This is a genomic window from Pseudohaliea rubra DSM 19751 (genome assembly GCF_000764025.1).
Lineage (GTDB): Bacteria > Pseudomonadota > Gammaproteobacteria > Pseudomonadales > Halieaceae > Pseudohaliea > Pseudohaliea rubra.
On sequence record NZ_KN234745.1, the window covers coordinates 1 to 56231 of the forward strand.

General features: G+C 65.6%; 55 protein-coding genes and 2 tRNA genes (1 of these 57 running past the window's edge). 45 read left to right on the forward strand and 12 right to left on the reverse strand.

Annotated elements, in window-relative coordinates; translation table 11 throughout:
- On the forward strand, positions 1 to 415 hold a 415-nt coding region (locus tag HRUBRA_RS00005; protein WP_035513276.1), incomplete at its 5' end, for an ATP-dependent helicase C-terminal domain-containing protein.
- Between the two features lie 84 nt (positions 416 to 499).
- Here the strand turns inward: HRUBRA_RS00005 and HRUBRA_RS00010 are convergent.
- From HRUBRA_RS00010 to HRUBRA_RS00020, 3 genes are all read right to left on the reverse strand, one after another.
- On the reverse strand, positions 500 to 1321 hold the full coding sequence (locus tag HRUBRA_RS00010; protein ID WP_035513279.1) for an HAD-IIB family hydrolase: 822 nt from the start codon (positions 1319 to 1321) through the stop codon (positions 500 to 502).
- A 162-nt stretch (positions 1322 to 1483) separates the two neighbouring features.
- A complete protein-coding gene (locus HRUBRA_RS00015; RefSeq protein ID WP_035513282.1) occupies positions 1484 to 2311 on the reverse strand; it encodes an ion transporter in 828 nt (275 codons plus the stop codon).
- Complete coding sequence (locus tag HRUBRA_RS00020; RefSeq protein WP_236629730.1) at positions 2308 to 2952, reverse strand: arylesterase; 645 nt, start codon at positions 2950 to 2952, stop codon at positions 2308 to 2310. Before HRUBRA_RS00020 ends, HRUBRA_RS00015 begins: the two co-directional genes overlap by 4 nt.
- Between HRUBRA_RS00020 and HRUBRA_RS00025 the strand changes: the two genes are divergently transcribed.
- Positions 2945 to 3607, forward strand: coding sequence for an ABC transporter ATP-binding protein (locus tag HRUBRA_RS00025; protein WP_035513283.1), 663 nt, complete (start codon positions 2945 to 2947; stop codon positions 3605 to 3607). The genes HRUBRA_RS00020 and HRUBRA_RS00025 overlap by 8 nt on opposite strands.
- Positions 3604 to 6096, forward strand: coding sequence for an ABC transporter permease (locus HRUBRA_RS00030; protein ID WP_236629731.1), 2493 nt, complete (start codon positions 3604 to 3606; stop codon positions 6094 to 6096). Before HRUBRA_RS00025 ends, HRUBRA_RS00030 begins: the two co-directional genes overlap by 4 nt.
- A 183-nt stretch (positions 6097 to 6279) precedes the next feature.
- Here the strand turns inward: HRUBRA_RS00030 and HRUBRA_RS00035 are convergent, their stop codons facing one another.
- Positions 6280 to 6912, reverse strand: coding sequence for a TetR/AcrR family transcriptional regulator (locus HRUBRA_RS00035; RefSeq protein WP_035513285.1), 633 nt, complete (start codon positions 6910 to 6912; stop codon positions 6280 to 6282).
- An 11-nt stretch (positions 6913 to 6923) separates the two neighbouring features.
- Positions 6924 to 7904 carry a malate dehydrogenase gene (locus HRUBRA_RS00040; RefSeq protein WP_035513286.1) on the reverse strand — a complete coding sequence of 327 codons (981 nt, stop codon included), beginning with the start codon at positions 7902 to 7904 and terminating at the stop codon, positions 6924 to 6926.
- A gap of 154 nt (positions 7905 to 8058) precedes the next feature.
- Between HRUBRA_RS00040 and ttcA the strand changes: the two genes are divergently transcribed.
- The 22 genes from ttcA to hisC all read left to right on the forward strand — a co-directional run bounded on the left by ttcA (position 8059) and on the right by hisC (position 32269).
- The gene (gene ttcA, locus HRUBRA_RS00045) at positions 8059 to 8901 is read left to right on the forward strand and encodes a tRNA 2-thiocytidine(32) synthetase TtcA (protein WP_035513288.1); all 843 of its coding nucleotides are present in this window, start codon (positions 8059 to 8061) and stop codon (positions 8899 to 8901) included.
- Positions 8902 to 9513 carry a cytochrome c biogenesis heme-transporting ATPase CcmA gene (gene ccmA / locus HRUBRA_RS00050; RefSeq protein WP_084592364.1) on the forward strand — a complete coding sequence of 204 codons (612 nt, stop codon included), beginning with the start codon at positions 8902 to 8904 and terminating at the stop codon, positions 9511 to 9513.
- Complete coding sequence (gene ccmB / locus HRUBRA_RS00055; RefSeq protein ID WP_236629732.1) at positions 9510 to 10199, forward strand: heme exporter protein CcmB; 690 nt, start codon at positions 9510 to 9512, stop codon at positions 10197 to 10199. The genes ccmA and ccmB overlap by 4 nt, the downstream gene beginning before the upstream one ends.
- 79 nt (positions 10200 to 10278) lie before the next feature.
- A complete protein-coding gene (locus tag HRUBRA_RS00060; protein WP_035513290.1) occupies positions 10279 to 11019 on the forward strand; it encodes a heme ABC transporter permease in 741 nt (246 codons plus the stop codon).
- Positions 11019 to 11228: a heme exporter protein CcmD gene (gene ccmD / locus HRUBRA_RS00065; RefSeq protein ID WP_035513293.1), complete on the forward strand. Its 210-nt coding sequence runs from the start codon at positions 11019 to 11021 to the stop codon at positions 11226 to 11228. The genes HRUBRA_RS00060 and ccmD overlap by 1 nt, the downstream gene beginning before the upstream one ends.
- Complete coding sequence (gene ccmE / locus HRUBRA_RS00070) at positions 11212 to 11661, forward strand: cytochrome c maturation protein CcmE (protein WP_035513299.1); 450 nt, start codon at positions 11212 to 11214, stop codon at positions 11659 to 11661. The genes ccmD and ccmE overlap by 17 nt, the downstream gene beginning before the upstream one ends.
- Entirely contained in the window at positions 11658 to 13643 is a 1986-nt protein-coding gene (locus tag HRUBRA_RS00075; RefSeq protein ID WP_035513300.1) for a heme lyase CcmF/NrfE family subunit, read from the forward strand. Before ccmE ends, HRUBRA_RS00075 begins: the two co-directional genes overlap by 4 nt.
- Positions 13627 to 14169 carry a DsbE family thiol:disulfide interchange protein gene (locus HRUBRA_RS00080; RefSeq protein WP_035513301.1) on the forward strand — a complete coding sequence of 181 codons (543 nt, stop codon included), beginning with the start codon at positions 13627 to 13629 and terminating at the stop codon, positions 14167 to 14169. Before HRUBRA_RS00075 ends, HRUBRA_RS00080 begins: the two co-directional genes overlap by 17 nt.
- Positions 14169 to 14630, forward strand: a complete 462-nt coding sequence (locus HRUBRA_RS00085) for a cytochrome c-type biogenesis protein (RefSeq protein WP_035513302.1) — start codon at positions 14169 to 14171, stop codon at positions 14628 to 14630. Before HRUBRA_RS00080 ends, HRUBRA_RS00085 begins: the two co-directional genes overlap by 1 nt.
- Positions 14627 to 15814 (forward strand): c-type cytochrome biogenesis protein CcmI, encoded by a 1188-nt coding sequence (ccmI, locus tag HRUBRA_RS00090; protein ID WP_035513304.1) that lies wholly within the window; start codon positions 14627 to 14629, stop codon positions 15812 to 15814. Before HRUBRA_RS00085 ends, ccmI begins: the two co-directional genes overlap by 4 nt.
- A 187-nt stretch (positions 15815 to 16001) precedes the next feature.
- Entirely contained in the window at positions 16002 to 19499 is a 3498-nt protein-coding gene (gene smc / locus HRUBRA_RS00095; RefSeq protein ID WP_035513307.1) for a chromosome segregation protein SMC, read from the forward strand.
- A 21-nt stretch (positions 19500 to 19520) separates the two neighbouring features.
- Positions 19521 to 20480 carry a cell division protein ZipA gene (gene zipA / locus HRUBRA_RS00100; protein WP_035513308.1) on the forward strand — a complete coding sequence of 320 codons (960 nt, stop codon included), beginning with the start codon at positions 19521 to 19523 and terminating at the stop codon, positions 20478 to 20480.
- Positions 20480 to 22522 carry an NAD-dependent DNA ligase LigA gene (gene ligA / locus HRUBRA_RS00105; RefSeq protein ID WP_035513322.1) on the forward strand — a complete coding sequence of 681 codons (2043 nt, stop codon included), beginning with the start codon at positions 20480 to 20482 and terminating at the stop codon, positions 22520 to 22522. Before zipA ends, ligA begins: the two co-directional genes overlap by 1 nt.
- Positions 22519 to 23127, forward strand: a complete 609-nt coding sequence (locus tag HRUBRA_RS00110) for a transglycosylase SLT domain-containing protein (RefSeq protein WP_035513325.1) — start codon at positions 22519 to 22521, stop codon at positions 23125 to 23127. The genes ligA and HRUBRA_RS00110 overlap by 4 nt, the downstream gene beginning before the upstream one ends.
- Positions 23128 to 23301: 174 nt before the next feature.
- On the forward strand, positions 23302 to 24012 hold the full coding sequence (gene phoB, locus HRUBRA_RS00115) for a phosphate regulon transcriptional regulator PhoB (protein ID WP_035513327.1): 711 nt from the start codon (positions 23302 to 23304) through the stop codon (positions 24010 to 24012).
- Positions 24009 to 25283 carry a phosphate regulon sensor histidine kinase PhoR gene (phoR, locus tag HRUBRA_RS00120; RefSeq protein ID WP_035513329.1) on the forward strand — a complete coding sequence of 425 codons (1275 nt, stop codon included), beginning with the start codon at positions 24009 to 24011 and terminating at the stop codon, positions 25281 to 25283. The genes phoB and phoR overlap by 4 nt, the downstream gene beginning before the upstream one ends.
- Before the next feature lie 2 nt (positions 25284 to 25285).
- Positions 25286 to 26245 (forward strand): PstS family phosphate ABC transporter substrate-binding protein, encoded by a 960-nt coding sequence (locus HRUBRA_RS00125; protein WP_035513331.1) that lies wholly within the window; start codon positions 25286 to 25288, stop codon positions 26243 to 26245.
- Positions 26242 to 27927: an ABC transporter permease subunit gene (locus tag HRUBRA_RS00130; protein ID WP_052094219.1), complete on the forward strand. Its 1686-nt coding sequence runs from the start codon at positions 26242 to 26244 to the stop codon at positions 27925 to 27927. Before HRUBRA_RS00125 ends, HRUBRA_RS00130 begins: the two co-directional genes overlap by 4 nt.
- A complete protein-coding gene (gene pstA / locus HRUBRA_RS00135; protein ID WP_052094220.1) occupies positions 27914 to 29581 on the forward strand; it encodes a phosphate ABC transporter permease PstA in 1668 nt (555 codons plus the stop codon). Before HRUBRA_RS00130 ends, pstA begins: the two co-directional genes overlap by 14 nt.
- A 14-nt stretch (positions 29582 to 29595) precedes the next feature.
- Positions 29596 to 30420, forward strand: a complete 825-nt coding sequence (gene pstB, locus HRUBRA_RS00140) for a phosphate ABC transporter ATP-binding protein PstB (RefSeq protein WP_035513332.1) — start codon at positions 29596 to 29598, stop codon at positions 30418 to 30420.
- A gap of 20 nt (positions 30421 to 30440) precedes the next feature.
- Positions 30441 to 31190, forward strand: a complete 750-nt coding sequence (phoU, locus tag HRUBRA_RS00145; protein ID WP_236629733.1) for a phosphate signaling complex protein PhoU — start codon at positions 30441 to 30443, stop codon at positions 31188 to 31190.
- Complete coding sequence (gene hisC, locus HRUBRA_RS00150; RefSeq protein WP_052094221.1) at positions 31187 to 32269, forward strand: histidinol-phosphate transaminase; 1083 nt, start codon at positions 31187 to 31189, stop codon at positions 32267 to 32269. The genes phoU and hisC overlap by 4 nt, the downstream gene beginning before the upstream one ends.
- Here hisC and HRUBRA_RS00155 read toward each other — a convergent pair.
- Both HRUBRA_RS00155 and gltA read right to left on the reverse strand, forming a co-directional pair.
- A complete protein-coding gene (locus HRUBRA_RS00155) occupies positions 32266 to 33387 on the reverse strand; it encodes a beta-ketoacyl-ACP synthase III (RefSeq protein WP_035513336.1) in 1122 nt (373 codons plus the stop codon). The two genes, hisC and HRUBRA_RS00155, sit on opposite strands and share 4 nt — an antisense overlap.
- 13 nt (positions 33388 to 33400) lie before the next feature.
- Positions 33401 to 34690 (reverse strand): citrate synthase, encoded by a 1290-nt coding sequence (gene gltA / locus HRUBRA_RS00160; protein ID WP_035513337.1) that lies wholly within the window; start codon positions 34688 to 34690, stop codon positions 33401 to 33403.
- 276 nt (positions 34691 to 34966) lie between these two features.
- On the opposite strand from gltA, the gene sdhC reads away from it, so the two are divergent.
- The 12 genes from sdhC (at position 34967) to HRUBRA_RS00220 (ending at position 49195) form a co-directional block, all read left to right on the forward strand.
- On the forward strand, positions 34967 to 35341 hold the full coding sequence (gene sdhC, locus HRUBRA_RS00165; protein ID WP_035513342.1) for a succinate dehydrogenase, cytochrome b556 subunit: 375 nt from the start codon (positions 34967 to 34969) through the stop codon (positions 35339 to 35341).
- Entirely contained in the window at positions 35335 to 35697 is a 363-nt protein-coding gene (gene sdhD / locus HRUBRA_RS00170; RefSeq protein ID WP_035513344.1) for a succinate dehydrogenase, hydrophobic membrane anchor protein, read from the forward strand. The genes sdhC and sdhD overlap by 7 nt, the downstream gene beginning before the upstream one ends.
- 10 nt (positions 35698 to 35707) lie before the next feature.
- A complete protein-coding gene (gene sdhA, locus HRUBRA_RS00175; protein ID WP_035513346.1) occupies positions 35708 to 37480 on the forward strand; it encodes a succinate dehydrogenase flavoprotein subunit in 1773 nt (590 codons plus the stop codon).
- A gap of 11 nt (positions 37481 to 37491) precedes the next feature.
- Entirely contained in the window at positions 37492 to 38199 is a 708-nt protein-coding gene (locus HRUBRA_RS00180; protein WP_035513347.1) for a succinate dehydrogenase iron-sulfur subunit, read from the forward strand.
- A 110-nt stretch (positions 38200 to 38309) separates the two neighbouring features.
- Positions 38310 to 41165, forward strand: a complete 2856-nt coding sequence (locus HRUBRA_RS00185) for a 2-oxoglutarate dehydrogenase E1 component (RefSeq protein WP_052094222.1) — start codon at positions 38310 to 38312, stop codon at positions 41163 to 41165.
- 23 nt (positions 41166 to 41188) lie between these two features.
- A complete protein-coding gene (odhB, locus tag HRUBRA_RS00190; protein WP_035513351.1) occupies positions 41189 to 42436 on the forward strand; it encodes a 2-oxoglutarate dehydrogenase complex dihydrolipoyllysine-residue succinyltransferase in 1248 nt (415 codons plus the stop codon).
- 32 nt (positions 42437 to 42468) lie between these two features.
- Positions 42469 to 43905 (forward strand): dihydrolipoyl dehydrogenase, encoded by a 1437-nt coding sequence (gene lpdA / locus HRUBRA_RS00195; RefSeq protein ID WP_035513352.1) that lies wholly within the window; start codon positions 42469 to 42471, stop codon positions 43903 to 43905.
- A 78-nt stretch (positions 43906 to 43983) separates the two neighbouring features.
- A complete protein-coding gene (gene sucC / locus HRUBRA_RS00200) occupies positions 43984 to 45153 on the forward strand; it encodes an ADP-forming succinate--CoA ligase subunit beta (protein ID WP_035513353.1) in 1170 nt (389 codons plus the stop codon).
- A complete protein-coding gene (gene sucD, locus HRUBRA_RS00205; protein ID WP_035513354.1) occupies positions 45153 to 46025 on the forward strand; it encodes a succinate--CoA ligase subunit alpha in 873 nt (290 codons plus the stop codon). Before sucC ends, sucD begins: the two co-directional genes overlap by 1 nt.
- A gap of 111 nt (positions 46026 to 46136) precedes the next feature.
- On the forward strand, positions 46137 to 48047 hold the full coding sequence (htpG, locus tag HRUBRA_RS00210; protein WP_035513356.1) for a molecular chaperone HtpG: 1911 nt from the start codon (positions 46137 to 46139) through the stop codon (positions 48045 to 48047).
- 2 nt (positions 48048 to 48049) lie between these two features.
- A complete protein-coding gene (locus HRUBRA_RS14535; RefSeq protein WP_052094223.1) occupies positions 48050 to 48532 on the forward strand; it encodes a SixA phosphatase family protein in 483 nt (160 codons plus the stop codon).
- A 54-nt stretch (positions 48533 to 48586) separates the two neighbouring features.
- Positions 48587 to 49195, forward strand: coding sequence for a DUF4892 domain-containing protein (locus HRUBRA_RS00220; RefSeq protein WP_084592365.1), 609 nt, complete (start codon positions 48587 to 48589; stop codon positions 49193 to 49195).
- A 9-nt stretch (positions 49196 to 49204) separates the two neighbouring features.
- Here the strand turns inward: HRUBRA_RS00220 and folE are convergent, their stop codons facing one another.
- Positions 49205 to 49753, reverse strand: coding sequence for a GTP cyclohydrolase I FolE (gene folE / locus HRUBRA_RS00225; protein ID WP_035513358.1), 549 nt, complete (start codon positions 49751 to 49753; stop codon positions 49205 to 49207).
- Positions 49754 to 49791: 38 nt separating this feature from the next.
- On the opposite strand from folE, the gene prmB reads away from it, so the two are divergent.
- Genes prmB through HRUBRA_RS00240 form a run of 3 tightly spaced genes read left to right on the forward strand, consistent with a single transcriptional unit; the run spans position 49792 to position 52077 of the window.
- Positions 49792 to 50742 (forward strand): 50S ribosomal protein L3 N(5)-glutamine methyltransferase, encoded by a 951-nt coding sequence (gene prmB, locus HRUBRA_RS00230; protein ID WP_236629735.1) that lies wholly within the window; start codon positions 49792 to 49794, stop codon positions 50740 to 50742.
- A gap of 3 nt (positions 50743 to 50745) precedes the next feature.
- Positions 50746 to 51849, forward strand: a complete 1104-nt coding sequence (aroC, locus tag HRUBRA_RS00235; protein ID WP_035513359.1) for a chorismate synthase — start codon at positions 50746 to 50748, stop codon at positions 51847 to 51849.
- Positions 51850 to 51852: 3 nt separating this feature from the next.
- Positions 51853 to 52077: a hypothetical protein gene (locus HRUBRA_RS00240; protein WP_035513361.1), complete on the forward strand. Its 225-nt coding sequence runs from the start codon at positions 51853 to 51855 to the stop codon at positions 52075 to 52077.
- Here the strand turns inward: HRUBRA_RS00240 and HRUBRA_RS00245 are convergent.
- Complete coding sequence (locus HRUBRA_RS00245; protein WP_052094225.1) at positions 52065 to 52586, reverse strand: glycine cleavage system transcriptional repressor; 522 nt, start codon at positions 52584 to 52586, stop codon at positions 52065 to 52067. The genes HRUBRA_RS00240 and HRUBRA_RS00245 overlap by 13 nt on opposite strands.
- 70 nt (positions 52587 to 52656) lie before the next feature.
- On the opposite strand from HRUBRA_RS00245, the gene HRUBRA_RS00250 reads away from it, so the two are divergent.
- From HRUBRA_RS00250 to HRUBRA_RS00270, 5 genes are read left to right on the forward strand one after another with little or no spacing between them, the layout of a single operon-like run.
- Positions 52657 to 53451 carry a class I SAM-dependent methyltransferase gene (locus HRUBRA_RS00250; protein WP_035513363.1) on the forward strand — a complete coding sequence of 265 codons (795 nt, stop codon included), beginning with the start codon at positions 52657 to 52659 and terminating at the stop codon, positions 53449 to 53451.
- 6 nt (positions 53452 to 53457) lie between these two features.
- Positions 53458 to 53706, forward strand: coding sequence for a YheU family protein (locus HRUBRA_RS00255; RefSeq protein ID WP_035513365.1), 249 nt, complete (start codon positions 53458 to 53460; stop codon positions 53704 to 53706).
- A complete protein-coding gene (tusA, locus tag HRUBRA_RS00260) occupies positions 53703 to 53939 on the forward strand; it encodes a sulfurtransferase TusA (protein ID WP_035513367.1) in 237 nt (78 codons plus the stop codon). The genes HRUBRA_RS00255 and tusA overlap by 4 nt, the downstream gene beginning before the upstream one ends.
- The gene (locus HRUBRA_RS00265; protein ID WP_035513369.1) at positions 53936 to 54481 is read left to right on the forward strand and encodes an elongation factor P hydroxylase; all 546 of its coding nucleotides are present in this window, start codon (positions 53936 to 53938) and stop codon (positions 54479 to 54481) included. Before tusA ends, HRUBRA_RS00265 begins: the two co-directional genes overlap by 4 nt.
- A 3-nt stretch (positions 54482 to 54484) precedes the next feature.
- On the forward strand, positions 54485 to 55603 hold the full coding sequence (locus HRUBRA_RS00270; protein WP_035513370.1) for a 4-phosphoerythronate dehydrogenase: 1119 nt from the start codon (positions 54485 to 54487) through the stop codon (positions 55601 to 55603).
- A 104-nt stretch (positions 55604 to 55707) separates the two neighbouring features.
- On the opposite strand, the gene HRUBRA_RS00275 is transcribed toward HRUBRA_RS00270, so the two are convergent.
- From HRUBRA_RS00275 to HRUBRA_RS00285, 3 genes are all read right to left on the reverse strand, one after another.
- Positions 55708 to 55783 (reverse strand) — tRNA-Gly (locus tag HRUBRA_RS00275).
- A gap of 222 nt (positions 55784 to 56005) precedes the next feature.
- Positions 56006 to 56081: transfer RNA gene (locus HRUBRA_RS00280), tRNA-Glu, on the reverse strand.
- A gap of 52 nt (positions 56082 to 56133) precedes the next feature.
- A protein-coding gene (locus HRUBRA_RS00285) for a PA2817 family protein (RefSeq protein ID WP_035513373.1) crosses the window boundary here: on the reverse strand, positions 56134 to 56231 show its 3' end. It continues 220 nt past the right edge of the window; 98 of the gene's 318 nt are visible here — the last part of the coding sequence; its start codon lies off the right edge, out of view — the gene reads right to left on this strand; the stop codon is at positions 56134 to 56136.

The window sequence follows — 56231 nt, forward strand, 5'->3', positions numbered from 1 at the left end:
GCGGAGCCTGCGCGAGCTGCAGGCCGTGGACGTGGCCGCCTGCCTCGCCGGTCTACTGCCTCCCGGTGGTGCCGCGCGGCTGGACCGCGAGGCCCCGGCGACCCTGGTGGTGCCTTCCGGGCGAGCGCTGTCGCTGGATTACCGGCAGGGCCCCGCGCCGGTCCTCGCGGTAAAACTGCAGGAGATGTTCGGCTGCGCCGAGACGCCGAAGGTGGCCGCGGGGCGCGTCCCGGTACTTTTACAGCTGCTGTCGCCGGCGGGGCGGCCGCTTCAGGTGACCGCGGATCTCGCTTCTTTCTGGAGCGAGGGCTACGACGGCGTACGCCGGGAGCAGCGAGGCCGCTATCCGAAGCACCCCTGGCCGGCAGATCCTCGCAGCGCAACGGCTACTGCCGCCACCCGGCGCCGGCGCTGAGGCCGGTGGCTACGCCAGGACTGCTGCGAGGGTGCTTTCACGAGGCCTTTTGAAGGCAGGCAAACCCTTGGTAGGACCCTCCGCTCAGAGATCGAAACGCTCGCGCAGGAATCGGGCGATGCCGTCTTCGTCGTGGTGGCCGATTACGGCGTTGGCCGCCGCCAGTACCTCGGCCTTGGCATTGGCGGGTGCGTAGGCCTCGTCGGCGGCGGCAAACATGCTGAGATCGTTGTCACTGTCACCGAAGCAGATCACGCGCTCGAGACCGAGTTCGCTCTTCAGGCAGTTCACCGCGTCACCTTTGGTGCCGGCGTGGTGATGGATATCCACCCAGCACAGCTGCTGGTCTTCGATAGCTGTGCCCATGTAGGCGATCAGGCCCGGTTCGTCGGCGACCGTGTCGACGACCGCGCGGATGCCCGGCTCCGGCCCCAGGGCGCTCACGTTGGCGATATCGGCGTCGGCGGGGAGCTCACTGATGGGCAGTACCGGGAGGTCCCGGTCACCGCGGAACATGTCTGCCAGGCGCTCTTCGGCCCGGGTCTGCAAAGGCGCGTGATACACGGCATGGCGCTCGCCGGGCTCGATGGTGAACAGAAAGGGGGTGATCGACTGGCTGATGAAGGCCTCGAGCACGTGGCGGATCTCATCCTGGGTGAGCAGGTACTGGCGGCTATAACGTCCAAGGGACGGATTATAGATGACAACACCGTTCTTGAAGGCCTGCGGCAGCAGGAAGCCGTGCCCCTCGAGGAGGTCCCGGGCGCCGTGGAGTGTGCGCCCGGTGGCCACCGTGTAGGCAATGCCGGCGCGGGAAAGGCGCTTCAGCGTGTCGCGGGTATAGCCGGAGATTGCCGACTCCCGGTTGAGTAGGGTGCCGTCGAGATCGAAAACAACCAGTTCCATCGCCGCTCCGCCATAGGGTCCAACCTGCGTCAGGTCGGCAGTTTACAGTCCACGGGTCGTGGGTAACAGCGGCATCGGGCGAAGGGCCTGGTTGAGCTTTCCGGCACCTTTGCTTGGTGCTCGCTTCACGCGGCACGAGGAGCAATAAGCTGGTGGCGGGGGTCAGTCCTCTTCGCTGAAGAGTGCGGCACCGCAGTACTTGCAGTGCCGGGCGTCCGGCTCGTGGCCGGCGCGGGCGCATTGCGGGCAGTTGACCGTCAGCTTGCGGTTGGCCTTGTCGAGCAGGTTGGACGTAAAGATCCCGGTCGGCACTGCGATGATCGCGTAGCCAAGCAGCATGCCCGTTGCGGCGATGCTGCGCCCGGCTGCGGTGACGGGTACGAAGTCGCCGTAACCCACGGTGGTGATGGTGACAATCGCCCAGTAGATGCTGACCGGAATATTGTCGAAGCCGTTTTCCGGCCCCTCGATCACATACATCAGACAGCCGAAAATCACCATCGTGGTGATGATCATGAGGAAGAATACGAAAATCTGGCGGGCAGACTTGCGCAGGGCTATGGCAACGAGATTGGCCTCATCCAGGAATTCGACGAGGCGGAGTATCCGAAACACCCGCAGCACCCGCAGTAGTCTCACAACGAGTAGTGGTGCGGCCTCTGGGGCGATCAGGGCGATGTAAGTGGGGAGGATGGCCAGCAAGTCGATCACGCCGTAGGTGCTCAGGATGTAGGCGCGTCGGTTTTGCGCTATCCATATGCGCACCAGGTACTCGATCGTGAAGAGCAGGGTGAAGCCGACTTCAAGCTGGAAGAACAGAGCCCCGTAGCGGTCATGGTAGCTCGCGATGGAATCGAGCATGACGACTGTGACACTAATGAGAATAAGCCCGATGATGGCGATGTCGAACCCTCTTCCTGTCGACGTATCGATGCCGAAGATAATCGCGTACAGCCGCTTCTGCAGCGGGCTCTGCTCGCGCAGGCTCATGGGCGAAGCACCTTCTCAAGCGCCGGGAGCAGGGTGTCGACGATCCGCGGTTGGGCGGCCGCCGTGGGGTGAATGCCGTCTGCCTGCATCAGGGCCGGGTCCGTAGCGACAGCTTCGAGGGGAAAGGGGCCGAGCGTCGCGCCGGCCTCGTTGGCTACAAGCTCGAATGTCTTCCGGAAGGTGCCCGTGTAGCGCGGGCCGTAGTTCGGTGGGATTTCCATGGGCAGAAGAAGCACCTCCGCCCCATGGTCCTGCGCCACTGAGACCATGGCGGCAAGGTTCTGCCGGAGCTGCGCCACCGGGTAGCCGCGCAGGCCGTCGTTGCCGCCGAGTTCGATCACAACCGCGTCGGGGTTATGAGCCTCGACAAGCGCCGGTAGGCGCCGGCGCCCCCCGGCGCTGGTCTCACCGCTGATGCTCGCGTTGATGACTTCGACGGACAGGCCGCGCTCGGCCAGGGCTAGCTCGGCAAGGGCCACCCAGCCCTCCTCGAGGGACAGGCCATAGGCCGCGCTGATACTATCGCCCAGCACCAGCAAGCGCCGGTCGTCGCCGGCTAGCGCCGCGCCCGCCAGCAGCAGGAACAATCCAGCGGCGGCCAGCCGACGTAAACGGCGGAACAAGGAGAGAGAAATGATCACGGCGCGTGCGCTTCGCAAACGGGTCCCTGTAGCGGGCGGGGGGCTGGAGATACTGAAAGGCATTGACCTCGAAATCAAGTCCGGGGAGACCGTGGCCATTATCGGTGCATCGGGATCGGGGAAGTCGACGCTCCTCGGGCTTCTGGCCGGCCTCGATCTCGCCAGCGAGGGTAGCATTGAGCTCGGCGGGGTGGCCCTTGAGGAGCTCGATGAGGATGGCCGCGCGCTCCTGCGGGCGCGCGAAATCGGTTTCGTGTTTCAGGCCTTTCAGCTGCTGCCGGCGCTGACGGCGCTTGAGAACGTTATGCTGCCGCTGGAACTGCGCGGCGACCGCGATGCGGCCGGGCGCGCCGGCCGCTACCTTGACCGCGTAGGCCTTGCTGAGCGCTCCCGGCACTATCCGCGCCAGCTCTCGGGCGGCGAGCAGCAGCGGGTGGCCATTGCCCGGGCCTTCGCCGCGGAGCCGCGTATTCTCTTTGCCGATGAACCCACGGGTAATCTGGATACGGCGACCGGCGAACGTATCGTCGACCTGCTCTTTGCGCTCAACCGGGAGGAGGGCACCACGCTGGTTCTGGTCACGCACGACGAGCGTCTGGCGGCGCGCTGCGACCGGCGCCTTCGCATGACCGCCGGGGAGCTCGAAGAAGCGTGAACGCGGCGACGCTCCCCGGCCGCAGTGCGCTGCGGCTGCTCTCCCGCGACTGGCGCGGGGGCGACCTCGGCGTATTGATCGCCGCTCTCGTGCTCGCGGTTGCCGTGGTCACCGGCATCAGCGCCTTCACCGCGCGCTTGCAGGGTGCCCTGGCGCAGGAGAGCAACCGCTTTCTGGCTGCGGATCTCGTTGTTGAGGCGAGCCGGCCGCTTCCGGACCCCTGGCTAGAGGAGGCTGCCGGCCGCGGCCTGCGCACGGCCCGGGTGGTGACCTTCACCAGCATGGTGAGTGCCGGCGATGAGGCGATGGCCCTTGGCGCCGTCAAGGCGGTTTCCTCGGCCTACCCCCTGCGCGGTGAACTCACGGCCAGTGTCGAGCCCTTCGGTAGCGCGACCTCGCGCAGCAGCGGGCCGGAGCCCGGCACCGTATGGCTGGACTCGCGGCTCTTCGCGCTCTTGGCGACGGCACATGGCGCCAGCGTTGAAGTGGGCCGCGCGCGCTTCACGGTGACGGCCGCCGTGCGCACGGAGCCGGACCGCGGTGCCAGTTTCTTCGGGGCAGGCCCGCGGGTGCTGATGCATGCCGATGACCTGCCGGCCACAGGCGTTGTCCAGCCCGGCAGTCGGGTCCGCTACCGCCAGCTCTTCGCCGGCGAGCCCGGGGCAGTGGCGGACTACCGCAGCTGGCTTGAAGATCAGCTTGCCCCGGGGCAGCGGGTCCTGTCCGTCGCGGAAGGTCAGCCAGGCGTCGCCTCCGCCCTCGACCGGGCCGAGCGTTTCCTGCTTCTCGCGGGCAGCCTCGGCGTACTTCTCGCCGCCGTGGCCATCGCCCTCGCGGCGCGGCGCTTCTGCGCGCGGCACGCGGATTACGTGGCTATCATGAAGAGCCTCGGCGCAACCACTGGCTATGTCGGGCGTCTCTACGGCGGCAGTCTGGCCCTGCTCGGTCTCGCGGCGACGCTGGCGGGGTGCCTCGCCGGCCTGCTATTGCAGGCAGTTGCCTTCGACCTGCTGGCATCACGGCTGCCCTTTGACCCGGGTCCCGCGGGCTGGCGTCCCTGGTTCGTCGGGGGGGTGACCGCGCTGGTCTGCCTCGGCTGCTTCGCCTGGCCGCCGCTCTGGCGCCTGGCCGGGGCCAGCCCGTTGCGGGTGCTGCGGCGGGACCTGCCCCTGGATTCGGGCCGCGGGCTCATCGACTACGGTCTCGGCCTCGCCGCCGTGAGCGGCCTCATGGCCTGGTACTCCCGGGATCTGGCGCTTGCCGGCGCCGTGCTCGCGGGGCTCGCGCTGACCGTCGTCCTCGGCGGCGGCGCGGCGGCGCTGCTTCTCCGCGGCGGCAGGCTGGTGGGTATGCGGGCGGGCAGTATCTGGCGCCTGGCTCTTGCGAGCCTTCAGCGGCGAGGGGCGGGCAATGCGCTGCAGGTGGTGATGTTCTCGATCGCCATCATGCTGCTGCTCCTGCTGACCCTGGTGCGCAGCTCCCTTATCGACAGCTGGCAGGCTCAGCTGCCGCCGGAGGCACCGGATCATTTCATGCTCAATATTGCCCCGGAGGAAGTTGCTGCCATTGAGCAGCGCCTGCGCGCCGACGGCATCGCCGCGGAAGGACTCTACCCGATGATCCGCGGGCGGATCATGGCCGTGAACGGGGAGCCGCTGCCGGCGGAGGGCGATGACGATGGTACGCGGCAGCGCGAGGCCAATTTCACCTGGTCGGCGACGCCGCCGCCCGGTAACGAGCTTCTTGCCGGACGCTGGTGGGAGCCCGACAGTGACCAGGCCCTGGTGTCTCTGGAGGCGGATTTTGCGGAACGCCTCGGCGCAGGGACCGGTGATCGCCTCGAGCTGCGCGTCGGTGCTCAAACGCTGTCGGTGACTGTGGCCAGCCTCCGTGCCGTCGACTGGGAGAGCATGCGCCCGAACTTCTTCATGATTTTTCCGCCGCGGCTGCTCGCCGACTACCCGGCCACCTTCATGACCAGCTTCCATCTCGGCGGCGACAAGGCCTTCCTCAACGGGCTCTTACGGGAGTTTCCCACGGTGAGCGTCATCGAGATGGACATGGTTCTGTCCCAGCTGCGTAGCATCGTCGGGCAGGTGAGCGCAGCGATTGAGCTGGTGCTGGCCCTGATCCTCCTTGCCGGTGCATTGGTGCTGGTGGCCGGTGTGCAGGCCAGCGTCGACAGCCGCCTGCAGGAAAGTGCACTGCTTCGCTCCCTCGGTGCCCGGCGGGGCCTCGTGCTTGGTGCTCTGGCGATCGAGTTCGCGGCCCTCGGCCTGTTCGCCGGTGTGCTGGCCACGGTCGGTGCCGAGCTGTCGGCCTGGCTGCTGCAGACGCAGGTACTGGAGATGGCCTACCGGCCTACGCCCTGGCTCTGGCCCCTGGGCCTTGTGGGGTCCGCTCTGCTGATCGCTGTACTCGGGGTCTTGGGCTGCCGGCGGGTGGTGAATACACCACCGCTCGCGGTGCTGCGGGAAGAGGCTGGCTGAAGCTCCTGGCAGGAATGCACAGTGTCCTCTGGACCTTCAAGCGCTTTCCCGCTGTTCCGGCGCGAGGGCGGGAGTCTTCTCTCAGTCGCTCCCCGATACACGCTTTGTGGGGGCACTCCCCGGCACCCGCCCGGGAATACTGACACACCCCTGCCTTGAGGGGCCCAACAGCAACACGAGGGCTCAAAGCTGTCTTGCTAGGATCCCGTTCAGGAAGCTGTCGACGGCCAGGTCGACCTGCCGATGCAGGTCCACGTGGCGCTCGAAGAGCGCGGGGGCGTCCACCCGGAGGGTGGCCATGCCGTGGATACTGGCCCAGGCAACGTTGGCAAGGTAGCGGACCTCGTCGCTGCCGCGGAACTGGCCCAGCTCGATCCCGCGCTGGAGAATCTGCCGTACCACGGCAAAGGTCTCGCGGCTGACGTCGCGGAGCGCCGGGAACTTCTCCGGCGGCTGCAGCAGCGGGCCGAACATGAGCTTGAACAGAGCCGGATTTTCCGCAGCATAGTTGACGTAGGCGTGGGCAAAGGCGGTGAGCTGCTCCTGCGGCTCCGTGCCGGCAGCCCTGCCGGCATCGCGGAGCGTGTCGAGAAGGTCGGTGTAGCCGCGAACCGCCATGGCCGCCAGGAGCGCCTCCTTGTCGGCGAAATGGCGGTAGGGCGCGGTCTGGGAGACGCCGATACGCCGGGCGAGGGCGCGCAGGCTCAGGGCTTCCGCACTGCCGTCGGCCAGTTCGGCGATGGCCGTCGCCAGCAGTTCGGCGCGGAGATTGCCGTGATGGTAGCTGCGCGTGCTGCGCGCCGGGTCTCTGGTCATCGCTGCCCGCCTCAGGGAAGCAGGTGCTTGACCGCGTCCCGCTCCTCGGTGAGCTCCTGCTCCGTGGCGGCCATGCGGCCCTCACTGAATTCACTGATCGCCAGGCCCTGGACGATCTCCCACTGGCCATCGCGGCAGCGGCAGGGGAAGGAGTAGATCAATCCCTCGGTAATGCCATAGGAGCCGTCGCTGTAGACGCCCATGGAAACCCAGTCATCGGTCGGTGTGCCGAGGGCCCAGGCGCGCATATGGTCGATGGCCGCGTTTGCTGCAGAAGCTGCTGAGGAAGCGCCCCGGGCCTTGATGATCGCGGCGCCTCGCTGCTGCACCGTCGGGATAAAGGTTTCTTCGTACCAGCCCTGGTCTACCAGCTCCATCGCTGGAGTGCCGTCGACCTCGGTATTGAAGAGGTCCGGGTACTGGGTCGCGGAATGATTGCCCCAGACGGTCATCCGGCGGACGTCAGTGACGGCCTTGCCGGTCTGCTGGGCCAGCTGGGTCTTGGCGCGGTTATGGTCCAGACGCATCATCGCCGTGAAGTTGCGCGGATCCAGCTCCGGCGCGTTGCGCTGGGCGATGAGCGCGTTGGTGTTCGCCGGGTTGCCCACCACCAGTACTTTCACCGTGCGGCTGGCATGGGCGTTAAGGGCCTTGCCCTGCTCGGAGAAGATAGCGGCGTTGGCCTCAAGCAGGTCCTTGCGCTCCATGCCGGGTCCGCGGGGCCGGGCGCCGACAAGAAGGGCGTAATCGCAGTCCTTGAAGCCGACGTTCGGATCATCGGTGCAGACCACGCCGGCCAGCAGCGGGAAGGCGCAGTCGTCAAGCTCCATGCGAACGCCCTCGAGGGCGTCCAGGGCGGGAGTGATATCCAGCAACTGCAGGATCACGGGCTGGTCGTCGCCGAGCATGGCGCCGGAGGCGATGCGAAAAAGCAGGGCGTAACCGATCTGGCCGGCCGCGCCGGTCACTGTGACTCGAACAGGTGCTTTCATGGAGGGTTCCTTTTTACTGGCTGCGTGGCGCTGGGTGTCCTGCGGGGCCGATATTGTCCGCGCAGCACCGCGAAAAAACAAGTTGCTGCCGTGGACGCTGCGCGGGCCCTTGCGCTAGCATTGCCTCCCGGCCGCCACTCGACGAACGTCCCCCGTGCGCGAACTGTCCCGCAAGGAAAAGACCGAGTTCAACAAACTGCAGAAACGCCTGCGGCGCCAGGTTGCCAATGCCATCGTGGACTTCAATATGATCGGCGAGGGCGATCGCGTGATGGTGTGTCTGTCCGGTGGCAAGGACTCCTACGGCATGCTGGACATGCTTCTGGCTCTCCGGGGCAGTGCGCCGGTGGATTTCGAGCTGATCGCCGTCAACCTTGATCAGAAGCAGCCGGGATTCCCGGAAGCGGTGCTGCCGGCCTACCTCGACGGGCTTGGCGTGCCCTACCACATTGTCGAAAAAGACACCTACAGTATCGTCAAAGACGTTATTCCGGAGGGCAAGACCACCTGCGGACTCTGCTCGCGGCTGCGCCGGGGCACGCTCTATGGTTTTGCCGAGGAGATCGGGGCGACCCGCATCGCCCTCGGGCATCACCGCGACGACATCGTCGAGACCCTGTTCCTCAATATGTTTTTCGGCGGCACCTTGAAGGCTATGCCGCCAAAGCTGCTAAGTGATGATGGTCGCCACGTGGTCATCCGCCCGCTGGCCTATTGCAAGGAGAAGGACCTTGCAGCCTACGCTGACATCAAGGGGTTCCCGATCATTCCCTGCAACCTCTGCGGTTCCCAGGAGAACCTTCAGCGAGTGCAGGTGAAGGCCATGCTCGCCGACTGGGAAAAGCGCTACCCGGGACGTACGGAGACGATTTTCCGCAGCATCGCCAACGTGGCCCCCTCGCAGCTCGCCGACCGTGCCCTGTTCGATTTTGCCGGCCTTGAGCAGCGGGAGCCCGACGCCGGGAGCGAGCTGCACATCCGCGCGGTCAATCTGTAAGTGTCGACCGCTGCGAAGCCGCTCCTCAGCGCAAGCGAACTGGCCCTTGAGCGGGGCGGCCGACAGCTCTTCAGTGGCCTGACGCTGGCCGTTGCCCCCGGGCAGCTGGTACAGGTCGAGGGTGCCAACGGCGCCGGCAAGACCAGCCTGCTGCGTATCCTCGCGGGGCTGTCCCGCTACGGCTTCGAAGGGCGGGTTACTCGCTCTGCGCCCTTGCTGTTCCTCGGCCATCACCCGGCGGTCAAGGGTCTGCTCACGGCGCGGGAGAACCTGCGCTGGCATCCCGCTGGCGAGGGCAGCCACGACGATGTCGCCATCGACGCGGCGCTTGCCTCCGTCGGCCTCTACGGCTACGAAGATGTGCCTGCGCACAGCCTCTCCGCCGGCCAGCACCGGCGCGTAAACCTGGCGCGACTTTATCTCTCCCCGAGCCCCCTCTGGCTCCTTGATGAGCCCTTTACCGCTATCGACCGGGACGGTGTCGCTGCGCTACAGGCGCTCTTCGTCGCCCACGCGGAGCGGGGCGGAGCCGTGCTCTTTACCTCTCATCAGCCGCTCGCGGTCAGCTACCGCGTCGACTCGGTGCTCCTGCGCCCGGAGCACATCGCTTGAGTGCCGCGCCCGGGGCCCTGGCCTTCGTCGGCCGCCTGCTGCGGCGGCAGCTGACGCTCGCGCTTCGCCGGCCGGTGGCCGTGTTGAACCCGCTACTGTTCTTTGCCATGGTCGTCGCGCTTTTTCCCCTCGGGCTGGGCCCGGCGCCGGACCGGCTCGCCGCTTTCGCGCCCGGAATTCTCTGGATCATCGCGCTGCTCGCCAACCTGCTGAGCGCCGAGATGCTGTTCCGCTCAGATTTCGAGGACGGCAGTCTCGAACAGCTGCTGTTATCGCCTCAGCCCCTGTACCTGTCGGTGCTGGCCTATGTGCTGGCCCACTGGCTGCTGACCGGTGTGCTGCTGGCGGCCATAGCACCGCTTTTTGCCGTGATGCTCAACCTGCCGGTGGCGGCACTGCCTGCGCTCGTGGGCAGCCTGCTTCTCGGTACCGGGGTGCTGAGTTTTGTCGGCAGCATCGGCGCGTCGCTGACCGTGGGCCTGCGTCGCGGCGGTATGCTCATTGCGCTGCTGGTGCTGCCGTTCTACATGCCCGTACTTATCTTCGGCGCCGGTGCGGTGGAGGGCGCGCTTGCGGGCCTCCCCGTGGCGCCATACCTGGCTATCCTCGGCGCCCTGTTCAGCTTCGCTGCGGCCCTCGGGCCCTTTGCGATTGGCGCCGGGCTGCGCATCAGCATCGATGCCTGAGGCGTCCCTGGTCGCTAGCGCGGACCACCGTGAATAGCTTTGTTGTTGGTGACGCCACCCCTGTATAATGCCTGCCGCAATGTGGTCCTTCTTCCATAAGCTCGGTTCTCCGCCCTGGCTCTATCGCATTGCCGGCGTACTCCTGCGCTGGCTGCTCCCTGTGTCCCTGCTTGCTCTCGGCACCGGCCTTATCTGGGGCCTGTTGTTTACGGCGCCGGATTTCCGCCAGGGCAACAGTTACCGCATCATTTATATCCACGTGCCGGCGGCCGTGGTCGCCCTTGCTGGCTATTACGTCATGGCGCTGGCCGGTGCGGTCAGCCTCATCTGGAAGATGAAAGTGGCTGATATCGCCATGAAGGCCACGGCCCCGGTTGGTGCGGCCCTCACTTTCATCGCCCTGGTAACCGGATCGATCTGGGGCAAGCCGACCTGGGGGACCTGGTGGGTCTGGGACGCGCGCATTACCTCCATGCTGATCCTGTTGTTTCTGTACCTCGGGGTCATTGCCCTTTACGAGGCCTATGACAACAAGGCTGCCGCCGGTCGTGCCTGTGCCGTCCTCAGCCTGGTCGGTACCGTCAATATTCCTATCATCTACAAGTCTGTCGACTGGTGGTACAGCCTGCACCAGCCCGCGTCGATCAAGTTCACCGGTGAGTCCACTATCGATCCGACCATGCTGTACCCGCTGCTGTTGTCCATCATCGCCTTCTACGGTGTGTTCACCTGTGCACTGCTGGGGAATATGCGGGCGGAGATTCTCGCTCGGGAAACGCGCACGGGCTGGGTGCGCCGCCTTGCCGGCGGGGAGGTCTGATGTATTTCGACAGTTTCAAGGCAATGCTGGTAATGGATGGCCACGGTGCCTACGTCTGGGCAGCCTATGGCCTTACACTGCTGGTGCTGTCGCTGGTCCTCGCGGCTCCGGGCCGGCGTCGCCGACGCCTGCTGCGGGAACTCCGTGGCGAACTTCGTCGCCAGGCCAGGCACGGTACCAAGGAGGCGGCTTATGCATCCGGTTCGTAAACAGCGTCTGATCATCGTGCTCTGCGTGGTCGTGTTCTCGTCGCTCGCCGTGGGCCTTGCGGTTTACGCGCTGCGCGGCAATATCAACCTGTTCTATCCGCCGGCGGAGGTCGCCGCAGGCCTGGCTCCCCAGGGCACGCCCATCCGCGTCGGCGGCATGGTGGTGGCGGGCTCCGTGGAACGCAGTGACGACAGCCTGGCTGTGCGCTTTGCCGTGACCGACTACCAGGCGACGGTGCCGGTAGTCTACGAGGGAATCCTTCCAGACCTTTTCGACGAGGGCCAGGGCGCCGTGGCAGCGGGTGTACTCGGCCCCGACGGCGTACTCATTGCCAGCGAGGTCCTGGCCAAGCACGATGAAAACTACATGCCTCCGGAGGTCGCCGACGCGCTTGAGAAAGCCGGCCGCAGCCCGCAAGGACAGCTCCTATGATCCCTGAAATCGGTCACTTTGCCCTGATCCTGGCACTTTGCCTCGCCGTCACTCTGGCCGTAGTGCCGCTCTGGGGTGCCTGGCGGCGCAACCTCGGTGCCATGGCACTGGCGCCGTCCCTCGCGGTCGGTGTGCTGGTGTTCTCTGTAATTGCGTTCGCCTGCCTGGCCACGGCCTTTCTGCAGGATGATTTTTCCGTGCGCGTGGTGGCTGCCAACAGCAACAGCCTCCTGCCGCCGATTTACAAGTTCTCTGCCCTCTGGGGCAATCACGAGGGATCGCTGCTCCTCTGGGTGACGATCCTCGCCGGCTGGATGGCGGCCGTGGCGACCTTCAGCCAACAGCTGCCGACCGTGGTCCTGGCGCGGGTGCTGGCGGTAATGGGTATCATCGCTGTGGGCTTCCTGTCCTTTTCCCTGCTGACCTCCAATCCCTTCGAGCGTCTCCTGCCGAGCACCCCGGCGGACGGTAATGACCTCAATCCACTGCTGCAGGACCCGGGCCTGATCATTCATCCGCCGCTTCTCTATATGGGTTACGTCGGCTTCAGCGTGGCCTTCGCCTTCGCCATTGCGGCGCTGCTGGGCGGTCGCCTCGACGCCGCCTGGGCGCGCTGGTCCCGCCCCTGGACCAACGTCGCCTGGGCCTTTCTTTCCGCAGGTATCATGCTCGGCAGCTGGTGGGCCTACTACGAGCTTGGCTGGGGCGGCTGGTGGTTCTGGGACCCGGTGGAGAACGCCTCCTTCATGCCCTGGCTTGCCGGTACGGCGCTGCTTCACTCCCTCGCCGTGACTGAAAAACGCGGGCTGTTCAAGAGCTGGACCGTGCTCCTGGCCATCTTCGCCTTTTCTCTCAGCCTCCTCGGTACCTTCCTGGTGCGCTCCGGGGTCCTCACCTCCGTGCACGCCTTTGCCACCGATCCGGCGCGGGGACTGTTCATTCTCGTTTTTCTGGCGCTGGTTGTCGGCGGCTCCCTCGGCCTTTACGCCATGCGAGCGCCGACGGTGACCAGTCGCATCGGCTTTGCCTGGCTGTCCCGGGAAACGCTGCTGCTGTTCAACAATCTGGTATTCACCGTGGCCACGCTCACGGTCCTCTTCGGGACGCTGTTTCCGCTGGTCATGGACGCCTTCGAACTGGGCAAGTACTCCGTGGGGCCGCCTTATTTCAACGCGATTTTCGTGCCGCTCATGGCCCTGCTCATGCCGGTCATGGGCATCGGGCCGCTGTCGCGCTGGAAGCAGGACAGCGCCGCCCGCTGGCGCGCGGAACTGTTGCTGCCGGGCCTTGCCGCGGTGGCCTGCGGGCTGCTGCTGCCGCTCTTCGGGCAGGGCTATAATCTCTGGGTCGCCCTGGCTGTGACCCTGGCGGCGTGGCTGGTCCTTGGTCTGGCGCGGGATCTCCACAACCGCATCCGCAGCGCCCCGTCGATCGCCCGCGGTCTGCGCCGGCTGCCGGCGAGCTACTGGGGTATGCAGCTGGCGCACTTCGGCTTTGCGGCCTGTGTCGTCGGCGCTGTGGCCGTGACCCAGTACAGCATTGAGCACGATCTCAAGATGGCTCCGGGCGACAGCGAGACCCTCGCCGGGTACCGTTTCGAGTTCCTGGGACTGGCCCGTGTCGAGGGCCCCAATTACCTCGCTCAGGAGGCCCGCTTCGCCGTGACCCGCAACGGACGCCCGGTGGCGCGCCTCGCCGCGCAGAAACGTCGCTATCTCGCCAGCGGCTCCGTCATGACCGAGGCAGCGATCGACGATGGCCTTTTCCGGGATCTCTACGTGGCCATGGGCGAGCCTGTCGGTAGCGGCGGCGCCTGGGCGATCCGGCTACATTACAAGCCCATGGTGCGCTGGCTCTGGCTCGGGGCGCTGTTCATGGCGATCGGTGGCTTGACCACCGTTGCCGACCGCCGCTACCGCCGGCATCGCGCCCCGGCGCGCGCGCCGGGCGGCAGGGAGGCTGCCCATGGCACCCCGGCTTAAGCTGTTCATCCCCCTGGCGCTGTTCGGTGTGCTGGCCCTGCTGCTGGCCCGGGGCCTGCAGCTCGACCCCAAGGAACTGCCCTCGGCCCTCATCGATCGTCCCCTGCCGAACTTCTCCCTGCCGGCTCTGGAGAGCGGGGACATGCTGACCAACGCGACCGTCACCGGCGAGGTTGCCCTGTTTAATGTCTGGGCGACCTGGTGTATTACCTGCCGTGTTGAGCACCCCTACCTGGAGAAGCTGGCCGCTGCGGGGGTTCCTATCTATGGCATCAACTACAAAGATGACAGCAGCGCCGCGCGGCGCTGGCTGGCAGAGCTTGGTAACCCTTACCGGGCCAATATTGTCGACGCTGAGGGTACGCTGGGTCTGGATCTTGGTGTCTATGGTGCGCCCGAAACCTACCTCGTCGACGGCGCGGGTATCGTGCGCTACCGGCATGTGGGTGAGGTGAACGACCGTATCTGGGAGAGCACCCTGGGCCCGCTCTACCGGCAGCTGGCCGGAGGGGAGAGCGGCTCCTGATGCGCCTCTGCCTGACTGTGTTGCTCATGCTTCTCGCGCTGCCTTCCGCCGCCGTCATCGAGACCTATGAATTCAGCGCTCCGGAGCTGGAGGTCCGCTACCGCAGTCTGAGCCAGGAGTTGCGCTGTCCCAAGTGCCAGAATCAGAATATTGCAGACTCCAATGCCCCGATCTCCAAGGACCTGCGACGGCTGCTCTACCAGCAGCTTGAGGCGGGCGCCACGGACCAGGAAATCCTCGAGGACATGGTGCGTCGCTACGGCGAGTTCGTGCGCTACCGCCCCGATTTCGATCGCAATACGGTGCTGCTCTGGCTTGCGCCGTTACTGTTCCTTGCCCTCGGCGGTGCCCTGGCCGCCGTTGTCCTGCGCAGGGCCCGGGGCGGCCCGACTCAGGCGCTGGACAGTGATGAGCGGGCGCGTCTCGATGCACTGCTGGCCGACAAGGACCGCGCTCAATGACTGTTTTTCTACTCGGCTGCGCCGCGCTGCTGGTGCTGGCGGCCCTTTTCATTCTGCGCCCCGGCGCCCGGGCACGGGCCCGGGCCGAGGACGCGGCCAACCTCGACTGGTTCCGGCTGCGCCGTGCGGAACTCGCTGAGAGCGGCGAGGCAGAGCTGCTCGACGATGCGCGGTTGCGTGTCCTCGAAGACGGCGTCGAGGACCCGACACCGGGCGCTGCTGTGGTCGAGGAGCGCTTCCGCGCGGCCTGGCTTCTGCCGCCGCTGTTGCTGGTGGCCGCCGGCTGGCTCTACTGGGAGCTGGGTGCCATGGCGGACGTCACGCTGGCGCAGCGCCTGGACACCCTTGGTGAAGACACACCGGCAGTCGAAATCGACGCGCTCATGAGCGATATCGGCGCCCGGGTCGGGCAGCGGCCGGAGAATCTGGGCTACCGTGCGCTCCTGGGCCGCTATCACATGGCGCGCGGCAACTACGCGCTTGCTGCCGAGGCCTACACGGATCTTGCCCTGCGTGCCCCCGGTGATGCACAGGCGCTGGCGCTTGCCGCCCAGGCCCGCTTCCTTGCCGCGGATCGCCAGCTTTCCGCTGAGGCGCAGCGCCTTGCGGAGCAGGCCCTGGCCGCCGATCCGCGTCAGCGCACAGCCCTGGGCCTGCTCGGTATGGTGTCCTTCGAGGCGGGTCGCTACCGGGCTGCCATTGAATACTGGGAGCGCCTCGTTGCGCAGGAAGCCCCGGACTCGCCGAGCGCGCAGATGCTCACGGACGTCATCGCCAGCGCCCGCGCTCGCCTGGGTGAAGCGGGGGAGGAGGGGGCCGGCGGGGCTGCCGCTACCGGCCCTGGCATCACGGTGACTGTCAAGGCACCCGCCGAGGGCACGCTTACTGGTCGCGAGACCGTGTTCGTGCTCGCTCGCCCCGAGGCCGCCGCGAGCCGCATGCCGATCGCGGTGCAGCGCTTCACCGCGGCGGAGCTTCCGCGCACCTTGCGCCTGGACGATCGCAACAGCATGGCCGGGCAGAAGCTGTCGACGGCGGGTGCCGTGCGCGTGTTTGTTCAGGTCTCGCCGGGTGGAGAGCCGGGGCTGGCTAATGCGGTGCTGGCCGGTAGCGCCGGGCCGGTCACCGCGTCTGCCGACGATGCTGCCGAAGTCGAGGTGCTGCTGGCGCCCACTGCCGGCTAAGCCCGCCGCAGCCGGCGGGCATAGTGTTGTCCGGCGAAAGCAGATACACTACATCTTGTGGGCGCGTTGGTGCCCGACACATTCTTTTTTTGCGAGTCTTTCAGGGAAAACGCAAGAAAAACATAATCATGCTGAAAGAAGCTCCCGTAAAAACTCAAAGCACTGCCAGCGCGACTGACGGCGTGACATGCGGCTGAAGTCCATCAAGCTCTCGGGCTTCAAGTCCTTTGTCGACGCGACCACGGTCACCTTCCCCAGCAACATGGCCGCGGTGGTTGGCCCGAACGGCTGTGGCAAGTCCAATATCATCGATGCGGTACGTTGGGTCATGGGCGAGAGCTCGGCCAAGAACCTGCGCGGCGAGTCCATGGCCGATGTGATCTTCAACGGGTCCGTGAACCGCCAGCCAGTCGGGCAGGCGTCTATCGAGCTGATCTTCGACAACAGCGACGGCGGCGTCGGCGGAGAGTACGCCAGCTACGCGGAGATCGCCACGCGTCGGCAGGTTTCCCGGGAGGGGCAGTCGGAGTATTTCCTCAATGGTACCCGCTGCCGCCGCCGCGACATCACCGACATTTTCCTCGGCACCGGTCTCGGCCCGCGCAGCTACGCCATCATTGAACAGGGCATGATTTCCCGCCTTATCGAGTCCCGGCCGGAGGAACTGCGCATCTTCATCGAGGAGGCCGCCGGCATCTCGAAGTACAAGGAGCGGCGCAAGGAAACGGAATCCCGGATGCGCCGCACCCTCGAGAACCTCGAGCGTCTCACGGATATCCGTGACGAGCTCGAGCGCCAGCTGCAGCACCTGCAGCGGCAGGCGCAGGCGGCGGAGCGGTATAGCGCGCTCAAGGAAGAGGAGCGGACCCTGAAGGCGCAGCTGCTCGCCCTGGAATGGAAGGAGCTCGACAGCGAAGCCGCTGCCAGTGCGCACAAGGTTGGTGAGCTCGAGGTTTCCCTGGAGGCGGTGCTGGCCGAGCACCAGCAGGTCGATACGCGGATCGAGCAGCAGCGCGTGGAGCAGACCGAGCGCAGCGATGTCTTCAACGAGGTTCAGGGACGCTACTACACCCTCGGTGCCGAGGTCGCGCGGATCGAGCAGAGCATTCAGCACCAGAAGGAGCGCTCCCGGCAGCTGCGGGAGGACCTCGCTCAGACCCGGAGTAACCTTGAGGAGGCTCAGCGGCACCTGCGGGAAGACCGCGAGCGGCTGGAGACGTGGGATGAGGAGCTCGCCGGGCTTGCGCCCGAGAGCGAAGTACTCGACGCCGCGGCGGAGGAAGCCGCTACGGCGCTTGCTGCCGCTGAAGAGGCCATGCAGGGTTGGCAGCAGCGCTGGGACGAATTCAATCATCGCGCTGCAGAACCCCGGCAGCAGGCCGAAGTGCAGCAGTCCCGGATACAGCACCTTGAACATGCCCTGAAGCGTCTGCAGGCGCGGATCGAACTGCTGGCCCGCGAGCAGCAGGAACTGGCGCCGGCTGCCGGCGAGGAAGACCCGGCGCCGCTGCGTGAGGAGCTCGCCGACGCCGAGCTCGCCATCGCCGGTTATGAGGAGCAGGGAGAGGCTGTCGCCGCCGACCTTGCCGTGAGTCGGGAGGAGGGTACCCGCCTGGCCAGGGAACTCGACGCGGCGCGCTCCCAGCTCGCACAGTTGCGCGGACGCCAGTCCTCCCTGGAGGCCTTGCAGCAGGCGGCGGCGGAGGATGCCGCAGGTGGGGCCGACGACTGGCTGAGCGGTAACGGCCTGGCGACAGCTCCTCGGCTCCTTTCCCAGCTCGAGGTAGCCGCGCCCTGGCAGCGGGCCGTCGAGACTGTGCTCGGGGATTACCTGCACGCGGTCTGCGTCGACGACCTGGACGGCCTGGGCCAGCGCCTTGACGGCCTCGCGGCCGGCCACCTCACGCTGGTTGCCCGGGGCGCAGCAACGCCGGCTTCCGGCGGCACGCTCGCTGCCCAGGTACGCTGCGGCGGACGCGTCGCCGGACTCCTCGCGGCGGTGCGCACCGCCGCGGACGAGAGCGAGGCGCTGGCGCTGCGCGGCGAGCTCGCGGGTCACGAGTCCGTGATCACGCCTGAGGGCCTCTGGCTGGGTCCAAACTGGCTGTCCCTGCGGCGGGGCGAGGCGGAAGCCGGTGGCGTTATCCGGCGCCAGCAGGAGCTGGAGGAGCTGTCACTCGCCGTAGAGGAAACGGGGGCCCGGGTACGCCAGCTTGAGGAGCTGCAGGCCGGCGAGGCGCAGCGGCTGCGGGATCTGGAGAGTGCCCGGCAGGCGCTTCAGCGTGACCAGCAGGCCGCCAGCCGCCGCCAGGCCGACGCCGCGGCCCGGCTCAAGGCGCAGGAGGCTCGCGTCGAGCAGCTGGATGCTCGCCGGGCAGCGCTGGCCCGTGATGCCGCTGATGCACGCGGCCAGTTCGAGAGCGAACAGGCATCGATCGCCGAGGCCCGCCAGGTACTCGCAGAGGCGATCGAGCGGATGGAAGCCGACGCGGGTGAGCGCGAGTCGCTGCTCTCCGAGCGCGACCGTCTGCGCGGCGGGCTCGACGGTTGCCGTCAGGCGGCGCGGCAGGCCCGCGACGGCGCCCACCAGGCGGCCATGCGTCTGCGTTCGCTGCAGACGCAGGTCGAGACCATCCGCAGCTCCATCGACCGCAGCCAGGCACAGGTGGCGCAGCTCAGCGAGCGTCAGGAGACCCTGGCGAGCGGCCTCGAGGATAGCAGTACACCCGTGGCAGAGCTGGAGGCTGAGCTTGAGACGCAGCTTCAGCTGCGCGCAGCGGCCGAGGTGGAGCTGACCGGGGCCCGCCAGCGCGTCGCCGAAATCGAACATGCCCTGCGCAGCGATGAACAAGCCCGGTCCGGCGTTGAGCAGCGCATTGCTGCGGCCCGTGCCGAGCTGGAGCAGTGCCGCCTCGGACGGCAGACCCTGGAGGTGCAGCGGGAGAACGTGGGTCGCCAGCTCAAGGAGCTTGCGCAGGACCCTGAGGCGGTGCTCGAGGGCCTGCCGGAAGACGCGACGCGGGACGGCTGGCAGCAGCAGCTTGAACGCGTTGCCGCGCGTATTGCCCGTCTCGGTCCGATCAACCTGGCGGCGATCGACGAATACAGCCAGCAGTCGGAGCGCAAACAGTACCTGGACGCGCAGAACGAGGACCTCGAGAGCGCGCTGGCCACTCTCGAGTCTGCGATACGCAAGATCGACCGGGAAACCCGCAGCCGCTTCCAGGTTACTTTCGACAAGGTAAACAGTGGCCTCCAGGAGCTGTTCCCGCGCGTTTTCGGTGGCGGCAACGCGTATCTGGAGATGACCGGTGACGACCTCCTGGATACCGGTATCTCGATCATGGCTCGACCACCGGGCAAGAAGAACAGCACCATTCACCTCCTCTCCGGCGGGGAGAAGGCGCTTACGGCGATTGCGCTGGTCTTCTCGATTTTTCAGCTCAATCCGGCACCGTTCTGTATGCTCGATGAGGTCGATGCGCCGCTGGATGATGCCAACGTAGGGCGTTATGCTCGCATGGTGAAGGAGATGTCCGGGAAGGTGCAGTTCATCTTTATCACCCACAACAAGATCACCATGGAAATGGCTGACCAGTTGCTCGGTGTCACCATGCACGAGCCCGGGGTGTCTCGCCTCGTGGCCGTGGACGTGGAGGAAGCAGCGGAACTGGCGGCAAGCTGACGGCGAACTGGGCGCTGACGCATGGAGCTGACGATACGCGACTGGATGGTCATCATCGGCGTGCTGCTGATTGCAGCGGTGCTGGTGGACGCGTGGCGACGGGTGCGCGCGGAGCGCGAGGCCGAGGTGCGTGTAAAGCTGCGGCGGGTCTGCGAAGACGATGACGAGCCGGCGCAGGAGCACCCCAGCGTGCTCCAGGAATTGCCCAATGGGGGCGCCCGGGTCATCCGCCGGGAGGATCTGGTCCGCGTCACCCGTGCCCATGACGAAGCCGTACAGGCCGCCGCGGATGCTGCCGCGGCCGGGGCGCCAGAGACCACCGACAGTGCTGCCGGGGCTGTAGAGCCCGGTGGGAAACCGGCGGCCCGGCAGAGCCGCGCGCGCAGGAGTACCGGGGGCGCCCGGGCGGATGATGGTCTGGTCAGCGGTGTTACCACCAGCGAGCGTGACGAAGAGCCCGGCAACCTCGACTGGCTTGAGGATCTGTCGGCCGCGGACGAACCGGAAGCACAGGCCGGGGACGATGCCGGCCGGCTGCCCCGGGGCGAAACCCCGGAAGTCTTTCTCCTGCACGTCTTTGCGAAGGATCCGGCGGGGTTCCGTGGCGACGACATCCTGCAGATTCTCCTGGCCTGCGACCTTCGCTTCGGCGATATGGATTTTTTTCATCGCCATGAGCAGGCCGCCGGCCGCGGTCAGATCCAGTTCAGCGTCGCCAATATGATGCAGCCGGGGGTGTTCGACATTGATCGCATGAGCGATCTGACCACGCCGGGGCTCCTGTTCTTCGTGACGCTCCCGGGTCCCGAGGACATGATGAAGGCCTTCGACTACATGCTCGAAACGGCCCAGGCTGTAGCCCGCAATCTCGGTGGTGAGGTGTATGACGAGTCCCGCAGCGCGCTCACCCGCCAGTCCCTCGAACACAGCCGCCAGAAGATCCGCGATCTCGAGAGGCGTCTCCTCGCCGGAAGCCGCTAGTGCCAACACCAGCGGTGGCGGAGAAAGCAGAGGCACGGGCAGCAGAACTGCGCGAGACCCTGGAGCGCTGGAACTACCAGTATCATGTGCTCGACCAGCCCTCGGTCCCGGACGCCGAATACGATCGCGCTTTGCGCGAGCTGCAGATGCTCGAGGCTCAGCATCCATCGCTCCTGCGCCCGGATTCCCCGACCCGCCGGGTCGGGGCGGAGCCGCTCGCGGCGTTCGCCAGCGTTCGCCACGAGCAGCCCATGCTTTCCCTGGACAACGCTTTCAGTGACGAAGAGTTCGAGCAGTTCTACCGGCGGGTTCTTGATCGCCTCGGCACCCCTGAGGCAGCCCTGGACTTTGCGTGCGAGCCCAAGCTCGATGGCGTCGCCGTGAGCCTTCTCTACCGCGCCGGTGCCCTGGTGCGTGCAGCTACCCGTGGTGACGGCACGACGGGCGAGGACATTACAGACAATGTAGCCACCATCCGCTCGGTCCCGCTGCGCCTGCGGGGCAGTGGCTACCCGGCGGAGCTCGAGGTCCGCGGCGAGGTATATATGCTCCACGAGGGCTTCGCGCAGCTGAACCGCGAAGCGGCCGCACGCGGTGAAAAAGGCTTCGTCAATCCACGTAACGCAGCGGCGGGCAGTCTCCGCCAGCTCGACTCCCGGGTCACCGCCCAGCGACCGCTGCAGCTCTGCTGCTACGGCGTCGGGCAGGTGAGCGGCGGCACGTTGCCGGACAACCATTGGAAGCTTATGCAGCGCCTGCATGACTGGGGCCTGCGCATCAACAGCGAGTCGGCCCTGGTGACCGGTATCGACGGCTGCTTTGACTACTACCGCCGCCTCGAGGCGCGGCGGGCGGACCTGCCTTACGCTATCGATGGCATTGTCTACAAGGTCAATGACCTTGCTTTGCGCGGGCGCCTCGGTTACGTCGCCCGGGCTCCGCGCTGGGCCATCGCCCGCAAGTTCCCGGCTGAGGAAGAGCTGACGCGCCTGTTGGCCGTGGAGTTCCAGGTCGGACGCACCGGTGCTATCACGCCCGTGGCGCGGCTCGAACCGGTGTTCGTCGGCGGCGTGACTGTGAGCAACGCCACGCTGCACAATCTCGATGAGGTCGAGCGTCTCGGCGTCCTGGTCGGCGACACGGTGATCGTTCGCCGGGCCGGTGATGTCATTCCCCAGCTGGTCTCCGTGGTGGCGGAGCGGCGCCCGGAGGACGCGACGCCGATCGTGCCGCCCACGGCCTGTCCCGTGTGCGGCTCGGCCGTGGAGCGGGAGGAGGGCGGCGCCGTACTGCGCTGCCTCGGGGGTCTTGTCTGCCCCGCCCAGCGCATGGCCGCCCTGCGCCATTTCGCCTCGCGCCGGGCCATGGATATCGACGGACTCGGCGACAAACTGGTGGAGCAGCTGGTGAAACGCGGTCTGGTGGAAACTGTGGATGATCTCTACGGGCTGCGTCGGGACGACCTGCGCACTCTGGATCGCATGGGCGAGAAGAGCGCCGACAACCTGCTGGCAGCCCTCGAAAAGAGCAAGCTTACGACGCTGCCGCGTTTTCTCTATGCCCTCGGGATCCGCGAAGTGGGCGAGGCCACCGCACGTTCCCTCGCGAATGCTTTCGGCAGCTACGAGGCGCTGGCGGAGGCCTCGGAAGAGCGCTTGCTTGCGGTAGACGATGTCGGTCCCGTGGTTGCAGACCACCTGCGGCAATTTTTCGATGATTGTGCGACCCAGGCGGTGGTTCGCGCACTGCGGAAGGCGGGCGTGCATTGGTCGGAAATCGAGGCGACGGCGGATCGCGCACCGCTGGCCGGGCAGACCTGGGTGGTCACCGGGAAGCTCGAGCGCATGACCCGGGAGGAGGCCGGTGCTGCGCTCCAGGCGCTGGGGGCCCGCGTGGCCGGCAGCGTCTCGGCGAAGACGCACACCCTGGTCGCCGGGCCCGGGGCCGGTTCGAAGCTGGCGAAGGCCGAGGCGCTCGAGGTCCCCATAATCGACGAAGCGGCCTTTCTTGCTATGCTCGATGAGCACGGGGAACACGCGTGAGGCTGCTGCTCTCCCTGGCGCTGCTCGCGGTCCTTGCCGGCTGTGCGACGGCGCCGCCACGCGACCTGGACAACGTCTGCGAGATTTTCCGGGAAAAGCGCGGCTGGTACGACGATGCGCAGGACGCCAGCAAGCGCTGGGGCAGCCCGATCCCGGTGTTGATGGCGATCATGCACCAGGAGTCGCGGTTCGTCGCCAAGGCCAAACCGCCGCGGAAGAAAATTTTCGGCTTCATACCCGGTCCACGGCCTTCCGACTCCTACGGCTACAGCCAGGCGCTGAAAGCCACCTGGCGCGGTTATGAGCGCAGCGCCGGTAACTACGGCGCCGACCGCGATGATTTCGGCGATGCCATCGACTTCATCGGCTGGTACAACCATCAGTCGAGGCAGCGCAATGGGATCGCCCCGGACGACGCCTACCGGCTCTACCTGGCGTACCACGAGGGCCACGGAGGCTTCGCCCGGGGCAGCTTCTCGCGCAAGCAATGGCTGCTTTCCGTGGCGCGCAAGGTCGAGCGTCGGGCCACCCTCTATAGCGGCCAGCTCGCCGCCTGTCAGAAAGACCTTGAGGACGATGGCTGGTGGCTCTTTGGCTGGTTTTGACAGGGTCGCTCCAGACGGGGCCGCTCCAGACAGGGCCGCTCCAGACAGGGTCGCTCCAGACGCCGACGCCGCAGCCTGTGACGCTCCGGTTGCAAAAAGGGCCCGATCTGTCATGTTATTGTCACAGTGCATCGGCAGACTTCGCGAACGAATTCCCTTGCAGGTTACCGTGCCATGAGTGATCGCACCGTCCTGGTGGTCGACGACGAATTCGCTATCCGCGACATGCTGCGCATGGCCCTCGAGATCGTCGACTACCGCTGCCTCGAGGCCGATAACATCCAGGACGCCCACGCCATTGTTGTCGACCAGCGCCCGGACATCGTGCTGCTGGACTGGATGCTGCCCGGCGGCAGCGGTATCGAGCTGCTCCGGCGCCTGAAGCGCGACGAGGCCACCCGGGAGATGCCGGTGATCATGCTGACGGCGAAGACCGCCGAGGACAACGTCATCCAGGGTCTCGATGTCGGCGCCGATGACTACATCACCAAGCCCTTTGCGCCGCGGGAACTCATCGCCAGGATCAAGGCGCTGCTGCGTCGCGCCGGCGGCGCCGAGGCCAACGAGCGTATGCAGGTTTCCGAGCTGGTACTCGACAGCAAGAGCCGGCGTGTGTTCCTTGCCGACGAGCCGCTTGACATGGGGCCGACGGAGTTCAATCTGCTGCAGTTTTTCATGGCCCATCCGGAGCGCGCCTACACGCGCAACCAGCTCCTTGACCAGGTCTGGGGTGCCAATGTCTACGTCGAAGAGCGTACCGTCGACGTGCATATCCGACGCCTGCGCAAGGCCCTCTCCGCGGGCGCGAAGGACTACAGCGGCCTCATTCAGACCGTCCGCGGCACCGGCTACCGTTTCTCTGCGCGGGGGGCTCCCACCGGGTGAATCTGGCCGGTAGCTGGCGTGGAGAGTTGCGCAAGCTCCTGCTGGTGCTCGCCGCGTCGGCGGTCGCCGGCTGGCTGTTCGGGTATCCGCTGGCCATGCTTACCGTGGGCCTCGCTGCAGTCAGCCTGGTGTGGCTCTACCAGATCTGGCGTATGCGCCGCTGGCTCGAGGACCCGGAGCAGACGCCGCCGGAGAGTTTCGGCATCTGGGGTGTGGTTTACGACACGATCTACCGCTTGCAGCGGGAGAACCGCGAGGCGCGCAGCCGGCTTCAGTCCACCGTTGATTATCTGCAGAGCTCCTTCGCTTCCATGCGCGACGGGGTGGTCATCCTCACCCAGGCGGGCGCCATCGAATGGTGCAACGAGGCCGCGCGGACACTGCTGGGCCTCGAGTACCCCCGGGACCGGGGGCAGCTGATCCTGAACCTGGTCCGGCTGCCCGAGTTTCATGAGTACTTCGTCGGCGGTGATTTCTCCCGCTCCCTGCAGGTCGGGCTGAAAGGCGGGAGGCAGCGCTATTTGCAGATGGAAATCACCACCTTTGCAGATGGAGACTTCCTGCTCTTTGTGCGCGACGTGACGCGCATGCTGCAGCTCGAGCAGCAGCGCCGGGACTTCGTTGGCAATGTCTCCCACGAGCTGCGCACGCCGCTCACGGTTTTCAAGGGTTACCTCGAGACGCTCATGGCGGCCGGTGATCGCTTCGATCCGCGCTTCCACAAGCCCCTGGAGCAGATGGAGCTGCAGGCCCGGCGCATGGAAAACCTCCTCGACGACCTGCTGTGGTTGTCGCGCATCGAGAGTGTGCGCAGCGAGAAGAAAACCGAGCGCGTGGATATCGCCGGGCTCGTCGAGGAACTGCGGGACGAGTTGGCTCACTCGCACCCGGAGCGCGTGGTGGCCCTGCGCCTGGATACGCGGGACGGCGTCGCCGGCGATTACCGCGAGCTGCATAGCGCCATCTCCAATCTGGTGCTCAACGCCCTCAAATACAGCCCCGACGATAAGCCGGTGCTGGTGCACTGGCGCCGGGAGGGAGAGGAATTACTGCTGTCAGTGGTCGATCAGGGGCCGGGCATCGAGGAGCAGCATCTGCCTCGGCTCACGGAGCGCTTCTACCGGGTCGATGAGAGTCGCTCGAGTGCGACCGGCGGCACCGGTCTGGGCCTCGCCATCGTCAAGCATGTGGCCGCGTCGCATCGGGCTGAGCTCCGCATCGACAGTGAACCGGGGGAGGGCAGCGCCTTTACCCTGGCCTTTCCGGACTGATCATGGGCCGCGGCAGGCCCTTGCGCCTGGCGAGCCTGCTGCTGGCCCTGCTTGCGGTCCCGGCGCTGGCCGACCGGACCCTGCCGTCCTACGAACCGGCCCCGGGCCTGGTTGGCAGCCTGAGCAGCGCTGGCTCCGATACCCTTGCCAACCTCATGTCGCTTTGGGCGCGGGCGTTCAGCGCCTACCACCCGGCGGTCAAGGTGGAGGTGCAGGCAGCCGGGTCGGCGACGGCGCCGCCGGCGCTCGTGGAGGGCACGGCGGAACTTGGTCCCATGAGCCGCGCCATGTCGGCACGGGAGGTGGCAGCTTTCGAAGCGCGCTTCGGTTATCCGCCTACGGCGCTGCCGGTCGCCGTGGATGCGGTTGCGGTGTTCGTGCACCAGGACAACCCGCTGCGCGCCATCTCCCTTGAAGAGCTCGACGCGATCTATTCCAGCACCCGGCGCTGCGGCGCGAGCCGCAGCCTCAGCCACTGGGGAGACCTGGGGCTCGGTGGCAGCTGGCGCCGGCGCCCGCTCGTTGCCTACGGCCGCAATACCGCCTCCGGTACCCACAGCTATTTTCGCAGCGAGGTGCTCTGCGATGGCGATTTTCACCCGCTGGTCAACGAACTTCCCGGTTCCGCCTCCGTGGTGCAGGCGGTCGGCGCCTCCCTCGGCGCCATCGGTTACTCCAGCCTGGGCTATGAGAGCGCCGGCGTGCGTCCCCTGGCGGTCAGCGACGGTGAGGGACCGGCACTGGTGCCCACGGCGGTGTCCGCCGCGAGTGGTCGCTACCCGCTGGCGCGCTACCTTTACAGCTACGTGAACCGGCCACCGGGGCGCCCGCTTGCACCGCTGGAGCGTGAATTCTTCCGCTTTGTCTATTCCCGGGAGGGTCAGCGGCTGGTGCTTCAGGACGGCTATGTGCCCCTCCCGGCGGGGCTCATCGATGAGCAGCGCCAGGCTCTGGGCCTGTGAGCCGCCTCGCCGACAGCCGCGTCGCCCGTCAGCGTCGCTGGTTTGATCACGGTACCAGCTTTATCGTCACCGCCGCCGGTGCGGGCGTGCTCGGCACTATCCTCCTCATGCTGCTCTACCTGTTCTGGGAAGTCCTGCCGCTGGCTCAGCCTGCGTCCATAAGCTACAGCCACAGCGAACCGGCCGGCGAGGGACCGCTGCTTGCCCGGGGTCAGGGGCCGGACCCGGCACCACAGGCACTGCTGGCAACGCTGGCAGAGGAGGGCCTGCTGGCGGGGACGGTGGAGTCGAGTGTCCGCCTGGCGGACGGGCGCGCGGTACTGCTGGCCATGGATGATGGCGGCCTGGTGGAGTTCGGACGCAGCAGCGCCGGCCCCGGTGAGCGCTGGGTGCGCTTTCGTCGCCTCGACAGCGGCGGCCTCCCCGTTCGCTGGCTGCTCGCGGAACCGAGGCGTGCGGTGGTCTACGCGCTCGCCGCCGACGGGCGCTTGCAACTCTGGCACACGCGCGCGGAGCGGCGTCTTTTGGCGACCCGGCTGCCCCGGGCCGCCGGTGCAGAGGCTGTGGCAGTCTCCGCGGACGGCACGGTCCTCGCCGTGCGTGTGGGTTCCGAGGTTCACCACTACCGGCTCCACAATCCGCACCCGGAGGTATCCGTGAGTTCCCTCTGGTCAGCAACCTGGCATCCGGACTACCCGGCGCCGGCGCGGGTCTGGCAGTCATCGCCGGCCGGGGCCAGCGATGAGCCAAAGCTGAACCTCGCTCCGCTCGCCCTGGGTACCTTCAAGGCAGCGCTCTACACGATGCTTCTGGCCGCACCGCTGGGGGTGCTTGCCGCGATCTACACAGCCTATTTCATGGCGCGGCCGCTGCGTCGGCTGGTCAAGCCCGGCATCGAGCTCATGGAAGCGGTGCCCACGGTGGTGCTCGGCTTCATTGCCGGGCTCTGGCTGGCGCCGCGGGTAGAAGACGCGCTGGCTGGCGTGCTCGCGGCGCCGCTGGTGCTCGTGCTGGGCGTCGTACTGGTTGGCGGGCTCTGGTCATCGCTGCCGCGGCGCTGGCGCCGACGGGTGCCTCTCGGTGCCCGGCCCCTGCTCCTGTTGCCCGTGGTCGCCTTGCTGCCCTGGGCGAGTGTGGCCGCGAGTCCGGCCATAGAGGCGGTTCTGTTCGGCGGTGACCTCGCCCGCTGGCTGGAACAGGAGTTCGACATCGTCTACCAGCAGCGGAACGCACTGGTGGTGGGCATGGCAATGGGCTTTGCTGTGCTGCCCACCGTTTTCTCCATCACCGAGGACGCGATTTTCTCCGTGCCCCGGAGTCTCTCCTACGGCAGTCTTGCTCTCGGCGCCACGCGCTGGCAGACCCTTACGGGAGTGGTTCTGCCCACGGCGAGCCCGGGAATCTTCTCGGCGCTGATGATCGGCCTGGGCCGCGCCATCGGCGAAACCATGATCGTGCTCATGGCGACCGGCAATACCCCGATCCTCGACGGCGATCCGTTCACCGGGTTGCGCAGCCTGAGCGCAAATATCGCCATGGAGGCGCCGGAGGCGATAGTCGGCAGTACGCACTTCCGCGTTCTGTTCCTCTCGGCGCTGCTGCTCTTTGCCTTTACCTTTGTCATCAACACCATCGCGGAGCTGGTGCGCCAGCGCCTGCGCTACCGCTATGCGGCAGGTTGACGTGGTGGAGCACGCCCATCGTCCCCTGCTCCGCGAGCGCCTGCGCGCCTCACTGCGCCGCAAGGGCAGCGATGCCCTCGAATGGCTGGCCGCCGGCGCAGCGGCCCTCGCCCTTGTAGCGGTCCTCGGCCTGGTTGCCCTGCTGACGGTCAAGGGGCTCGGACACTTCTGGCCGGGGCCTCTCTGGGCTCTGGAACTCCGTGCCGGCGCGGGGGCTGGCGATACCCTACTGGGCCATGTCGTAGCCCGGCGCGAGGTACCCGTGGCCCAGCTTCGCGAGGCGGGGAGGGACCCGGGCCCCGGGTCCGCTGTGCGCGAGCGCCTCCTCCTGCGTCTGGGCAACCGCGATCTCGGCGCCCCGGAATTTCGCTGGGTGCTCGCGTCGGACATTCTCGAGCAGCATATGCCGCCGTCGGCAACGGTGCTCGAGCGCAGTGAATGGGGGCCGCTTTTCGGCTATCCGCTGGCGCTCCGGGACGGTGACGTTACCCAGGTTGACGGTGACGGTCCGGCGCTGCGTGCGGCGCTGGCAAAGGCTCTGGAGGCGACTGCCATCGCGCGGGAGCGGTTGCGCGCGCTTGAGCAGGGCCCCCTGGCAGCGGCGAGCACAGCGCTTGCCCGTCTTCCTGCCAACGACGCCTCGGGCGTGGACGAGGTTCTGAAAACCCTTGCGCAGCTGGAGACGGAGCGTCGAGTGCTGCGTGCCGTGGTCGATCGCTATGTGCTACGGCTGGCACTGGCGAACGGGCAGCGGGTGGAGCAGCCGCTGGCGACCGTTCTGCGGGCTTACCAGCCCAATGCCCTGGCCTTCCCCGCCCGCGTCGGCCTTTATCTGCAGCGCCTCTGGGATTTCGTGAGCGGCGCCCCCCGGGAGGGTAATACGGACGGTGGCGTGTTCCCGGCGATTTTCGGCACAGTGGCCCTGGTGCTCCTCACGGCGGTTCTGGTCACGCCGCTCGGTGTGCTTGCGGCCGTTTACCTGCACGAATACGCCCGCCAGGGGCCGCTGACGCGGTTGGTGCGCATCGCCGTCAACAACCTCGCCGGGGTACCGTCGCTGGTCTTCGGGGTTTTCGGCCTCGGCTTCTTTGTCTACGTGCTCGGCGGTGAGCTTGACAGCCTGTTTTTCGCCGACCGCCTGCCCAGCCCGACCTTCGGCAGCCCGGGGTTGCTCTGGGCCTCGCTCACCCTCGCGCTGCTGACGCTGCCGGTGGTGGTGGTAGCAACGGAAGAGGGGCTCGCCCGGATTCCGCGGTCCGTGCGCGAGGGGAGTCTGGCCCTCGGGGCGACACGAGCCGAGACGCTCTGGCGAGTGGTGCTGCCGATGGCGACCCCGGCGATGATGACCGGTCTGGTCCTTGCCGTGGCCCGGGCCGCTGGCGAGGTCGCGCCGCTCATGCTGGTGGGCGTGGTCAAGCTGGCGCCGACCCTGCCCGTCAGCGAGCACTTTCCCTATCTGCATCTTGAACAGAAGTTCATGAATCTCGGCTTCCACATTTATGATATCGGCTTTCACAGTCCGGACCCCGACGCCACCCGCTCCCTGGTGTTCGCCACGGCGTTCCTGCTGGTCGCTATCATCCTCGTGCTGAATCTCGCGGCCGTGATCCTGCGCCACCGGCTGCGGGAGCGGTACAAGTCTCTGGACACCTGATAGGCTCAAGCCTCATGCCCGAACATTCCATCAACGTCCAGGCGCTGCGCCGCGCACCGGCCCAACGCGTCTCCGCGGAGGGGGCGGCGCTGGTCGCCGAGCGCCTGTCTCTCCACTATGAAGGTAGCGCTGCCCCGGCGCTCGATCGTATCGATCTTGCCATCCCCCGACAGCGGGTGACCGCTTTCATCGGACCCAGCGGCTGCGGCAAGTCCAGCCTCCTGCGCTGCTTCAATCGCATGAATGACCTTATCGAGAGCTGTCGCATCAGCGGCAGTATCCGCCTGGACGGGGAGGACATCCACGGCCCGGCGGTCGATGTGGCCAGCTTGCGGCGGCGGGTGGGCATGGTGTTCCAGGCCCCGAACCCGTTCCCCAAGACGGTCTACGAGAATGTCGCCTACGGTCTGCGGATTCAGGGCATCAGCCGCAAGCGGGCTCTCGACGAGACCGTGGAGAAAGCCCTGCGTGCGGCGGCCCTCTGGGACGAGGTGAAGGACCGGCTCGATGACAGTGCCCTGGCCTTGTCTGGCGGTCAGCAGCAGCGCCTGGTCATCGCACGCACCATCGCAGTAGAACCGGAGGTGCTTCTCCTGGACGAGCCGGCCTCGTCCCTCGATCCGATCTCCACCTTGCGCATTGAGGAACTCATCTATGAGCTGAAGACGCGCTACACCATCGTCATCGTCACTCACAATATGCAGCAGGCGGCCCGGGTGTCAGACATGACGGCCTTTATGTACATGGGACGATTGGTGGAGTTCGGGGAAACGGATACACTCTTTACCAACCCCGAGCAGCGTCAGACGGAAGACTACATCACCGGCCGCTACGGATGAGCGGTCAACGGGAGACCCCCTTGCAGAGCGACAATCACAGGCAACATATCTCCGGCCAGTTCAATGCCGAGCTGGAGGCCGTGCGCAATCACCTGCTGGAAATGGGTGGCCGCGTCGAGGCGGCCGTGGCCCGGGCCGTGGAGACGCTGCTGACCCGGGACAGTGGTGAGGCCGAAGCGGTCATCGCCGCCGATGAGGAAGTGAACGCCATGGAAGTGCGCATTGACGAGGAGTGTTCCCGTATCCTCGCCCGGCGCCAGCCTGCGGCCAGTGACCTGCGCCTGGTTATCGCTGTCGCCAAGGTCACGACGGACCTGGAGCGCGTCGGCGATGAGGCCACCAAGATCGCCCGCCAGGCCATCACGCTGTCGGAGCAGGCGCCGGCGCGCAGCGGCTCGCCGGAGGTGCGCCGTATCGGTAAACACGTGGGAGCGATGCTGCGCAGTGCGCTGGATGCCTTTGCACGGCAGGATGTCGCCATGGCGGTCAACGTCGTCGTTGACGACGAGGGAGTGGATTCGGAATATCACTCCGCCATGCGCAGCCTGGTGACCTTCATGATGGAGGATCCGCGCAATATCGGTCCTATCCTCAACGAGCTCTGGGCGCTGCGGGCCCTGGAGCGCATCGGCGACCATGCGGCCAACATTGCCGAGCAGGTTATTTATCTCGCCCGTGGGCTCGACGTGCGGCACATGGAGCCTGCAGAGCTGCTAGCCTACATGCAGGCGGAGGCGGAGGAACCGTCGCCGGGGAACGTGACGCCGTGAGCCGCTTCTGGAGCGAGGTCGCGCGCGGCCTCAGCCCTTATGTCCCCGGGGAACAGCCCCGGCATCCCCGCCTGGTCAAACTGAACACTAATGAGAGTCCCTACGGGCCCTCGCCCCGGGTGCTGGCGGCGGTTGCCGACACCGATGGCGACAGCCTGCGCCGCTACCCCGATCCGGATGCCAGCGCTCTGCGCGCGATAATTGCGGCTGAGTTCGGTCTTGCGGCGAAGCAGGTGTTTGTTGGCAACGGCTCCGACGAGGTCCTGGCCCATACCTTCCTCGGGCTTCTGAAGCACCCCCGTCCGCTGGCCTTCCCGGATATCAGCTACAGCTTCTACCCGGTCTGGTGCGGCCTTTATGGTATCGAGGCGCAGCGCGTGCCGCTGGACGCGCAACTCGCTATTGATGTTGATGCCTTTCCCGCGGACTGCGGCGGTATCATTCTGCCCAACCCTAACGCGCCGACCGGCCGACTGCTGGGGCTCGATCAGATCGAGCGCCTGATCGCCGGTCACAGCGATTGTGTGGTGGTAGTGGATGAGGCCTATATAGACTTTGGCGGTGAGTCCGCCGCGGCCCTTGTCGATCGCTATCCGAACCTGCTTGTGGTGCAGACACTGTCCAAGTCCCGCGCTCTGGCGGGGCTGCGGGTGGGCTTTGCCCTCGGCGACGCGCAGCTGATCGAAGGCCTCGACCGGGTCAAGGATTCCTTCAATTCCTACCCCCTGGATGCCATCGCTCAACGAGCGGCTGTAGCGGCCTTTGAGGACCGCGCCTGGTTCGAGGACTGCCGTCGTCGCGTGGTCGCCACCCGTGAGCGCGTGGCGGTGAGCCTCGGGGCGCTCGGTTTTGCGCTGCTGCCATCGGCGGCGAACTTTCTCTTCGCCCGTGTACCGGGGGGGGCAGCGCGGGCCCTGTTCACGGCGCTGCGTGAGGAGGGCATTATCGTACGCTACTTCGACCGGCCGCGTATCGACGAGTACCTGCGCATCAGCATCGGTACCGACGAGGAGATGGACCGCCTGCTGGCAGCGGTGGAGGCGTGGTGCGGGGTCGGGGGGGCCGGCGACCTGCCCTAGCGGCGGCGCAGCACCACGCTGCCGATGCTGTAGCCGGCGCCGAAGGAACAGAGCACTCCGGTATCGCCGGAGGAAAAATCCGCCCGGTGCTTGTGGAAAGCGATAACAGAGCCCGCCGAGCTGGTGTTCGCATACTCGTCGAGAATCGTCGGCGCATCCTCCTCCGTGGGCTCCCGACCCAGGACGCGACGGGCAATGAGCTGGTTCATGCTCAGGTTTGCCTGGTGCAGCCACAGGCGTTTCAGGTCGGCGGCCGGCAGTGCAAGGCGCTCAAGCTGCTCCGTGATCTGCACGGCCACGGCCGGGCAGACCTCCTTGAACACCTTGCGTCCTTCCTGCACAAAGAGTTTGTCCGCCTTGCCGATGCCGCGCGGATCCGCCCGGTTGAGGAAACCGAAGTTGTTACGGATGTTGTTCGAATAGAGGGTCTGCAGGCAGCTGTCGACGACCGCGTATTGCTCGGCGCTGGTCGCCAGGTCGGCGCGCTGGAGAACCACCGCCGTGCACACATCCCCGAAGATAAAGTGCGAGTCTCGGTCGCGGAAATTGAGATGCCCGGTACAGATCTCCGGGTTGACCATGAGCACGGCGCGTGCGCTGCCCATGGCGATGGCGTCCCGGGCCTGCTGGATGCCGAAGGTCGCCGAGGAGCAGGCGACGTTCATGTCAAAGCCCCAGCCGCGGACCCCGAGCGCGTCCTGTACTTCGACAGCGATGGCGGGATAGGGGCGCTGCATGTTGGAGGCCGCCACGAGCACCGCGTCGAGGTCCTGGGGCCCGATACCGGCGGCGGTCATGGCGTCGCGCGCTGCGGCGACCGCCATCTCGCACATGACTGAAGGTTCACTATCCGGGCGTTCCGGAATCGCCGGGACCATACGCTCCGGATCCAGAACACCGGCTTTATCCACCACGTAGCGCGAGCGGATGCCGGAGGCCTTGACAATGAACTCGACGGAGCTGTGAGCCTGGGGGGGCAGCTCGCCCTGCGCGATGGCTTCGGCATGCTCGCGATTGTAGCGGTCGGCCCAGGCGTTGAAGGAGGCCACCAGCTCCTCGTTGCTGATGGCTTCCGGCGGGGTATAAAGCCCCGTGCCGCTGATGACTACCTCATGCATGAACGGGCGCCCGTCAGCGCTTGTCCAGGGGCAGGTAGTCGCGCTGCGCATAGCCCGTGTAGAGCTGCCGCGGACGGCCGATGCGATAGCTGCCGGAGATCATCTCGTTCCAGTGGGCAATCCAGCCGACGGTGCGGCCTACGGCGAAGATCACCGTGAACATGCTCGTGGGGATGCCCAGGGCCTTGAGAATGATGCCTGAATAGAAATCGACGTTGGGGTAGAGCTTCTTCTCGATGAAGTACTCGTCGGAGAGAGCGATTTCCTCGAGGCGCTTGGCGATGGCCAGGAGCGGGTCATTTTCCATTCCCAGCTCCGCCAGCACCTCGTCGGCCGCTTCCTTCATGACTTTGGCCCGCGGGTCGAAGTTCTTGTATACCCGATGGCCGAAGCCCATGAGGCGGAACGGGTCGTTCTTGTCCTTGGCACGGGCCACGAATTCGTCGATGCGGGACACATCACCGATCTCTTCCAGCATGTTGAGTACGGCTTCATTGGCACCGCCGTGGGACGGGCCCCAGAGCGCTGCGATGCCCGAGGCGATGCAGGCAAAGGGGTTGGCACCGGAAGAGCCGGCGAGGCGTACCGTCGACGTGGAGGCGTTCTGCTCGTGATCGGCGTGAAGCAGGAAGATGCGGTCCATGGCCTTTGCGAGCACGGGCGAGATCCGGCTCGGCTCGCAGGGGGTGCCGAACATCATGTGCAGGAAGTTCTCGGCGTAGCCCATGCTGTTGTCCGGATACATGAAGGGCTGACCGATGGAAAACTTATAGCTCATGGCGGCCAGCGTCGGCATCTTCGCGATCAGGCGGAAGGCGGCTACCTGCCGGTGGTGCTCGTCCGAGATGTCGAGGGAATCGTGATAGAAGGCGGACAGGGCGCCGACCACGCCGCACATGATGGCCATGGGGTGAGCATCACGGCGGAAGCCGTTATAGAAGGTGCGGATCTGCTCATGGACCATGGTGTGGTTGTGCACCGTGCGCACGAACTTTTCTTTCTGATCCTTGTCCGGAAGCTCCCCGTAGAGCAGCAGGTAGCAGGTCTCAAGATAGTCGGAGTGCTCGGCGAGCTGATCAATGGGATAGCCGCGATGGAGAAGCACGCCCTTGGCGCCATCAATATAGGTGATCTGTGATTCGCAGGCGGCTGTGGATACAAAACCCGGGTCGTAGGTGAACAGATCGTTAGCGGTCAAGGCGCCCACGTCAACGACCCGCGGCCCGATGGTCCCCTCATGTACCGGGAGGTCGATCGCCTCATCAATGCCGTCTACCTTCAGGGTTGCTTTCATGTCGCTCATAGAGGGTCCCGATGCGCTGGTCAGTGGGGGCCCAACTATAGAGAGTAAGGCGGTTTTGTCAACGCGCACGGGGCCGCACGGAGCCCCGCCGGCAAAGCGTTTGAGCTTTGCAGGCAGGGCCCGGTCGTCAACGTTTGCCTCTGGTCGAAGCACGGACATCCAGGCGCCTTGATTGTTTTTCCCGGGGGCACCCAATATAATTCGCCCGCAATTTTCGAGCACCGGCTGCAGTTGTCGCCGGGCGCCCACCCAGCCGGACAACAACGGAAAAGTACTGTGAAGGATAACCGTCCCGTCAATCTAGACATCGGCAGCATGCGCCTGCCCATCACCGCCTGGGCCTCCATCAGCCACCGGATCTCCGGCGTGGTCCTGTTCGCGGCCAGCTTCGGTATGCTCTGGGCCCTCGATATCAGCCTGGCGAGCGCCGAGGGCTTCGCGCGCCTGGGCGAGCTCCTTGGCAGTGTGCCGGCGAAGGTCGCGCTCTGGGCGGTGGGAACGGCGCTCATCTATCACAGTCTCGCCGGCATCAAGCACCTGGTCATGGACTTCGGTATTGGCGAGAGCATGGAGGGCGGTATTCTCGGCTCGCGCCTGGTAATTGCCGCGTCCGTGATCATTTCCGTACTCCTGGGGGTTTCGCTATGGTAACGGCAGTCACGAGTCTCGGCCGGTCGGGTCTGTCCGACTGGCTCCTGCAGCGGGTCAGTGCGGTCGTGCTGCTCGCCTATTTCATCCTGATCGGCTGGGTAGTCGCCAGCGGTATCGATTACGTCGGCTGGCAGGCGCTCTTCGCCACCGCCTGGATGCGGGTGTTCACGCTCCTGGCGGTGCTGTCCCTCGCGGCTCACGCCTGGATCGGCATGTGGTCCGTGCTCACGGACTACCTGACGGAGCGGCTCATGGGCACTAAAGGCAACGTGCTGCGCATCGGCCTGCAGCTGTGCATCAGCCTGCTGCTGTTTATTTACGTGATCTGGGGCGTCCAGATCCTCTGGGGCAACTAGGACTTCAACCATGGCAGGAATGCGTACCATTACCTTCGACGGGGTGATCGTCGGTGGCGGCGGCGCCGGCATGCGCGCTGCGCTGCAGCTGGCCCAGTCGGGCTACAAAACGGCGGTGATCTCCAAGGTTTTCCCGACGCGGTCACACACGGTATCGGCTCAGGGAGGTATCACCTGCGCGATCGCCAGCTCCGACCCCGATGACGATTGGCGCTGGCACATGTATGACACGGTCAAGGGGTCGGACTATATCGGAGACCAGGACGCCATCGAGTACATGACCAGTGTCGGGCCCGAAGCGATCTTTGAACTTGAGCATATGGGCCTGCCTTTCTCCCGCACGGAAGAGGGCCGGATCTATCAGCGCCCCTTCGGCGGTCAGTCGAAGAACTTCGGCGAGGGTGGTCAGGCAGCGCGCACCTGTGCTGCGGCGGATCGCACCGGCCACGCACTGCTGCATACGCTCTACCAGAACAACATGAAGAACGAGACCACCTTCCTCAACGAGTGGTTCGCTGTTGATCTGGTCAAGAACCAGGACGGCGCTGTAGTCGGCGTCATCGCCATCTGCGTCGAGACCGGCGAAACGGTTTTTGTGAAGTCCCGGGCCACGGTTTTCGCCACTGGCGGGGCAGGGCGCATCTACGCTTCCACCACGAATGCGCACATCAATACCGGTGACGGCGTGGGCATGGCCCTGCGTGCCGGCTTCCCCATGCAGGACATGGAGATGTGGCAGTTCCATCCCACGGGTATCTATGGCGCCGGCACCCTGGTGACCGAGGGCTGCCGCGGTGAAGGAGGCTACCTCATCAATAAGGATGGCGAACGGTTCATGGAGCGCTACGCGCCGAATGCCAAGGACCTCGCCGGCCGCGACGTGGTCGCCCGCTCCATGGTGCTGGAAATTCTCGAGGGCCGCGGCTGCGGTCCCGAGGCAGACCACGTCTTCCTGAAGCTCGACCACCTCGGCGAGGAGGTGCTCGAGAGTCGTCTGCCGGGTATCTGCGAGCTGTCGCGTACCTTCGCGCACGCAGACCCGGTGAAGGAGCCCATCCCGGTGGTGCCGACCTGCCACTACATGATGGGCGGAATTCCCACGAATGTGCATGGCCAGGCGCTTACCATCGACGCCGACGGCAACGACCGGATCATCCCGGGGCTCTACGCCTGCGGCGAGGTGGCCTGCGTGTCCGTGCACGGTGCAAACCGCCTGGGCGGCAACTCGCTGCTCGACCTTGTCGTGTTCGGGCGCGCCTCGGGGCTCTTTATCGAGAGCGCCCTGCGCGAGGGCATCGAGCTGCGCGAACCCGCGGCTGACGATATCGATGAGGCCACCCGAGGCCTGCGTCGCATCAATGAATCCAGCAGCGGCGAGAAGGCGGCGGACCTGCGCAAGGAACTGCAGAGCGTCATGCAGAACCACTTCGGCGTGTTCCGCAAGGGCGATTTCATGCGCGACGGTATCGGAAAGCTCGACGAGCTGCGCGAGCGGATTGCCAACGTGCACCTCGAGGACAAGACCCAGGCCTTCAACACGGCCCGGCTCGAGGCGCTCGAGCTGCAGAATCTTTTCGACGTGGCGGAGGCCACGGCCGTGGCCGCCGAGCAGCGCACCGAGAGCCGCGGTGCTCACGCCCGCGAGGACTTCCAGGAGCGCGATGATGAGAACTGGCTGTGCCATTCCCTGTATTTTCCCGGGGAGCGGCGGGTCGGCAAGCGGGCGGTGAATTTCACGCCGCGCACTGTCGATACCTTCCAGCCGAAAGTGCGGACCTACTGAGGGGCAGACCGATGTTGCAAGTCAGTATCTATCGCTTTAACCCGGAGACCGATGCCGAGCCCGGCATGCAGGAGTTCCAGGTGGACACCGGCGGCAAGGACGTTATGGTCCTGGACGTGCTGGAGCAGATCAAGGCCGAGCAGGACAGCACGGTAACCTACCGTCGCTCCTGCCGTGAGGGCGTGTGTGGTTCCGACGGCCTGAATATCAACGGCAAGAACGGTCTCGCCTGCATCACGCCGCTCTCCGAGGCGGTGAGGGGCAATAAGCTGGTGATCCGGCCGCTGCCGGGGCTCCCGGTAATCCGGGATCTGGTGGTCGACATGGGCCTGTTCTATCAGCAGTACGAGAAGGTGCAACCCTTCCTTCAGAACAACACGCCGGCGCCGGCCATCGAGCGGCTGCAGTCACCGGAGGAGCGGGAGAAGCTCGACGGTCTCTATGAGTGCATCCTCTGTGCCTGCTGCTCCACATCCTGCCCGTCCTTCTGGTGGAATCCGGACCGGTTCATCGGCCCCGCCGGCCTGCTCCAGGCCTACCGCTTCCTGGCTGATAGCCGGGACACGGCGACGGAGGAGCGGCTCGCCAAGCTGGATGATCCCTTCAGTGTTTTCCGTTGTCATGGCATTCAGAACTGCGTCAACGTCTGCCCGAAGGGCCTGAACCCCACCCGGGCCATCGGCCACATCCGCAACATGCTGCTGTCGCGCGCCGCCTGAGGCGCGCTTTCCCTTCTAACCTCCGGACGAAGCTGGCATAATATGCGCCCACGCGGGCGCGCCGGCACCCGCCTCCCCAACTGTCGGCGGTGACCGTTCGGAAGGACATCATGCAGCAGCCCACAATGGAGCTTCTCTGGCGTAGCTCCCATATCGCTGGCGGCAACGCTACCTACGTCGAAGATCTTTATGAAGCCTATCTCCGCGACCCCAACTCGGTCCCGGAGCAATGGCGCGACTACTTTGACAAGCTGCCCCTGGTCGAGAGCCAGGTGGCAAATTTAAAGGATATTCCCCACTCCACGGTCCGCGACCGCTTCGCACGCATCAGCAAGATGCGCGTCCGTACCGAGGCGACGGTGGCGCACGATGCGCAGGCCACGGAGTACGAGCGCAAGCAGGTGCGCGTGGTGCAGCTCATCTCGGCCTACCGCCAGCGCGGGCACCAGAAGGCAAGCCTCGACCCTCTGGGTCTCGCCGAACGGGAGCACGTGGCGGATCTAGAGCTGTCTTTCCACGAGCTGTCCGAGGCCGATCTCGACACCGCCTTCCAGGTCGGCAGCCTGCATATCGGCCGTGACAATGCCACGCTGGGCGAAATCGTCGATGCGCTGGAGCGTACCTATTGTCACCACATCGGTGCCGAGTTCATGCACATCGTCGACACGGCACAGCGGCACTGGATCATGACCCGCATGGAGTCCGTGCGTTCGGCGCCGGATTACGGCCCGGATGTGCGTCGCCAGCTTCTGCGTCGGCTGATCAAGGCGGACGGGCTCGAGCGCTCCCTGGCCTCCAAGTACCCGGGCACGAAGCGCTTCGGCCTGGAGGGTGGCGAGAGCCTGATTCCCATGCTGGCGGAGATGGTCCAGCGCATCGGCTCTTACGGAGCCAAGGAAATCGTCATCGGCATGGCGCATCGCGGCAGGCTGAACGTTCTCGTGAATATCCTGGGCAAGAAGACCTCCGAGCTGTTTGCGGAGTTCGAGGGCCGGGCGCAGTACGAGAGCTCCGGCGACGTGAAGTACCATCAGGGTTTTTCCTCGAACGTGATGACACCGGGTGGCGAGCTGCACCTGGCTCTCGCCTTCAATCCATCCCATCTGGAGATCAACGCGCCAGTGGTCGAGGGATCGGTACGTGCCCGCCAGGACCGCCGCAATGACACGGTGGGTGACACCGTGGCGCCGATCGTCATCCACGGCGATGCGGCCTTTGCCGGCCAGGGTGTGGTCATGGAGACGTTCCAGATGTCCCAGACCCGCGGGTACCGCACCGGGGGCACGGTCCATATCGTTCTCAATAATCAGGTGGGTTTCACCACCAGCAAGCGCGAGGACGCGCGCTCCACGGAATACTGCACCGATGTCGCCAAAATGGTTCAGGCGCCCATTTTTCATGTCAACGCCGATGACCCGGAGGCGGTGCTCTTTGTCACGCAGCTGGCCGTGGACTTCCGTAACGAATTCAAGCGCGATGTGGTCATTGACCTGATCTGCTACCGGCGCCGTGGCCACAATGAAGCCGACGAACCGTCGGTGACCCAGCCACTCATGTACCAGGCTATTCGCATGCACAAGTCCACGCGGGATCTGTATGCCGAGCGACTCATCATGGATGGCGTGATTTCCGAAGAGGAAGACAGCACCCTGGTGGAGGGCTATCGAGAATCTCTGGACCGCGGCGAGCCACTGGTCAGCTCCCTGGTGTCTGAGCCGAACACTGCGCTTTTTGTCGACTGGACCCCCTACCTGGGGCACGAGTGGACGCTGACCTGCGAAACGGGCATGGAGCTGCACAGGCTGCAGAAGCTCGCTCACGAGGTGAATGTGCCGCCGGAGGGTTTTCCCCTTCAGCGCCAGGTCAGCAAGATCCTCGAGGACCGGCGCAAGATGGCGGCAGGTGCCATGCCCCTGAACTGGGGCTTCGCCGAGACGCTGGCCTATGCCACTCTCCTGGAGGCCGGCTACCCGGTGCGCCTTACCGGGCAGGACGTGGGGCGCGGTACCTTTTCCCACCGCCACGCCGTACTGCACAACCAGAAAGATGAAAGCACCTGGATCCCGCTGCAGCACGTGGCGGAAGACCAGGCAAATTTTGATATTTATGACTCGCTGCTCTCGGAAGAGGGCGTACTTGCCTTTGAATACGGCTACGCGACGACCTCGCCGAGCGGCCTGGTCATCTGGGAGGCGCAGTTCGGTGATTTTGCCAACGGCGCCCAGGTGGTCATCGACCAGTTCATCACCAGTGGCGAGCACAAGTGGAGCCGGCTCTGCGGGCTGACCATGCTCCTGCCGCACGGCTACGAGGGCCAGGGGCCGGAACACTCCTCGGCGCGCCTCGAACGTTTTCTGCAGCTTTGCGCCGAGCACAATATCCAGGTTTGTGTGCCGAGCACACCGGCGCAGGTCTACCATATGCTGCGCCGGCAGACGATCCGCCCGCTGCGCAAGCCGCTGGTGGTCATGTCACCGAAGAGTCTGCTGCGCCACAAGGAGGCCGTGTCCAGCCTCGAGGAGCTGGCTGGCGGGCGCTTTCACTGTGTGCTGGACGATCCGGACATCGCCGACCGGTGCGGCGTCAAGCGGGTGATCCTCTGTGCGGGTAAAGTATTCTACGACCTGCGCGCGGAACGCCGGGAGCGCGGGATCGAGGATATTGCGATCATCCGCCTTGAGCAGCTCTATCCTTTCCCGGAAGCCGAGCTGCTCCAGGTTCTCAGCCAGTATCCGAACCTTGTCGATGCGGTCTGGTGTCAGGAAGAGCCCATGAACCAGGGCGCCTGGTACTCGAGCCAGCATCACATGCGCCGGGTCATGTATTCGCACCTTGAACATGTTTACCTCGGCTACGTCGGCAGGGAAGCCTCTGCCGCTCCCGCTGCCGGCTACATGGCGCTGCACCTGGAGCAGCAGCAGCGCTTTATCAACGACGCCCTCACGCTGCCTGCCTCGGCAGCGTGACAGGGCAGCAGTAAGGAAGCTTCATGGCTATCGAGATAAAAGCACCCGCATTCCCCGAGTCCGTCGCAGACGGTGAAATTGCAGCCTGGCACAAGCAGGAAGGCGACAGCGTCGCCCGTGACGAGCTCATCGTCGAGATCGAGACAGACAAAGTCGTCATGGAAGTTGTCGCCCCGGCAGACGGCATCATCAGCAAGATTCACGCAGCCGAGGGCGACACTATTGAGAGCCAGGCGCTGCTGGCCACGCTTGAGACCGGTGCCGGTGCCGGCGCCGGCAAAGCTGCGGAAGCTGCGTCTTCTGAGCCGCCAGAGAAAGCCGGGGCGCCTGCTGCTGAAGCGCCTGCGGCCGGTGAAGTGCCTGCCCTGGGCCCCGCGGCGCGGCAGCTCGTGGAAGAACACAAGCTTGATCCGTCGGCCATTGCGGGCACAGGCAAGGGCGGTCGCATCACCAAGGAAGATGTGCTCAAGCACCTCGCGGACAAGCCGTCTGCCCGCGCGCCCGCTCCTGCGCCGGCCGCAGCGGACCCGGACGCTGTGGTGGAGGTTCCCTCGGGGCCGAGTAGCGAGCGCGTCGAGAAGCGGGTACCCATGACGCGCATGCGGGCCCGGATCGCCGAGCGTCTTCTGGAAGCTACGCAGCAGACGGCCATGCTGACCACCTTCAACGAGGTGAACATGGCGCCGGTGATGGCGCTGCGCAGGAAATACAAGGACCAGTTCGAAAAGACCCACAACGGTACGCGCCTGGGCTTCATGGGCTTTTTCGTCAAGGCCGCCTGTGAGGCGCTCAAGCGCTTTCCGGAGGTCAACGCCTCCATTGACGGCAACGACGTCGTCTACCACGGCTACCAGGACATCGGCGTGGCCGTTTCCACGGCGAACGGCCTGGTCGTACCGGTGCTCCGCGACGCAGACTTCATGAGCCTGGCGGACGTTGAGGCCGCGGTCTCCGATTTCGGCGTGCGTGCCCGGGACAACAAATTGACTATCGACGACATGACCGGCGGCACGTTCACGGTGACTAACGGCGGCGTGTTCGGCTCGCTCCTGTCGACGCCGATCCTGAATCCGCCGCAAACCGGCATCCTCGGCATGCACAAGATCCAGGAGCGCCCGATGGTCGCGGACGGTGAGGTCGTGGTGCTGCCCGTGATGTATCTGGCGCTGTCTTACGACCACCGTCTTATCGATGGCAAGACCGCCGTGCAGTTCCTGGTTGCCGTCAAGGACCTCATCGAGGACCCGGCGCGGATCCTGCTCCAGCTGTAACCGCTGCAACGCTTTGAATCACGGGAGAGAGCATGGCTGACAAATTCGATATCGTAGTAATCGGCTCCGGCCCTGCCGGTTATGTGGGCGCGATCAAGGCCGCACAGCTCGGCATGACCGTGGCCTGCGTGGAACTTTGGGCAGATGAGAAGGGGGGCACCGTCCTCGGTGGCACCTGCCTCAACGTTGGCTGCATTCCGTCCAAGGCCCTCCTTGACAGCAGTCAGAAGTTCGCCGAGGCGCGGGACAGCTTCGCGCTCCACGGCATCGGTGTCGGCAAGCCCAAGATCGATGTGCCGGCGATGCTCGATCGCAAGCAGAAGATCGTCAGCCAGCTCACGGGCGGTATTGCCGGCCTGTTCAAGCACAACGGCGTGACTGTCATCCAGGGGCGCGGCAAAGTTCTGGCCGGCGCCAAGGTCGAGGTTACGGACAAGGACGGTAACAGGCGCATCGTCGAGGCCGGTGACGTGATTATCGCCGCCGGCTCCGAGCCGATGCGTATACCGCCGGCTCCCGTTGACGGCGACACGATTGTCGATTCTACCGGTGCCCTGGAGTTCACGGCCGTGCCGAAGCGGCTCGGGGTCATCGGTGCCGGGGTAATCGGCCTTGAACTGGGCAGCGTTTGGGGTCGCCTCGGCGCCGAGGTCGTACTTCTCGAGGCGCTGGACGACTTCCTGCCCATGATGGACACACAGATCGCCAAGGAAACGCACAAGATCTTCAAGAAGCAGGGGCTGGATATACGTCTCGGCGCCCGGGTCACCGGCACCGAAGTCAAGAAAGGTAAGGTGGAGGTGACCTACGACACAGCCGAGGGTACCCACAGGGAGACCTTCGACAAGCTCATCGTTTCCGTCGGCCGTCGCCCCCGGTCCGAGGAGCTGCTGGCCTCGGACAGCGGCGTAACGCTGGATGAACGCGGTTTTATCTACGTCAACGAGTTCTGTGCCACGGAGGCCCCTCACGTCTATGCTGTCGGGGACGTGGTCCGCGGGCCCATGCTTGCGCACAAGGGCTCGGAAGAGGGCGTTATGGTGGCCGAGCGGATCGCCGGCAAGCCCGCGCAGCTCAACTATGACTGCATCCCCTCGGTGATTTATACGCACCCGGAGGTCGCTGCAGTCGGCAAGACAGAACAGCAGCTGAAAGCTGATGGCGTCGACTACAAGGCCGGCGTCTTCCCATTCGCGGCCAGCGGCCGCGCTCTGGCCGCGAACGATACGGATGGCATGGTGAAGATTCTCGCCGATGCCCAGACGGACCGCATCCTCGGCGCCCATATCGTAGGGCCCTCGGCGGCGGACCTGACCCAGCAGGTGGTCATCGCGATGGAGTTCGGCTCCAGCGCAGAAGATCTTGCGCTCATGGTTTTCGGTCACCCGACCCTGTCGGAGGCCGTGCATGAGGCGGCTCTGGCCGTCGATGGTCACGCGATCCACATCGCGAACCGAAAGCGCAAATAGCGTCGTCCGGGAAGTCATAACAACAACGCAGCCATCCGATCCCGGGCGGCTTTCTCGCAACACGGAACGGGACACAACATGAATTTGCACGAGTACCAGGGCAAGCAACTGTTTGCCGACTACGGCCTGCCGGTCTCCAAGGGCTATGCGGTGGATTCGCCCCGCGAAGCTGCGGAGGCGGCAGATCTCATTGGTGGTGATAGCTGGGTCGTCAAGGCACAGGTGCATGCCGGCGGCCGCGGTAAGGCCGGCGGCGTGAAGCTGGTCAAGAGCAAGGACGAGATCCGCGAGTTCGCATCCCGGTGGCTGGGCAACAACCTCGTCACCTACCAGACTGACGAGAATGGTCAACCGGTCTCGAGGATCCTTGTCGAGGCCTGCACTGACATCGCCGACGAACTTTATCTTGGTGCCGTCGTCGACCGCTCCACGCGGCGAATCGTGTTCATGGCCTCTACGGAAGGCGGGGTCGAGATCGAGAAAGTCGCCGAGGAAACCCCGGAGAAAATCCTCAAGGTGGCAATCGATCCTCTGGTTGGTGCCCAGCCCTACCAGGGCCGGGAACTGGCCTTCAAGCTCGGCCTCTCCGGCGATCAGGTCAAGCAGTTCGTAAAAATCTTCCTGGGCCTGGCGCGGCTATTCCAGGACAAGGATCTCGCACTCATCGAGGTGAATCCTCTGGTGATCACGGAGCAGGGCAACCTGCACTGCCTGGACGCCAAGCTCGGCGTTGACGGCAACGCCCTCTACCGTCAGGACGCGCTCCGGGAAATGCATGACCCCTCCCAGGAAGATGCCCGGGAGGCTCATGCTGCCCAGTGGGAGCTCAACTACGTCGCCCTGGACGGCAACATCGGCTGCATGGTCAACGGTGCCGGTCTCGCCATGGGCACCATGGACATCGTCAAGCTTCACGGCGGTGCCCCGGCAAACTTCCTTGACGTGGGCGGTGGCGCCACCAAGGAGCGCGTCTCCGAGGCGTTCAAGATCATCCTCAGCGATGACAAGGTGAAGGCGGTCCTTATCAATATCTTCGGCGGCATCGTCCGTTGCGACCTCATTGCCGAGGGCGTGATCGGCGCCGTAGAGGAGATCGGCGTGGAAGTCCCCGTCGTTGTCCGTCTCGAGGGCAACAACGCTGAACTCGGCCGCAAGGTGCTGGCAGAAAGCGGACTGAACATCATTGCCGCGACCAGCCTCACGGACGCGGCGCAGCAGGCGGTGAAAGCAGCGGGAGGTGAAGCCTGATGAGTATCCTGATCGACAAGAACACGAAGGTCATCTGCCAGGGTTTTACCGGTTCCCAGGGAACCTTCCATTCAGAGCAGGCCATTGAGTACGGCACGCAGATGGTCGGCGGCGTCACCCCGGGCAAGGGCGGTCAGGAACACCTGGGTCTGCCGGTGTTCAATACGGTTGCCGAGGCGGTGGAGGCCACCGGCGCCGACGCCTCTGTAATCTACGTACCCGCACCGTTCTGCAAGGACTCCATTCTGGAAGCCGCGAATGCCGGGATCCGCCTTGTGGTCTGCATCACCGAGGGCATTCCGACCCTCGATATGCTTGAGGCCAAGGTGAAGTGTGACGAACTCGGTGTGCGTCTTATCGGGCCTAACTGCCCGGGTGTGATTACCCCCGGCGAGTGCAAGATCGGCATCATGCCCGGTCATATCCACCAGCCGGGCAAGGTTGGCATCGTGTCGCGCTCCGGCACACTGACCTATGAGGCGGTGAAGCAGACGACCGATGCAGGCTTCGGCCAGTCAACCTGCGTTGGTATCGGCGGCGACCCGATCCCGGGCTCTAATTTCATCGATATCCTTGCGCTGTTTGAGCAGGATCCCGCGACGGAAGCCATTGTCATGATCGGCGAGATCGGCGGCACGGCCGAGGAAGAGGCGGCGGCCTACATCAAGGCCAACGTGAGCAAGCCGGTGGTGTCCTACATTGCCGGTGTGACGGCGCCGAAGGGCAAGCGCATGGGTCATGCAGGCGCCATTATCTCCGGGGGCAAGGGTACGGCGGACGAGAAGTTTGCCGCCCTGGAAGATGCGGGGGTCAAGACGGTCCGCTCTCTTGCCGATATCGGCAAGGCCCTGGGCGAGATCACCGGCTGGTAAGGCAGCTCGACCAACAGCAAGGGGCCCGCCGGGCCCCTTTTTTTTGGCTCTTGAAAATCCGTTGTTTCGCCCCCAGACAGTTGGTTCCCAGGAAAGGACAGTGAGGACCCCATGACCGCGGACGTCAAGAAAGAAACGCTGGGCTTCCAGACCGAGGCGCGGCAGTTGCTGCACCTGATGATTCATTCCCTCTACAGCAACAAGGAGATCTTCCTGCGTGAGCTGATCTCCAACGCCTCCGATGCCATCGACAAGCTCCGCTTTGCGGCCCTGGATGACGACAGCATTCTGGAGGGGGACGGCGACTACGCGATTCGCGTGGCCGTGGACAAGGATGCGCGGACCATCACCATCAGCGATAACGGTGTTGGCATGAACCGACAGGAGGTGATCGATAATCTCGGGACCATCGCCCGCTCGGGTACCGCGGCCTTCCTCGAGAACCTCACCGGCGACCAGAAGAAGGACTCCCAGCTCATCGGGCAGTTCGGCGTCGGCTTCTATTCCGCGTTCATTGTCGCCGAGCGGGTGGAGGTGCACACACGCAAGGCCGGTGAGCCATCAGAGGCGGGCGTGCTCTGGGAGTCACACGGTGAGGCGGAGTTTACCCTTGAGGATCGCCCCCGGGAGCAGCGCGGTACGGCGATCACCCTCTACCTCAAGGAAGATTGTGACGAATTTGCCGACGAGTGGCGCGTGCGCAGCGTCATCAAGAAATACTCAGACCATATTTCCGTGCCGGTGATGATGGCTGCGGCTTCGGAAAGCAGCGACGACGCCGAGGACAGCCAGGACGATGCGGCCGCGCCGACCTGGGAGACCGTGAACGAAGCCACCGCGCTGTGGACCCGTTCCCGCAGCGAGGTCAGCGACGACGAGTACAAGGCCTTTTATAAGCACGTGTCCCACGATTTCGAAGAGCCGCTCACCTGGAGCCACAACCGGGTGGAGGGCAAGCTGGAATACACGAGCCTGCTTTACGTGCCCCGGCGTGCCCCCTTTGACCTGTGGAACCGGGAGGGCTCGCGCGGGTTGAAACTCTACGTTCAGCGCACCTTCATCATGGACGATGCGGAGCAGTTCCTGCCCCTCTATCTCCGCTTCGTAAAGGGGGTCGTCGACAGCAACGACCTGCCTCTGAACGTATCCCGGGAGCTTCTCCAGCAGGATCCGGCGGTCGACAGCATGCGCGGCGCTCTCACCAAGCGCGTGCTCGATATGCTCGGCAAGCTGGCCAAAGGGTCTCCAGAGGAGTACGCCGTGTTCTGGAAAGCCTTCGGCCAGGTGCTCAAGGAAGGACCCGCTGAGGATTTCAGCAACAAGGAGAAGGTGGCCGGGCTCCTGCGCTTTGCCACCACGCATACGGACCGGGAGGAGCAGGACCAGGGCCTCGACGACTATGTCGCGCGTATGCAGGAGGACCAGGACAAGATCTACTATGTTGCGGCAGACAGTTTCAACACGGCCCGACGGAGTCCGCACCTCGAGGTATTCCGCAAGCGCGGCATTGAGGTGTTGCTGCTCTCCGAGCGCATTGACGAGTGGCTCATGAGCCACCTGCAGGAGTACGCTGGCAAACCGCTCCAGGACGTGGCCCGGGGCGAGCTCGAGCTCGGCGACGACGAGAAGGCCGAAAAGGAAAAGCTGGCCGAAGAGAGCAAGGACCTCCTCGAACGGATAAAGGGCGTGCTTGCCGACGAGGTCGCGGAAGTGCGCGCCAGTACCCGCCTCACAGACTCTGCCGCCTGTCTGGTGGTCGGGGAGCATGAGCTGGGCGCGCAGATGCGCAGGATTATGGAAGCCGCTGGTCAGCCGGTGCCGGACACTAAGCCGACGCTTGAGCTGAACACCACGCATCCGCTCATCGCGCTGCTGGACCGGGAAAGTGATGAGGACCGCTTCGCCGACTTTTCCCACCTTGTTTTCGATCAGGCAACGCTTGCGGAAGGCGGACAGCTCGAAGATCCGGCCGGCTACGTCGACCGGCTCAACAAGGTCCTGCTGCAGCTGGCCGGCAGCTGAGCGTGCTGGTCACGGTCTGGCGTCATGGCGAGGCGGCCCCGGGACGACCGGACCGGGAGCGCCGGCTGACAGAGCGAGGTCACGCCGAGCTGCGACGCGGTGTTGCGGGTTATGTTACGGCTCTGGCGAGTCGGGGTCTGCCGCCGCCCGAGGCACTGCATGCGAGCCGCTGGCAGCGGACTTTGCAGACTGCCGGCTACCTCGCCGAAGCGCTTGCGCTGACGACGGAGGAGGCCGATGCCCTGATCCCCGGGGCTGATGCACAAGCCGTTGAGGCGCTACTGGTCGGGCTGCCGGCAGCTGCGCACCGCGTGCTCGTATCACACCAGCCACTGGTATCCGAGCTGGTCGACCGCTGGCTCGGCGAGGCCGGGCGCGTACCGGCGCTGTCGCCCGGTGCCTATGCGGTGCTCGAGGCGGAGGTCTTCGCCCCCGGCTGCGCCAGCATTTGTTTCTGGGCCGCGCCGCCGGCTTACGGGCTTTGACGCCCCGGTAAAATCGGTCACCATACGGATTCGCCTTTTTTCTTCGCCAGGAGCATGACTTTGCCCCATCGTCCAGCCGCCTGCCGGTACACAAGCGCCGCCCGCCATGCCGCCCGGGGCGTTGCTCTGCTGGGTTTGTGCTTCGCGCTCCCTGCCGCGGCTAAGGAGGGCGGTGCTGAGGCGCTTCTTGAACGTTTTGACCGTTTCCCTCATTCCGAGACCGTCGACCAGAGCACGCAGATCGTGCGTGACCATGTGATCGGTCTCGGCGCCATGCAAAAGGTCCGCGGCGATTGGAGGCTGGAGGAGAGTGAGCGCCTGAGCGGCGAGCTCTCGCGTTATACCTGGCGCATCGTAGACGGCTTCACCGCCCGGTCCCTGCTCGAAGATGCCGCGGCCGAGGCAGAGGCCCTGCCCGACAGCGAGTTGCTCTACACCTGTGAAGGGCGCTCCTGCGGACGCAGCGTGCAGTGGGCTAACCGGGTCTTTCAGCAGCGAGTGCTCTATGGCACGGAGAGTTCCCAGCGTTACCGGGTGTACGCCCTGCGAGCGGAGGGCAGGGAGCAGCGGCTGGTACTTTATGCCAGCGAGCGATCCTCAGATCGTCAGTACCTGCATATGGAGCTGCTGTCGGCGCAGGACCGGGCGACCGTGGCGCCTTAGGCTGGAGTCCTAGTGGCGCAGTCGCAGCAGTCCGAGGAACTCGTCCCGGGTCTTCAGGTCTTCGCGGAACGAGCCGAGCATGGACGAGGTTTTCATCACCGAGTTCTGTTTCTCGACCCCGCGCATCATCATGCACATGTGCTGCGCCTCAATGATGACGCCGACCCCGGCAGCATCCGTGACCGCCATGATGGTCTCGGCGATCTCTGTAGTCAGCGACTCCTGAATCTGCAGCCGGCGCGCAAAGATATCGACAATTCGTGCGATCTTGGACAGTCCCAGTACCTGGCCGGTAGGTATGTAGCCGACGTGGCACTTGCCGATGAACGGAAGGATGTGGTGTTCGCAGAGCGAATAGAGCTCGATGTCCTGTACCACCACCATTTCACTGGACTCGGAGGGGAAGAGAGCATCGTTGACTACTTCTGCCACGGACTGATGGTAGCCACGGGTCAGAAACTGGTAGGCCTTGGCCGCACGCTCCGGCGTGTCCTTGAGGCCGGGACGCTCCAGATCCTCACCCATGTCCTCGATGATCGCTGCCCAGTGTGCCTTCATATGCCTGCTTCCCGCTGTTGACGCGGCGCGATGGTACCATGCAGCTCATGAACGATCACGCTCCCTGGCAGCCTGTCCCGGACACCATCGCCGCTGCAGTGGCGCGTTGTGCTGCGCGTCTCGACGAGGCCGGGGTCGCCTTCGGCCACGGTACCGACAATCCCTGGGATGAGGCCGTGCAGCTGGTGCTCGGTGTGCTGGGCCTCGACGATGGGCCCGATGTCGCCGGGCGCGTGCTCGCCGCCAGGGATTGGGCCGCGATAAGGGGCGTGCTTGACCGACGCATCGGGGAGCGCAGCCCCTTGCCCTATCTTCTCGGTGAGGCGCACTTTGCCGGCCTGCGGTTCCGCTGTGACCCGCGGGCTCTTGTACCGCGTTCCCCCCTTGGTGAACTCATCGAACATGCCTGTCAGCCCTGGTACGGGGGCCCGCCACCGCGGCGGCTGCTCGATCTCTGCTGTGGCGGTGGCTGCCTGGGGATTGCGGCCGCCGTCCATATGCCGGGGCTGGCAGTGGTCCTGGCGGATCTTGACGATGCGGCGCTGACTCTCGCCGCCGAGAACGTCGCTCGTCACGACGTGGGCGGCCGCGTAAGCCTGCGCCGCTCCGATGGCTTCGACAAGCTCGCCGACGAGCGCTTCGATATCATCCTCTGCAACCCGCCCTATGTCGATGTCGAGGACCTTGCCGCCATGCCCGCGGAGTTTCATCACGAGCCCGCGGCGGGCCTGGGCGCCGGAGATGACGGCCTGGACCTGGTGCGGCGCCTGCTGCCCGCGGCGGCGGCGCACCTCGAAGAGCACGGGCTGCTGCTGCTCGAAGTGGGCAACAGCTGGCCTGCGCTTGAGGCCGCCTATCCGCGTTTTCCCTTTACCTGGGTCGAGCTTGAGCGCGGGGGACACGGCGTTGCAGCCCTTACCGCCCGGGAGCTCCGCGACCATAGCGCAGCGCTCGCGTATAATCCCCGCGCGGCGACAGGGCAGGACTGACAGATGGCAGGGAATACTTTCGGGACATTGTTTACAGTGACGACCTTCGGCGAGAGCCACGGTCCGGCCCTTGGCTGTATTGTGGACGGCTGCCCGCCCGGGCTGGCCCTCAGCAGCGCCGACATGCAGTCAGACCTCGATCGCCGTAAACCCGGTACCTCGCGCTTCACCACCCAACGTCGCGAGGACGATGAAGTGCGTATTCTTTCCGGGGTCTTCGAGGGTGTGACTACGGGCACCCCCATCGGCCTGCTTATCGAAAATACCGACCAGCGCTCCAAGGATTACAGCAAGATCAAGGATGTCTTCCGTCCAGCACACGCGGACTACACCTACCAGCAGAAGTACGGCCGCCGGGACTACCGCGGTGGCGGCCGCTCCTCGGCGCGGGAAACAGCCATGCGTGTTGCCGCGGGCGCTATTGCCAAAAAGTATCTGGCTGAGTATGCGGGCATCACCGTGCGCGGCTACCTTAAGCAGCTGGGGCCCCTTGCCGCCGAGCGTCTTGACTGGTCTGTGGTGGAGAGCAATCCTTTCTTTTGCCCGGACCCCGACAAGGTGCCCGCGATGGAGGCCTACATGGCCGACCTCAACAAGCGGGGTGACTCGGTCGGTGCGCGCATCAACGTCGTCGCCACCGGCGTTCCGCCGGGGCTTGGAGAGCCGGTATTCGATCGCCTTGACGCGGACATCGCCAGTGCCATGATGGGCATCAACGCGGTCAAGGGTGTCGAGCTCGGCGCCGGCTTCGCCTGCGTGGCGCAGCAGGGCAGCGAGCATCGGGATGCCCTGACTCCCAATGGTTTCGTGGGTAACAACGCTGGCGGTGTGCTCGGCGGCATTTCCAGCGGCCAGGACATCACCGTGAGCCTCGCGCTCAAGCCGACCTCGTCCATTCGCCAGCCGGGTGCGAGTGTCAACATCGCCGGTGAGGCCGTCGAGGTAGTCACCACGGGACGGCACGACCCCTGCGTGGGTATTCGCGCCACACCCATTGCGGAGGCGATGCTGGCCCTGGTACTGATGGATCACCTGCTTCGACATCGAGCGCAGAACGCCGGTGTCGAAAGCCCGACACCGGTGCTGCCGGCGACCGCAGGACCTTGAGCTGTGCGCCGCTGGCGTCGCAATGCCCGCACGATTTTTCTTGCCGTCTGCGCCATGGCAGCGCTTCCCTGGGCGGCGGTCACACAGTTCGACATGCCGAAGGAGCAGTTCCTCGAGCTGGTGCTGGGGGCGCTGCTTGCTCTGCTTCTGGTGGTGCTGGCGGCCGGGTTGACCGTCGGTCTGTTTATCGGGCTCCGGTGGTTCTGGCGCCGTCGTCAGTCCCTCTGAAGCAGGTCGATTTCCAGGCCCATTGCCTCAGCGATGCGGTCGAGCTCCTGCTCCAGCGTCGTTCGATCAGTGGCTGCCGGCGCCCGGGCTTCCAGGGTGGCGTGGAACAGCGGCTCCGCACTCATGGGGGCACTCTTTACAGTGCTTTCGAGCCGGCTAAGGTTGAGGCCGGCGCCGCGCAGGGCGCGGGTCACCTCGTGGATAATGCCGGGCCGGTCGGGACCGACCAGCGCCAGGGTCAGCAGTTCGCCTTGCTGCGCCGGCATCTCGCCGGCATCCGTCACTGTGCAGTCGATGGCCTCCTCTGCAAGGCCGGCTATCGCGTCGCGCAGCGCGGCCTCCGCCGCTATGGGCAAGTTGACCAGGGCCAGGCCCGCGAACTTTCCGCCGAGCTGGGAAAGGCGTGCATCCTCCCAGTTGCCGCCATGTTCGGCGACAACGGCGGCGAGCCGCTCGACGATACCGGGGCGGTCTTCGGCAATAAAACTGACCACGATGGCTTTCTGCACGACGTGTCTCCACATTGGCGGGGGAACTTCGTATAGTACCTTGTCATCCTCCCTACGCTAAGGACGAGCCATGAAATTCCTGCTTCCCCTGCTGGTAGCCCTGTTTATCCTGCCCGCCCAGGCCGGCCCTGACTATAGTGCCGCGCTCGCCGGCGAGCACCGGAGCGAAAACAACCGCGCCCGCGATGCCTGGCGCCATCCCGGCGAGACCCTCGCCTTTTTCGGCCTCGAACCCGGGATGACCGTCGTCGAGCTGTCGCCTGGCGGCGGCTGGTACACGGAAGTGCTGGCGTCGCTCCTCAAAGAGCAAGGAACGCTCTACGCCGCCCATGCGGACGTCAATGGCGGCGCCTATGGCCGCCGTTCCCTCGGTGGCTTCCTTGGCAAGCTCGGCGCCGATGACGCAATTTACGGCGACGTGATCGTATCGACGCTGGCGCCGCCGGCGACCATCGATATTGCGCCGGCCGCGTCTGCAGATATGGTCCTTGCCTTTCGCAACGTGCACAGCTGGCTGCGCGCAGGCGCCCTGGACGATGTTTTTGCTGCGGCCTTCGAGGCCCTGAAGCCGGGTGGGGTGTTCGGCATCGTCCAGCATCGCGCACCCGAGGGTCGCTCCGTCGAGGCCATGAAGAGCAGCGGCTATGTCACCGAGCAGCTGGTCATCGCCGCAGCCGAAGCGGCCGGGTTCGAGTTTGCCGGTCGTGCCGGGATCAACGCCAACCCGAAGGACAGCGCCGACCATCCAGAAGGCGTCTGGACCCTTCCGCCCATCCTGGCGCTCGGTGATCAGGACCGGGAGCGCTACCTCGCCATCGGTGAGAGTGACCGTATGACCCTGAAGTTCGTCAAGCCCGCCAACTGAGACGCCATGGCAACGTTCCTGCGCATTCCACCGGAGCAGGTGCCGCCGGAAACGCTTGCGGCCCTGCTCGAGGAATATGCCAGCCGCGACGGGACCGATTACGGAGAACGCGAGGTGCCCCTGGCCGAGAAACGGGAAGACCTCGCGCGCGGGCTCGCCCGAGGTGAGCTGGACCTGCTCTTCGACAGCGATAGCGACAGCTGGGACATCGTGTCTCGGGAGCAGGCCCGGGATCTACTCGGTGCTTCGCCATGACGCCTCCGCCTCCCCGTGAGCTCGATGCACGCGGGCTCTACTGCCCCGAGCCTGTCATGCTGCTGCATAACGCCATCCGGGACGCCGCCCCCGGTGACCTGATCGCCGTGCGCGCCACGGATCCGACTACCCGCCGCGATATTCCGCAATTCTGCCACTTTCTCGGCCATGAGCTGGTCGACGAGTGCGAGGAGGGCGGCGAGCTGCATTTTCTGGTCCGTAAGGCGTTGTGACAGTCGCTGCTGTCGTCCTCGAGCAGGTTTTCGCTGATTGCTTCGGTATTCGGGAGCGAACCCGGCTCTGCGGCGGCGCGGAGGAGCCGTTCTACCTGCCGGCCGCGGCTCCCGGGGCGTGGCACGAGATCCACTACCGCGCGGATTATCCGGCTAGCGCTCTGCACGAAGTGGCGCACTGGTGTATCGCCGGACGGGCGCGGCGTCTGCTCCCTGACTATGGCTACTGGTACGCCCCGGACGGTCGCGACGCGGATGCCCAGCGCGCCTTCGAGGCCGTTGAAGCCAAACCCCAGGGTCTCGAGTGGCTCTTCTCCCAGCGCTGCGGTATGCCGTTCCGGCTCAGCCTCGACAACCTCAACGGGGAGCTTGTGGCACCGGTCCGGGCGCGCTTCGCTGTCGCGGTGGCCAACGAGGCGCGAGCCTGGCGCGCCCGGGGCCCCGGGGGCCGGGCCGGACGCTTTCTGGCTGCTCTCGGCGCGCGATTCCCGGAGGGGCGCCCGGTCTCCACGATGCACTTTTCCGTCGCGATGCTTTGCTGAACCATGCGCATTGTCTGTGATGAGAACATGCCGGGGCTTCAGGCGCTTGCGGCAGCGGGGGCCCGGCTGCGGTGTCTGCCGGGCCGGGCGATCCGGCGTTTTCACTTGGTCGATGCCGACGCGCTGCTGGTGCGTTCCGTCACCCCGGTAAATCAAGCGCTGCTGACCGGTACGCCGGTGCGGTTTGTCGGCACGGCTACCAGCGGCACGGATCACATCGACCGGGCGGCGCTCCGGGAGCTTGGCATCGCTTTCGCTGATGCCGCCGGTGCCAACGCCAACGCCGTCGCCGAATACGTGCTGGCTGTGCTGGCGGCGCTCCGGGAACCCCTTGAGCACCTGCTCGCGGGCGGCCGAGTGGGCATCGTCGGCTATGGCAACGTCGGTCGCAGCCTCGGCGCACGCCTCGATGCGCTCGGCATTGCCTGGGTTGCGACGGATCCCTGGCTTGCGGAGAGCGCCGTGGCGCGCCGGGGCACGCTCGCCGAGATTTTCGCCTGCGATGTGGTGACCCTGCATTGTTCGCTTACGGAGCTCTCTCCCTGGCCGAGCCGGCACCTGCTCGACCGCGCTGCCCTGGAGCGCCTCGCCGCCGGTACGCTACTGATCAATGCGAGTCGTGGCCCGGTGGTCGACAATGACGCTCTCCAGGCCTGGCTGGTCGACGGCCGGGGGAGGGCGGTGCTCGATGTCTGGGAACGGGAGCCTGAGGTGCCGGCCCCCTTGCTGGCCCGGGTCGCCCTGGGGACACCGCATATCGCCGGCTACTCCCTCGAGGCGCGGCTCGCCGGGACCCGTTGCGTGGTGTCGGCTATGGACGAGGCGCTGGGCACGGCCTATGCCGGCTCCCTGGCGCCACCTCCGGCATCAGTGCTTGCATTGCCGGCAACGGGAGACGGCCCGGCGCTGCTGCGCAAACTGCTGCTCGGCCGCTATGCCCCCGGGGATGACGATCGGCAGCTGCGTGCGGCCCTGGCCGCTGCCGGGGGAGCGCGCGCGGCGGCCTTCGACCGGCTGCGCCGCGCTTACCCCCTGCGCAGGGAGCTGGCCGGTAACCCGGTCAGCGGCGGTTCCGCCAGGGTGCGGGAGCTGGCAGCAGCGCTGGGCTGTGAGGTGCTGTAACTGGCTGACGGGATGTAACGGGCGTGGACCTGAAGCGCATAGCAACGAGCGCCGCGGCCTGTCTCGCGGGCAGCTAGTGAGTATTGGGGGGGTGATAGGAAGTTTGGAGCGGGAAACCGGGTTCGAACCGGCGACCTCAACCTTGGCAAGGTTGCGCTCTACCAACTGAGCTATTCCCGCAATCGTCTTTCCGTACCGACCCTGAGTTGGTCGCCGGTACCGGCGAGGCTGGGCGCCCCCCCTGCAACCCTGGCAAGGTTGCGCTCTACCAACTGAGCTATTCCCGCAATCGTCTTTCCGTACCGACCCTGAGTTGGTCGCCGGTACCGGCGAGGCTGGGCGCCCCTCCTGCAACCCTGGCAAGGTTGCGCTCTACCAACTGAGCTATTCCCGCAGGAAAAATGGCGTCCCCTAGGGGGTTCGAACCCCTGTTCCCGCCGTGAAAGGGCGGTGTCCTAGGCCACTAGACGAAGGGGACGCTGTGACCTCTCTTCGAGAGCGGCGCATTGTATGAAGGGTGTTCCTGAGCGTCAAGCACTATCTGTTTGGCGTTGCTCAAATTCGGCTATTTCGTCGTCTGCCATGTAATGGAGGCATTCTCCGCCGAAAAACCATAGCAATTCGCGCG

Excerpts from the sequence above, each read along its gene's own strand:
- zipA (WP_035513308.1), top strand. The coding sequence starts at position 19,521 with ATGGAGCTGACGATACGCGACTGGATGGTCATCATCGGCGTGCTGCTG.
- HRUBRA_RS00255 (WP_035513365.1), top strand. The coding sequence starts at position 53,458 with ATGGCAACGTTCCTGCGCATTCCACCGGAGCAGGTGCCGCCGGAAACG.
- sucD (WP_035513354.1), top strand. The coding sequence starts at position 45,153 with ATGAGTATCCTGATCGACAAGAACACGAAGGTCATCTGCCAGGGTTTT.
- aroC (WP_035513359.1), top strand. The coding sequence starts at position 50,746 with ATGGCAGGGAATACTTTCGGGACATTGTTTACAGTGACGACCTTCGGC.
- HRUBRA_RS00025 (WP_035513283.1), top strand. The coding sequence starts at position 2,945 with ATGATCACGGCGCGTGCGCTTCGCAAACGGGTCCCTGTAGCGGGCGGG.
- ccmI (WP_035513304.1), top strand. The coding sequence starts at position 14,627 with ATGACTGTTTTTCTACTCGGCTGCGCCGCGCTGCTGGTGCTGGCGGCC.
- HRUBRA_RS00270 (WP_035513370.1), top strand. The coding sequence starts at position 54,485 with ATGCGCATTGTCTGTGATGAGAACATGCCGGGGCTTCAGGCGCTTGCG.
- HRUBRA_RS00155 (WP_035513336.1), bottom strand. The coding sequence starts at position 33,387 with ATGCATGAGGTAGTCATCAGCGGCACGGGGCTTTATACCCCGCCGGAA.
- HRUBRA_RS00035 (WP_035513285.1), bottom strand. The coding sequence starts at position 6,912 with ATGACCAGAGACCCGGCGCGCAGCACGCGCAGCTACCATCACGGCAAT.
- HRUBRA_RS00060 (WP_035513290.1), top strand. The coding sequence starts at position 10,279 with ATGTGGTCCTTCTTCCATAAGCTCGGTTCTCCGCCCTGGCTCTATCGC.
- sdhA (WP_035513346.1), top strand. The coding sequence starts at position 35,708 with ATGGCAGGAATGCGTACCATTACCTTCGACGGGGTGATCGTCGGTGGC.
- htpG (WP_035513356.1), top strand. The coding sequence starts at position 46,137 with ATGACCGCGGACGTCAAGAAAGAAACGCTGGGCTTCCAGACCGAGGCG.
- HRUBRA_RS00250 (WP_035513363.1), top strand. The coding sequence starts at position 52,657 with ATGAAATTCCTGCTTCCCCTGCTGGTAGCCCTGTTTATCCTGCCCGCC.
- HRUBRA_RS00220 (WP_084592365.1), top strand. The coding sequence starts at position 48,587 with ATGACTTTGCCCCATCGTCCAGCCGCCTGCCGGTACACAAGCGCCGCC.
- HRUBRA_RS00185 (WP_052094222.1), top strand. The coding sequence starts at position 38,310 with ATGCAGCAGCCCACAATGGAGCTTCTCTGGCGTAGCTCCCATATCGCT.
- tusA (WP_035513367.1), top strand. The coding sequence starts at position 53,703 with ATGACGCCTCCGCCTCCCCGTGAGCTCGATGCACGCGGGCTCTACTGC.
- prmB (WP_236629735.1), top strand. The coding sequence starts at position 49,792 with ATGCAGCTCATGAACGATCACGCTCCCTGGCAGCCTGTCCCGGACACC.
- HRUBRA_RS00125 (WP_035513331.1), top strand. The coding sequence starts at position 25,286 with ATGGGCCGCGGCAGGCCCTTGCGCCTGGCGAGCCTGCTGCTGGCCCTG.
- HRUBRA_RS00010 (WP_035513279.1), bottom strand. The coding sequence starts at position 1,321 with ATGGAACTGGTTGTTTTCGATCTCGACGGCACCCTACTCAACCGGGAG.
- ccmE (WP_035513299.1), top strand. The coding sequence starts at position 11,212 with ATGCATCCGGTTCGTAAACAGCGTCTGATCATCGTGCTCTGCGTGGTC.
- pstA (WP_052094220.1), top strand. The coding sequence starts at position 27,914 with ATGCGGCAGGTTGACGTGGTGGAGCACGCCCATCGTCCCCTGCTCCGC.
- smc (WP_035513307.1), top strand. The coding sequence starts at position 16,002 with ATGCGGCTGAAGTCCATCAAGCTCTCGGGCTTCAAGTCCTTTGTCGAC.
- sucC (WP_035513353.1), top strand. The coding sequence starts at position 43,984 with ATGAATTTGCACGAGTACCAGGGCAAGCAACTGTTTGCCGACTACGGC.
- folE (WP_035513358.1), bottom strand. The coding sequence starts at position 49,753 with ATGAAGGCACACTGGGCAGCGATCATCGAGGACATGGGTGAGGATCTG.
- odhB (WP_035513351.1), top strand. The coding sequence starts at position 41,189 with ATGGCTATCGAGATAAAAGCACCCGCATTCCCCGAGTCCGTCGCAGAC.
- pstB (WP_035513332.1), top strand. The coding sequence starts at position 29,596 with ATGCCCGAACATTCCATCAACGTCCAGGCGCTGCGCCGCGCACCGGCC.
- HRUBRA_RS00085 (WP_035513302.1), top strand. The coding sequence starts at position 14,169 with ATGCGCCTCTGCCTGACTGTGTTGCTCATGCTTCTCGCGCTGCCTTCC.
- sdhD (WP_035513344.1), top strand. The coding sequence starts at position 35,335 with ATGGTAACGGCAGTCACGAGTCTCGGCCGGTCGGGTCTGTCCGACTGG.
- gltA (WP_035513337.1), bottom strand. The coding sequence starts at position 34,690 with ATGAGCGACATGAAAGCAACCCTGAAGGTAGACGGCATTGATGAGGCG.
- phoB (WP_035513327.1), top strand. The coding sequence starts at position 23,302 with ATGAGTGATCGCACCGTCCTGGTGGTCGACGACGAATTCGCTATCCGC.
- ccmD (WP_035513293.1), top strand. The coding sequence starts at position 11,019 with ATGTATTTCGACAGTTTCAAGGCAATGCTGGTAATGGATGGCCACGGT.
- HRUBRA_RS00075 (WP_035513300.1), top strand. The coding sequence starts at position 11,658 with ATGATCCCTGAAATCGGTCACTTTGCCCTGATCCTGGCACTTTGCCTC.
- HRUBRA_RS00040 (WP_035513286.1), bottom strand. The coding sequence starts at position 7,904 with ATGAAAGCACCTGTTCGAGTCACAGTGACCGGCGCGGCCGGCCAGATC.
- HRUBRA_RS00080 (WP_035513301.1), top strand. The coding sequence starts at position 13,627 with ATGGCACCCCGGCTTAAGCTGTTCATCCCCCTGGCGCTGTTCGGTGTG.
- HRUBRA_RS00015 (WP_035513282.1), bottom strand. The coding sequence starts at position 2,311 with ATGAGCCTGCGCGAGCAGAGCCCGCTGCAGAAGCGGCTGTACGCGATT.
- HRUBRA_RS00180 (WP_035513347.1), top strand. The coding sequence starts at position 37,492 with ATGTTGCAAGTCAGTATCTATCGCTTTAACCCGGAGACCGATGCCGAG.
- lpdA (WP_035513352.1), top strand. The coding sequence starts at position 42,469 with ATGGCTGACAAATTCGATATCGTAGTAATCGGCTCCGGCCCTGCCGGT.